The organism is bacterium, assembly GCA_016703265.1.
GTDB lineage: Bacteria > Krumholzibacteriota > Krumholzibacteriia > LZORAL124-64-63 > LZORAL124-64-63 > CAINDZ01.
Genome location: JADJCK010000006.1, coordinates 345326 through 402996, shown reverse-complemented (window position 1 = coordinate 402996; position 57671 = coordinate 345326). Strand labels below are relative to the sequence as shown.

Annotated in this window: 47 protein-coding genes and 1 pseudogene (2 of these 48 running past the window's edge); 35 read left to right on the top strand and 13 right to left on the bottom strand. The window is 69.7% G+C overall.

Features of this window, described 5'->3' with window-relative positions; genetic code table 11:
* Nucleotides 1-177, top strand: the final stretch of a protein-coding gene (locus IPG61_13490) for a site-2 protease family protein (protein ID MBK6735070.1). Its footprint begins 504 nt before the window's first position; the window shows 177 of its 681 coding nt (coding positions 505-681); its start codon lies beyond the left edge, outside the window; its stop codon occupies nucleotides 175-177.
* A 100-nt stretch (nucleotides 178-277) separates the two neighbouring features.
* Here the strand turns inward: IPG61_13490 and IPG61_13485 are convergent, their stop codons facing one another.
* Nucleotides 278-688, bottom strand: coding sequence for a hypothetical protein (locus IPG61_13485; protein MBK6735069.1), 411 nt, complete (start codon nucleotides 686-688; stop codon nucleotides 278-280).
* A 485-nt stretch (nucleotides 689-1173) separates the two neighbouring features.
* On the opposite strand from IPG61_13485, the gene IPG61_13480 reads away from it, so the two are divergent.
* The 8 genes and pseudogenes from IPG61_13480 to IPG61_13445 all read left to right on the top strand — a co-directional run bounded on the left by IPG61_13480 (nucleotide 1174) and on the right by IPG61_13445 (nucleotide 7464).
* Nucleotides 1174-1452: an integration host factor subunit beta gene (locus IPG61_13480; protein MBK6735068.1), complete on the top strand. Its 279-nt coding sequence runs from the start codon at nucleotides 1174-1176 to the stop codon at nucleotides 1450-1452.
* A 137-nt stretch (nucleotides 1453-1589) separates the two neighbouring features.
* A pseudogene (locus IPG61_13475) lies at nucleotides 1590-2629 on the top strand (aminotransferase class I/II-fold pyridoxal phosphate-dependent enzyme).
* Nucleotides 2630-2778: 149 nt separating this feature from the next.
* Nucleotides 2779-3627, top strand: coding sequence for an NAD+ synthase (locus tag IPG61_13470; protein MBK6735067.1), 849 nt, complete (start codon nucleotides 2779-2781; stop codon nucleotides 3625-3627).
* The gene (gene rsmI, locus IPG61_13465) at nucleotides 3624-4367 is read left to right on the top strand and encodes a 16S rRNA (cytidine(1402)-2'-O)-methyltransferase (protein MBK6735066.1); all 744 of its coding nucleotides are present in this window, start codon (nucleotides 3624-3626) and stop codon (nucleotides 4365-4367) included. Before IPG61_13470 ends, rsmI begins: the two co-directional genes overlap by 4 nt.
* Before the next feature lie 5 nt (nucleotides 4368-4372).
* The gene (locus IPG61_13460; protein MBK6735065.1) at nucleotides 4373-4735 is read left to right on the top strand and encodes a CDP-alcohol phosphatidyltransferase family protein; all 363 of its coding nucleotides are present in this window, start codon (nucleotides 4373-4375) and stop codon (nucleotides 4733-4735) included.
* Between the two features lie 50 nt (nucleotides 4736-4785).
* The gene (locus IPG61_13455) at nucleotides 4786-4989 is read left to right on the top strand and encodes a hypothetical protein (protein ID MBK6735064.1); all 204 of its coding nucleotides are present in this window, start codon (nucleotides 4786-4788) and stop codon (nucleotides 4987-4989) included.
* A gap of 59 nt (nucleotides 4990-5048) precedes the next feature.
* Nucleotides 5049-5675 (top strand): dTMP kinase, encoded by a 627-nt coding sequence (locus tag IPG61_13450; GenBank protein ID MBK6735063.1) that lies wholly within the window; start codon nucleotides 5049-5051, stop codon nucleotides 5673-5675.
* Between the two features lie 52 nt (nucleotides 5676-5727).
* Nucleotides 5728-7464 carry a S41 family peptidase gene (locus IPG61_13445; GenBank protein MBK6735062.1) on the top strand — a complete coding sequence of 579 codons (1737 nt, stop codon included), beginning with the start codon at nucleotides 5728-5730 and terminating at the stop codon, nucleotides 7462-7464.
* Nucleotides 7465-7550: 86 nt separating this feature from the next.
* On the opposite strand, the gene IPG61_13440 is transcribed toward IPG61_13445, so the two are convergent.
* Nucleotides 7551-8411, bottom strand: coding sequence for a response regulator (locus IPG61_13440; protein MBK6735061.1), 861 nt, complete (start codon nucleotides 8409-8411; stop codon nucleotides 7551-7553).
* 168 nt (nucleotides 8412-8579) lie between these two features.
* Complete coding sequence (locus IPG61_13435; protein MBK6735060.1) at nucleotides 8580-8924, bottom strand: PilZ domain-containing protein; 345 nt, start codon at nucleotides 8922-8924, stop codon at nucleotides 8580-8582.
* Nucleotides 8925-9098: 174 nt separating this feature from the next.
* Here IPG61_13435 and IPG61_13430 point away from each other — a divergent pair, with 174 nt between their 5' ends.
* Complete coding sequence (locus tag IPG61_13430; GenBank protein MBK6735059.1) at nucleotides 9099-10355, top strand: arginine deiminase; 1257 nt, start codon at nucleotides 9099-9101, stop codon at nucleotides 10353-10355.
* On the opposite strand, the gene IPG61_13425 is transcribed toward IPG61_13430, so the two are convergent.
* On the bottom strand, nucleotides 10352-11566 hold the full coding sequence (locus IPG61_13425; protein MBK6735058.1) for an MFS transporter: 1215 nt from the start codon (nucleotides 11564-11566) through the stop codon (nucleotides 10352-10354). The genes IPG61_13430 and IPG61_13425 overlap by 4 nt on opposite strands.
* A gap of 229 nt (nucleotides 11567-11795) precedes the next feature.
* Entirely contained in the window at nucleotides 11796-14477 is a 2682-nt protein-coding gene (locus tag IPG61_13420; GenBank protein ID MBK6735057.1) for a response regulator, read from the bottom strand.
* Nucleotides 14478-14714: 237 nt separating this feature from the next.
* Here IPG61_13420 and hppD point away from each other — a divergent pair, with 237 nt between their 5' ends.
* From hppD to IPG61_13395, 5 genes are all read left to right on the top strand, one after another.
* Complete coding sequence (hppD, locus tag IPG61_13415) at nucleotides 14715-15791, top strand: 4-hydroxyphenylpyruvate dioxygenase (GenBank protein MBK6735056.1); 1077 nt, start codon at nucleotides 14715-14717, stop codon at nucleotides 15789-15791.
* A gap of 71 nt (nucleotides 15792-15862) precedes the next feature.
* Nucleotides 15863-17026, top strand: a complete 1164-nt coding sequence (locus IPG61_13410; protein ID MBK6735055.1) for a homogentisate 1,2-dioxygenase — start codon at nucleotides 15863-15865, stop codon at nucleotides 17024-17026.
* A 130-nt stretch (nucleotides 17027-17156) separates the two neighbouring features.
* The gene (locus IPG61_13405; protein MBK6735054.1) at nucleotides 17157-17990 is read left to right on the top strand and encodes a hypothetical protein; all 834 of its coding nucleotides are present in this window, start codon (nucleotides 17157-17159) and stop codon (nucleotides 17988-17990) included.
* 14 nt (nucleotides 17991-18004) lie between these two features.
* Nucleotides 18005-19300 (top strand): fumarylacetoacetase, encoded by a 1296-nt coding sequence (gene fahA / locus IPG61_13400; GenBank protein MBK6735053.1) that lies wholly within the window; start codon nucleotides 18005-18007, stop codon nucleotides 19298-19300.
* Entirely contained in the window at nucleotides 19300-21252 is a 1953-nt protein-coding gene (locus IPG61_13395; protein MBK6735052.1) for an acetoacetate--CoA ligase, read from the top strand. Before fahA ends, IPG61_13395 begins: the two co-directional genes overlap by 1 nt.
* Before the next feature lie 12 nt (nucleotides 21253-21264).
* On the opposite strand, the gene IPG61_13390 is transcribed toward IPG61_13395, so the two are convergent.
* The 4 genes from IPG61_13390 to IPG61_13375 all read right to left on the bottom strand — a co-directional run bounded on the left by IPG61_13390 (nucleotide 21265) and on the right by IPG61_13375 (nucleotide 26716).
* The gene (locus tag IPG61_13390; GenBank protein MBK6735051.1) at nucleotides 21265-21630 is read right to left on the bottom strand and encodes a response regulator; all 366 of its coding nucleotides are present in this window, start codon (nucleotides 21628-21630) and stop codon (nucleotides 21265-21267) included.
* A 28-nt stretch (nucleotides 21631-21658) separates the two neighbouring features.
* Entirely contained in the window at nucleotides 21659-24190 is a 2532-nt protein-coding gene (locus tag IPG61_13385) for a response regulator (protein MBK6735050.1), read from the bottom strand.
* Nucleotides 24191-24266: 76 nt separating this feature from the next.
* Entirely contained in the window at nucleotides 24267-25478 is a 1212-nt protein-coding gene (locus tag IPG61_13380) for an aminotransferase class I/II-fold pyridoxal phosphate-dependent enzyme (GenBank protein MBK6735049.1), read from the bottom strand.
* Nucleotides 25478-26716: a methionine adenosyltransferase gene (locus IPG61_13375; protein MBK6735048.1), complete on the bottom strand. Its 1239-nt coding sequence runs from the start codon at nucleotides 26714-26716 to the stop codon at nucleotides 25478-25480. Before IPG61_13375 ends, IPG61_13380 begins: the two co-directional genes overlap by 1 nt.
* Nucleotides 26717-26795: 79 nt before the next feature.
* Between IPG61_13375 and IPG61_13370 the strand changes: the two genes are divergently transcribed.
* From IPG61_13370 to IPG61_13325, 10 genes are all read left to right on the top strand, one after another.
* Nucleotides 26796-27830: an ABC transporter ATP-binding protein gene (locus tag IPG61_13370; protein MBK6735047.1), complete on the top strand. Its 1035-nt coding sequence runs from the start codon at nucleotides 26796-26798 to the stop codon at nucleotides 27828-27830.
* A gap of 3 nt (nucleotides 27831-27833) precedes the next feature.
* Nucleotides 27834-28688, top strand: coding sequence for a hypothetical protein (locus IPG61_13365; GenBank protein MBK6735046.1), 855 nt, complete (start codon nucleotides 27834-27836; stop codon nucleotides 28686-28688).
* Nucleotides 28685-29632, top strand: coding sequence for an ABC transporter ATP-binding protein (locus IPG61_13360; protein MBK6735045.1), 948 nt, complete (start codon nucleotides 28685-28687; stop codon nucleotides 29630-29632). The genes IPG61_13365 and IPG61_13360 overlap by 4 nt, the downstream gene beginning before the upstream one ends.
* Nucleotides 29633-29637: 5 nt before the next feature.
* A complete protein-coding gene (locus IPG61_13355) occupies nucleotides 29638-30492 on the top strand; it encodes an ABC transporter permease subunit (GenBank protein ID MBK6735044.1) in 855 nt (284 codons plus the stop codon).
* A gap of 46 nt (nucleotides 30493-30538) precedes the next feature.
* Nucleotides 30539-31159, top strand: a complete 621-nt coding sequence (locus IPG61_13350) for a DNA-3-methyladenine glycosylase (protein MBK6735043.1) — start codon at nucleotides 30539-30541, stop codon at nucleotides 31157-31159.
* A gap of 384 nt (nucleotides 31160-31543) precedes the next feature.
* Nucleotides 31544-33052 carry an insulinase family protein gene (locus IPG61_13345; GenBank protein ID MBK6735042.1) on the top strand — a complete coding sequence of 503 codons (1509 nt, stop codon included), beginning with the start codon at nucleotides 31544-31546 and terminating at the stop codon, nucleotides 33050-33052.
* Between the two features lie 53 nt (nucleotides 33053-33105).
* On the top strand, nucleotides 33106-35253 hold the full coding sequence (locus IPG61_13340) for an insulinase family protein (GenBank protein MBK6735041.1): 2148 nt from the start codon (nucleotides 33106-33108) through the stop codon (nucleotides 35251-35253).
* Nucleotides 35254-35827: 574 nt separating this feature from the next.
* On the top strand, nucleotides 35828-36100 hold the full coding sequence (locus IPG61_13335) for a hypothetical protein (protein MBK6735040.1): 273 nt from the start codon (nucleotides 35828-35830) through the stop codon (nucleotides 36098-36100).
* A 106-nt stretch (nucleotides 36101-36206) separates the two neighbouring features.
* Complete coding sequence (locus IPG61_13330; protein MBK6735039.1) at nucleotides 36207-37763, top strand: hypothetical protein; 1557 nt, start codon at nucleotides 36207-36209, stop codon at nucleotides 37761-37763.
* A gap of 157 nt (nucleotides 37764-37920) precedes the next feature.
* The gene (locus IPG61_13325) at nucleotides 37921-41370 is read left to right on the top strand and encodes a cobalamin-dependent protein (GenBank protein ID MBK6735038.1); all 3450 of its coding nucleotides are present in this window, start codon (nucleotides 37921-37923) and stop codon (nucleotides 41368-41370) included.
* 1 nt (nucleotide 41371) lies between these two features.
* Here the strand turns inward: IPG61_13325 and IPG61_13320 are convergent, their stop codons facing one another.
* From IPG61_13320 to pyrF, 4 genes are read right to left on the bottom strand one after another with little or no spacing between them, the layout of a single operon-like run.
* A complete protein-coding gene (locus IPG61_13320) occupies nucleotides 41372-42145 on the bottom strand; it encodes a polyphenol oxidase family protein (protein ID MBK6735037.1) in 774 nt (257 codons plus the stop codon).
* Nucleotides 42142-43671 carry a hypothetical protein gene (locus tag IPG61_13315; protein MBK6735036.1) on the bottom strand — a complete coding sequence of 510 codons (1530 nt, stop codon included), beginning with the start codon at nucleotides 43669-43671 and terminating at the stop codon, nucleotides 42142-42144. The genes IPG61_13320 and IPG61_13315 overlap by 4 nt, the downstream gene beginning before the upstream one ends.
* Before the next feature lie 17 nt (nucleotides 43672-43688).
* The gene (locus tag IPG61_13310) at nucleotides 43689-44261 is read right to left on the bottom strand and encodes an orotate phosphoribosyltransferase (protein ID MBK6735035.1); all 573 of its coding nucleotides are present in this window, start codon (nucleotides 44259-44261) and stop codon (nucleotides 43689-43691) included.
* Between the two features lie 34 nt (nucleotides 44262-44295).
* Nucleotides 44296-45045 carry an orotidine-5'-phosphate decarboxylase gene (gene pyrF, locus IPG61_13305; protein ID MBK6735034.1) on the bottom strand — a complete coding sequence of 250 codons (750 nt, stop codon included), beginning with the start codon at nucleotides 45043-45045 and terminating at the stop codon, nucleotides 44296-44298.
* 241 nt (nucleotides 45046-45286) lie between these two features.
* Here pyrF and serS point away from each other — a divergent pair, with 241 nt between their 5' ends.
* The 10 genes in view from serS to IPG61_13255 are tightly spaced (at most 22 nt apart) and all read left to right on the top strand, a layout consistent with a single transcriptional unit that may run on beyond the window.
* A complete protein-coding gene (serS, locus tag IPG61_13300; GenBank protein ID MBK6735033.1) occupies nucleotides 45287-46546 on the top strand; it encodes a serine--tRNA ligase in 1260 nt (419 codons plus the stop codon).
* Entirely contained in the window at nucleotides 46543-47844 is a 1302-nt protein-coding gene (locus tag IPG61_13295; GenBank protein ID MBK6735032.1) for a HAMP domain-containing histidine kinase, read from the top strand. The genes serS and IPG61_13295 overlap by 4 nt, the downstream gene beginning before the upstream one ends.
* A gap of 22 nt (nucleotides 47845-47866) precedes the next feature.
* Entirely contained in the window at nucleotides 47867-49426 is a 1560-nt protein-coding gene (locus IPG61_13290; protein MBK6735031.1) for a response regulator, read from the top strand.
* A gap of 13 nt (nucleotides 49427-49439) precedes the next feature.
* Nucleotides 49440-49967 carry a tRNA (adenosine(37)-N6)-threonylcarbamoyltransferase complex ATPase subunit type 1 TsaE gene (gene tsaE / locus IPG61_13285; protein MBK6735030.1) on the top strand — a complete coding sequence of 176 codons (528 nt, stop codon included), beginning with the start codon at nucleotides 49440-49442 and terminating at the stop codon, nucleotides 49965-49967.
* Complete coding sequence (tsaB, locus tag IPG61_13280) at nucleotides 49961-50746, top strand: tRNA (adenosine(37)-N6)-threonylcarbamoyltransferase complex dimerization subunit type 1 TsaB (protein MBK6735029.1); 786 nt, start codon at nucleotides 49961-49963, stop codon at nucleotides 50744-50746. Before tsaE ends, tsaB begins: the two co-directional genes overlap by 7 nt.
* Entirely contained in the window at nucleotides 50743-51216 is a 474-nt protein-coding gene (rimI, locus tag IPG61_13275) for a ribosomal protein S18-alanine N-acetyltransferase (GenBank protein ID MBK6735028.1), read from the top strand. Before tsaB ends, rimI begins: the two co-directional genes overlap by 4 nt.
* The gene (locus tag IPG61_13270; protein ID MBK6735027.1) at nucleotides 51125-52252 is read left to right on the top strand and encodes an acetyl-CoA carboxylase carboxyltransferase subunit beta; all 1128 of its coding nucleotides are present in this window, start codon (nucleotides 51125-51127) and stop codon (nucleotides 52250-52252) included. Before rimI ends, IPG61_13270 begins: the two co-directional genes overlap by 92 nt.
* 5 nt (nucleotides 52253-52257) lie before the next feature.
* The gene (locus IPG61_13265; protein MBK6735026.1) at nucleotides 52258-53709 is read left to right on the top strand and encodes a hypothetical protein; all 1452 of its coding nucleotides are present in this window, start codon (nucleotides 52258-52260) and stop codon (nucleotides 53707-53709) included.
* Complete coding sequence (locus tag IPG61_13260) at nucleotides 53706-54680, top strand: ROK family protein (protein MBK6735025.1); 975 nt, start codon at nucleotides 53706-53708, stop codon at nucleotides 54678-54680. The genes IPG61_13265 and IPG61_13260 overlap by 4 nt, the downstream gene beginning before the upstream one ends.
* Nucleotides 54680-57671, top strand: partial view of a hypothetical protein gene (locus IPG61_13255; GenBank protein MBK6735024.1) — the 5' portion only. The gene runs 812 nt beyond the window's last position; only the first 2992 of its 3804 coding nucleotides appear in the window; it begins with the start codon at nucleotides 54680-54682; its stop codon lies off the right edge, out of view. The genes IPG61_13260 and IPG61_13255 overlap by 1 nt, the downstream gene beginning before the upstream one ends.

Below are 57671 nucleotides of genomic sequence, written 5' to 3'. Positions count from 1 at the left end.
CCCGACAACCTGCGCGACGGTTACGAGCGCCTGCGCAACTACGGCATGCTCGTGGTCGTGGGCTTCCTGCTGCTGATGCACTACACGTCGGCGGGTGACTACCTGCAGGTCGGGATGATGGCCGTGGCCAGCCCGTTCTTCAACCTGGCGATCGCCGTGGCCCGTCTCGGTGCCTGAGTTTCCACCCTCTGCAGCGTGACGCCTTCGGGAAATGGTGCGGGCCCCCCGCTGTCGCGGGAGGCCCGGAATCCCTGAGGAGGACCAGCTCCGGCCGGGATCAGTCCGCCAGCACGTTGTCGTCGTGGCTGACAGCGACCAGCAGGTAGGCCGTCGCAATGGCGCTCTCGTTGCCCGACGTGTCCACGGCGTACACGTGGTAGGCGCTCGAGCCGACCGGCGGCGTGGTGTCCTCGAAGGACGTCATCAACGTCGGCGTCGCGACCAGGGTCTCGGTCTCGCCGCGGTATTCGCGGGTCACGATGTAGCCGGCCAGGTCGTTGTCGACGGCATTCTGGTCCCAGCTGACCACAGCCAGGCCACCATTGAACTCGACGTCGAGGTTGCTCGGCAGGGCCGGCGGCGCGGTGTCAGGGGCCGCGACGATGGGATTGTTGCTGTCGCTGCAGCCCGTGGCCACAGCCACCAGCCCGAGAATCAGGGTCGTGACGATCATCTTCTTGTTAGCCATGAGTGGCCCTCCTTCAGTTCGCCGGATGCGCCCGATGATGGTGTTGTCGGGCTCGGCCAGCGGGGATCGGTTGCAGTGGCACGTTGTTCAGGTCCTGCCCCGCCGGCCGCGCCGTTGCCCGGTCCAGTGCAAGGCAGGTGCCCTCTTGAACAATCATGAGATATATCGACGTAAGGCCATATTTATTTAGCAATTAGTCTGGACTTGGAGGCATTCCGAGGAAGTCTGCGGCCCGGTGAACCCCGGCAGGGTCGGGTGGAATGCGTGGCGGAAGCATGGGGAGTCTTGCAACTTGCCCGCCCGCCGGGCCCCGGCGGACGGCGGGAGCGGGCCCGGGCCGCGCCTTCCTGGCATTAAAGCCCTTGACAAGTATTGGCTTATGCTCAAGAATCCGGATCGAGCTCGAGCGGAGCGCCGGGAAACGCCAGACCGGCATTGCGGGGTTTGTGTCAATGCCGGGTCTCTTGTTAACCAGGAGGAGTGCCATGACCAAGGCCGATATCGTAGAAGACATCGCCCAGAGGACCGGCTTGACCAAGAAGGAAGTCGCCGAGACGGTGGATCTCTTCCTGGACAAGATCGGCGACCTGCTGGTCGACGGCAAACACCTGGAAATCAGGGGCTTTGGCACTTTCAAGGTCAAGGAGCGCAAGGAGCGCATGGCGCGCAACCCGCGCACCGGCGACTCGGTGCCCGTGCCGTCCCGCAAGGTGCCGGTCTTCAAAGTGTCCAAGATGTTGAAGGACAAGGTCGCCGGCGACTGAGAGGTCGCCCGCAGCGATTCCCGATGCGCGTTCCGCCCGGCGCGGACGATACGGAGAACCGGATTTCCGGCCCCGGCGGCTCGGGAAGCCGGTTCCGTGTCATTGGGCTGCCCCTGCTGGCAGCATAAGGAGCAGCCATGGTCCGCGCCAGCCGTCCGGTCGACCTGCGGAGCGACACCGTCACCAAGCCGACACCGGGGATGCTCCGGGCCATGGCTGCTGCGGAGCTGGGTGATGACGTCCTGGGTGATGACCCGACCGTGCAGCACCTGCAGGCCCGGGTCGCCGAGTTGCTGGGCAAGGAGGCCGGCCTGTTCGTGCCCAGCGGCACGATGGGAAACCAGCTGGCCCTGCGCGCCCAGACGAGCTCCGGTGACCAGGTTGTCGTCGAGGACGGCTGCCACATCTACCGCTATGAACCCGGCGCCCCGGCCGCGCTCAGCGGCGTGCAGCTGACCTGCGTGCCGGCGCCGGGCGGCCTGCCGGACTGGCCGCTTGTCGAAGCCGCCCTCAACCCCGCCAACGTGCACTGCGCCCCGCCCAGCCTCGTTTGCCTGGAGAACACGCACAACCGCGCGGGCGGTCGCCTCGTGCCGCAGGAACTGGTCGCCGGGATCGGGCGTGGCGCCCATGCGCGCGGCCTGCGTGTCCACCTGGACGGAGCGCGCCTCTGGCACGCGCACGTGGCCGGCGGCCTGTCGCTGGGCGAACTGGCGGCGCCGGCCGACACGGTCAGCGTCTGCTTTTCCAAGGGGCTGGGAGCGCCCGTCGGCTCGGTGCTCACGGGCGATCGCGAGGTCATCGCGAAGGCCTGGCGTTTCCGCAAGATGTGGGGCGGCGGCATGCGGCAGTCGGGACTCCTCGCCGCCGCCTGCCTCTACGCGCTGGACAACCAGCTGGCGCGACTGGCCGACGATCACGCCCGCGCGCCGCGGCGCTGGCGGCGGGCCTGGCCCATCCGCGGCTCTCGGTGGGCCATCCGGTCGACACCAATATCGTCATCATCGACGTCGCCGGTCCGGCCGGCGAAGCTGCGCTGGTGGCGCACCTGGCTGCCCACGGCATCCTGACGCTGGCGTTCGGGCCGGGTCGCGTGCGCCTGGTGCCGAACCTCGGGGTGGGCGACGAGGACATCACACGCGTGCTCGAGGTGCTGCACGGCTTCCCGGCGGCCTGAGCGCGCCCCGCCCGTTCGCGAGGTGGTTTTCCTTCCTTCGCGGCAGGTGTATGTTTGACGGCGCGGCCGCAGCGGGCGGCTCGCCATCGCCGGCGGCACGGGCGGCAATCGCCATGGGGCCGGGCCATCGATCCCGAAGGAGTTGCGACATGCCTGCCGTTCCGTCCGGGTCCACACCGGTGTGGGCCCTCGCTCCCGCCGAGATCCGCGCGCGCTGTTGCGATTTCCTGCGCGCACAACTGGCGGCCGCCGGCTGCGAGCGGCTCGTCGTCGGCCTGTCCGGGGGCATCGACTCGGCCGTGGCCGCCGCGCTGGCAACCGAGGCGATCGGCGCCGCGCGCGTGCGCGGCATCATGATGCCGTACGCGACCAGTTCGGCCGCCTCGCTGACGGACGCCCAGGCCGTGGCCGCCTGCCTGGGCCTGGCCGTGGAAAAGGTCGACATCACGCCGATGGCCGACGCCTTCCTGGCCGGTGTGCCGGCCGAGGCGCGCGTGCGCCGGGGAAACGTCATGGCCCGCTGCCGCATGATCGTGCTCTATGACCGCTCGGCGCAGGACCAGGCGCTGGTCCTGGGCACCGGCAACCGCACCGAAGGGCTGCTCGGCTACACCACGATGTACGGAGACAACGCCTGCGCCCTGAACCCGATCGGCCAGCTCTACAAGACCGAGGTACGCCTGCTGGCCGCCGATTTCGGTCTGCCGCAGTCGGTGCTCGACAAGGCGCCCAGCGCCGATCTCTGGGCCGGCCAGTCCGACGAGGACGAACTGGGCGTCAGCTATGCCGAAGTCGACCGCCTGCTGCATCACATGATCGACGAGGGCCTCGGCGAACGGCAGCTGGCTGCGCTCGGGTTCGCGCCGCAACTGGTCGCGCGCATCGGCGCACGCGTGCGCACGATGGCTTTCAAGCGGCGCCTGCCCCCCGTGGCGACCATGCCGGGGCGCCCCGATCCGGACCTGGCCGCAGCCACCGGCGGCGAGGCAGCGACTTGAGCGAAGCCAAGGTGATCACCCTGACGCTCCCGCCGGCCGAGCTGCCGGCCGGCGTCTGCCAGTTCGTGGCCACCCCCATCGGGAATCTCGGCGACATCGGGCTGCGCGCGCTCTCCGTGCTGGCGGCGGCGGATATCGTCTATGCCGAGGATACGCGCCACACGCGCCGCCTGCTGGACCGCTACTCCCTGTCGGTGCCGATGGCCAGTTTCCACGACCACAACGCGGCCCGTGCCGTGCCGGCCATCACGGCCCGCCTGCGCGACGGCGGTCGCGTCGCCGTGGTCAGCGATGCCGGCATGCCCTGCATTTCCGATCCCGGTTATGCGCTGGTGGCGGCGCTGCGGCGCGAGAACCTGCCCTATATCGTGGTGCCGGGGCCGTCGAGCGTGCTGACGGCGCTCGTGTTGTCGGGCTTCCCGACCGACCGCTTCCTGTTCCATGGCTTCGTACCGCGCAAGCCGGGTGCCCGGCGCCGCATGCTCGCCGAGGCGCTGGCCGACAGCGGCACTTCGGTGCTGCTGGAGTCCTGCCACCGCATCCGCTCGACGATCGGGACCCTGCTTGAACTCGACCCGATGCGTGAAGTGGCGGTTGCGCGCGAGATCACGAAACTCCACGAGGAGACGCTGCGGGGCACCGCGGACGATCTGCTTCGGCTCTTGACAGGCCCCCGGCTGCGCGGCGAACTGGTCCTGGTGATCCGCGGCACCGGTGAACGCCGGCAGAAAGAGGTCTGATGGGCATGGCGGAATTCAAGGCGACGGCGCGGGGCATGGTCAGTCCCGTCGTCGCCACGCTCGACCGCGCTGGCTTCAGCCCCACGGCCGTTTCCATCACGGGGCTGGCGATCACGGCCGTCTCCGGCGTGGTGATCGGCCAGGGCCACCTGCTGGGCGGCGCCCTGGTTTTCCTGCTGGGTTCGGCCTTCGACATGCTCGATGGCGACCTGGCGCGGCGGCAGGGTACCGTCTCGCGACGCGGTGCCTTCCTCGATTCCTGCTTCGACCGACTGGGCGAGGCGTTCCTTTTCGCCGGCCTGACCTGGTACTTCTCGGCGGGGGAAGAGGGGGCGCCGACCGGCTGGCACTGCTGCTCATCACCCTGACGGTCGTCGGCAGCCTCACCACCAGCTACGTCCGTGCGCGCGCCGAGGGCGTGGGCGAGACGTGCCTGGTCGGCTGGGTGCAGCGCACCGAGCGCGTGGTGCTGCTGACGCTCGGCCTGTTCATCGGGCGCTGGGCGCTGGTGCCCATCCTCGGCTTCCTGGCGGTGGCCACGCTGGCCACGACCGTGCAGCGCCTGGTCCACGTGGCGGCGAAGCTGCCGGGGCCCGATCCCGCGGCACGGAGGCGCCCTTGACACGCCCGGGCAACGACGGCGCGGCGCTGACCGGCGGCGGCGGCCTGGGTGGTCCGGGACTGCTCGTGACCTTCGAGGGGCCCGAAGGCAGCGGCAAGTCGACCCTGATCTCTTCCCTGGCGGCCCACCTGCGTGCCCGCGGCGTCGAACCGCTGTTGACGCGCGAGCCCGGCGGCACGGCCATCGGCGAGCGCATCCGGGGCGTCCTTCTGGATCCTGCCAGCGAAGGCATGGCGGCCGAGACGGAGCTGCTGCTGATGGTCGCCAGTCGCGCCCAACTGGCGCGCGAGGTGATCCGGCCGGCGCTCGCTGACGGCCGGCTGGTGCTATGCGACCGGTTTGCGGACGCCTCGGTGGCCTACCAGGGCTTCGGGCGCGGGCTGGGGCGCGACCTGGTCGACCAGCTGAACGCCGTGGCCCTCGACGGCCTGCGGCCCGACCTCACCCTGCTCTGCCTGCTGCCGCCCGAACTGGGCCTGGCCCGCATCGGCGGTCGTGCGCCCGACCGCCTGGATGCCGAGCGCCTCGAGTTCCACCAGCGCGTCTACGACGGCTACCGTGCACTGGCGGCTGAAGCTGCCTGGCGTTTCCGTGTGCTCGACGCGACGGCCGGTCCCGACCAGTTGCTGGCCGCGGCGCTGGAACAGTTGCGCGGGCTGGAACACAGCTTGCTCTGTGGCCTATAAGCGAATCCGATGGACCGTTCGAGCCAGACCCCGGCAAGGAAGTGGATCCGAAATGAGCGCTGACCGCGACGGCAAGAGGTTGTACAGCAACAGGTTGTGGGGCAGCGCGGCTGCGTCAGGCTTGGCCCTGGCGGTTCTGCTGCTGGTCGTGCCGGTCGCCCGTGCCCAGGACGATCCTGCCCAGCGGCGGCAGGAGTTCTACGACAATCTCAAGATCCTGGGCGACGTCTACGAACGGGTCATCAACAATTACGTCGACGAAGTGGACCCGCACGAGGTGATGAAGGCGGCCGTCGAGGGCATGCTGTCGGACCTGGACGAGCATTCGAACTACCTGCCGCCGGTCAACTACGAGGACCTGATGACGTCCACCGAGGGCGAGTTCGGCGGGCTCGGCATCAGCATCCAGGTGCGGGACCATTACCCGACCGTGGTCTCTCCGATCGAGGGCACGCCCGCCTACTACATGGGTGTGCAGGGCGGGGACCAGATCATCGCCATCGAGGGCGAGAGCACGCGCGACTTCTCGAGCAGCGACGCGGTGAAGCGCCTGCGCGGTGCGCCGGGCACGGCGGTCAACCTGACCATCCAGCGCCCCGGCACGGAGAAGCCGTTGCCGCTGACGATCACGCGCGACATCATCAAGCTCGAAAGCGTGCCGTACGCCTTCATGATCGACGACATCGGCTACATCGGCGTGCAGAACTTCGCTCGCACGACCTCCGACGAGGTGCGCACGGCGCTCGACAAGCTCACCGCGCAGGGTATGCGCGGACTGATTCTCGACCTGCGCTTCAACCCGGGCGGCCTGCTCGACGCCGCGCAGCAGGTCAGTGAACTGTTCCTGCCCAAGGACAAGCTGATCGTCTTCACGAAGGGCCGCCTGCGCTCGCAGAACCACTCGTTCTACTCGCAGGCGCGCGGCCAGGTCTATGACAAGGTGCCGATGATCGTGCTGATCAACGGCTCGTCGGCCTCGGCCAGCGAGATCGTCGCTGCCGCCATCCAGGACCATGATGCCGGCCTGGTCACGGGACAGCCCTCGTTCGGCAAGGGTTCGGTGCAGACGGTCTTCCGCCTGGACGAGGACGAGGCCCTGAAGCTCACGACGGCTCGCTACTACACGCCCAGCGGCCGCTCGATCCACAAGGACCGCAGCCGTCATCCCGAAGTCGAGGGCATGGAAGGCGAAGGCGACGAGGCCGAGGCTGCCCCGCCGATGACCCTGGAGAAGGAGCCGGCCGACAAGGAAATGGACCGCGGGCAGCTCGAGAAGTTCTACACCGACGCGGGTCGCGTGGTGTACGGGGGCGGCGGTATCCGGCCCGACATCGAGATCGACCAGGACTTCCTGAGCGACTTGGAGGCGGCGGTCGAGCGTGACGGTGCGCTGTTCAGCTTCGCGGTGGACTACGCGGCCTCGCACCCGCAGATCCCGGCGGACTTCAAGGTGACCGACGAGGTATTCCGTCAGTTCGCGGGCCACCTCAAGGGCCGTGAGAAGATCGGCGAGTATCTCGGCGTGTTCAAGCTGACCATGTCCGATTCGCTGGTCAATGCGAACGCCGAGTTCCTCAAGCGCGGCATCCGGCGCGAGATCGCCCGGCGCCAGCACGGCCAGGAAGCGGCCTACCGCGTGGCCATCGAGGCCGACACGCAACTGCACCACGCGCTGGACCTCTTCCGCAAGGGGCGCACGCTGCCTGAACTGCTGGCGCTGGCTGCCGAATGGAACAAGGCCGAACTGGCCAAGGCGGCCGCGGCGGTCAAGGAACCGGTCCGCAACTGAGGCTCGCACGAGCTGAAAACGGAGAGGCCCGTCCCCGGGGGGACGGGCCTCTTCACATGCAGGGAGCCCGGCGGCGCGACCGGCGCTCAGGCGCCGACGGTCTCCAGGATGCCGGTGTGCTGGTCGAGCAGGTCCACCAGCTTCGTGAACTGGGGCTTGCTGATGTAGGCGTCGGCGCCCACGGCCTCGCACTTGCCGGCGATCTGCTCGTTGATCAGGGAGCTGAACATGATGACCGGCAGGCCCTGCGTCTGGCGCGTCTGCTTGACCCAGCGGCAGAGGGCCAGGCCGTCCATGGCCGGCATCTCGATGTCGCTGATCAGGGCCGCGATGTCGTCGCGCACCTCGCGCCCGGCAGCGTCGGCGGCGGCGGTCATCTTCGCGATCTCGTCGTAGCATTCGCGGCCGTTGGCGAAGGTGAGCAGCGACGTGTAGCCGCCCTTGCGCAGTTCGTCGGCCACGTGCTTGCGCAGTACGGCCGAATCCTCGGCCAGCAGGATCGTCCGCGCCCCGCGCGCCTGCGCCAGTTCGCCATCGGTGGTCTGCGTGACCGAATGCTGGAACTGCCCGCGCGGCAGGATCTCGGTGACGATCTTCTCCATGTCCACGAGCAGGATCTCGCGGCCCTCGATCTGCAGGGAGCCGGTGAACTTGCTCTCCGAAGAGCTGAGGTACGGGCTCATCGGGTTGATCGATTCCCAGGACACGCGGTGGATGCGATGCACGCCGTCGACCAGGAAGGCAGTCTTGAGCTGGTTGAACTCCATCACCAGGACCAGCCGCGTGGCGGTGCCCTCGCCGCTGGCGGGCTTGCCGTCCTCGACATCGGACATGACCGTCGGTTCGCCTGCGCCCATTTCCTTGGTCAGGTCGATCATCGTCAGGCAGTTGTCGCGGAACCGAAGCGTGCCGATCACCGAGGGATGGGCCAGGTGGATGCGCGTCACCCTCTTCCGGGTCGTACTGCTCGATGGCCTGGATCTTCAGGACATTGACGCCGAACGATTGGCCGCCCAGGACGAATTCCAGGACCTCGACCTCGTTCGTACCGGATTCGAGCAGGATGCTGGCTTTTGCCATGACGGTTCCTTCCAGGCACAGGTTCAACGGCGGGTTCAGCCCACCAGGTTCAGGCGATGCATGACGTCCTCGAGCAGGTAGCCCTCTTCGCCGACGAGGTTCAGGAACTTGAAGCCGACCTTGTAGAAGGACGGGTTCGTGTCCTGGTTGCACCAGACGGCGCGTGCTTCCACCGTGACGTCCGACCGGTGCTGGACCATCACCGGCAATGTGATCCGGACCTGGAACTGCCGGCCCGGCGTAATCTCACCGTTCGTGACGAGCATCATGCCGTCCGCCGTGATGTCGACGACACGACCCATGACGCGTCCCGACTCCTCGTCGACAACCTTGACGTTGTGCGGCGTGTTCTTTCGCGGACGATGCCTGTTGTCTGCCATACCGGTTCCTGTCCTTTCGGTTGACCCGTCCCGGCCGTTTTCGGCTGCCGCCCGCCCGACTTGAGCCCGATCCCGTGATTCCAGAGGCGGTTGCCGCATCCACCCCGGGCGGCTATGATGCCGCCGCCGCCCGCGGGGCCACAGGGGTCCCGGCAGGCGCGGCGGGGGTGCCCGATGGGCGAGAAGCTTTCCTTTGCCGTCGATTCCGAGGTGGGCAGGCTGGAAGCGGTGATCGTGCACCGGCCAGGCCGCGAAATGGCCAATATGACCCCGGATGCGGTCGAAAAGGCCCTTTACAGCGATATCCTGAACCTCGCGGTGGCCAGCCAGGAGTACGACGAGCTGCTGGGGGTGCTGCAGCGCCGCGCCCGGGTCCTGGAAGTGGGCGACCTGCTGGCGGACATCCTGGCGGACGAGGTGGTGCGCGAGCCGCTGGTCCGCCGGCTCTGCTCGGCTGAGGGTGCGGCCTCGATCGGCGACGAGTTGCTGGCCTCGCCGCCCGCCGAACTGGCGCGCGTCCTCGTCGAGGGGCTGCCTTTGCGCAAGGACAACCTCTCCCGGTTCCTCAGTCGTGAGCGCTACTCGTTGCCGCCCCTGCACAATTTCTTCTTCACGCGCGACAGCGGCATGGTGATCGGCCGCGACGCGCTCGTGGGCAACATGGCCAGCCCGGTGCGCGGTCGCGAAGCGCGCCTGATGGAGGCCATCTTCCGCTATCACCCCGGGTTCGATGCCCGCGCGGTCAACCTGCGCCGGTACGGCGTGGACCTGGCCGGTATCGCCATCGAGGGCGGCGATGTCCTCGTGGCGGCGCCCGGCGTGCTCGTAGTGGGGATGGGGGCGCGCACGACACGGCAGGCGATCGACCTGTTGATCGAGCACTTCCGGCGCGAGGGAGCGACCCAGCACATCGTCGTGCAGGAATTGCCGCTGTCTCCGGAGTCGTTCATCCACCTCGACATGGTCTTCACGATGCTCGACCGGAACTGCTGCCTGGCCTTCGAGCCGGTGATCATGCAGCGACACCACTACGACACGGTGCACATCCACATCGAGGGTGGGCGCGTGGTCTCCATCACCGAGCAGGACAACCTGCCGGCGGCCCTGGCCGGGCTGGGCCTCGAGCTCGAGGTCCTTTCCTGTGGCGGGCGCGGCGACGAGTGGGTGCAGGAGCGCGAGCAGTGGCACAGCGGCGCCAACTTCTTCGCGCTGGGCCCCGGCCAGGTCATGGGCTACGGGCGCAACGAGGCGACGATCGAGGAGCTGGCGGGAGCCGGTTTCACGGTGGTGCCCGGCGCGTCGGTGGTGTCGGGCGAGATCGACCTCGACCGGATCGGCAAGTGCGTGGTCACCATCGGCGGCTCCGAACTGGCGCGGGGCGGCGGCGGTTGCCGCTGCATGACGCTGCCGGTGCGGCGTACGCCGCTCTAGGCCGGACTGTCGGCGGGTTCCGGGGCCGGGCCCTCGATCGCAGCTACGGCTCGTCGCTGCCGCCGTCCCAGATACAGCGCCATCCAGGTCCAGAGCCCCGCCGTGGGCACACCGATGGCCGCCAGCGGCGCCAGCCCCAGGCCGGCCACGCCCAGGGCCTCGACCGTGCCGGCGCCCAGCGCGTCGCCGCCCCGGTAGATGAACGTGTCGATGAAGCTCTTGGCCTTGTAGCGCACGTCGTTGTCCACGGTCGTGAACAGCGTCTCGCGCGCCGGGCGCGCCAGCGCGTAGTTCGCCGCGCGCCGCAGCACCTGCACCACCACCAGCACCGCCAGGCCGGGCGCCGCCGCGAGTGCCGCAAAGCCGGCCGCGGTTCCCACGGGCAGCAGGGCGAGCACCCTGCCGGTACCCAGCCAGCGCAGCAGGCGTCCCGTCAGCAGGATCTCGCAGACGATCGTCAGGATGTTCGTCCACAGGTCGATCTGCGCGAACAAGGCGGCCTTTCCTTCGCGCGTCAGCGCCTGCGCATCGACGATGTGCGCCTGCTCGAAGTAGAGGAAGGTCGAGGTCAGGCTGTAGAGGAACAGGTAGCCGGCCACGGCCAGCAGGTACGGTGAGCGGAAGGTCAGGGTGACGCCGGCCAGGATGCCCCGGCCGTCCCCGCTGGTCAGCGGCGGTGCCGGCGGTTCGGCGGCGCGGTAGCCGGCCGCGTCGAAGCGGCGCGCCAGGCGCGCGATCAGGCGCACGCCCAGTTCGAGGAGCACCGCTGAGATGACCATCAGCCAGGCGCGGCCGATGCGGCCGACCAGTGCCGCCGTCAGGCCGCTGCCGAGGATGGCCCCTGCTGTGCCGCCGATCGCGATCAGGCCGAACAGTCGCCGGCTGCGCTGGTAGCCGAAGCCGTCGGCCATGAACGACCAGAACAGCGACACGGCCAGCATGTTGAAGACGCTGAGCCAGATGTAGAACACGCGGCCCAGCGCCACGACCTGGTCGGGATCGCAGAGTCGCAGCGCCAGCTGGAATCCGAGCAGGTTCAGCGCGAAGAAGCGGTAGACGATCGGCAGGAACTTCTCGCGTCGGTAGCGCCGGACCAGCCAGCCGAAGCACGGGGCCAGGATGATGGTGCCGGCAAGCGTGCCCAGGTACATGCGGGGCAGGTTCTCGACGCCCGCGGCCAGGCCCATCTCTTCGCGCAGCGGGCGCAGCACGTAGTAGGCGCTCAGGAGGAGATAGAACAGGAGCGCCGACTCGAGGGGCGAGCACCGGTTCGCCGGGGCGCAGGTCGAACGTGTGGAAGAGGCGGCGGCGTAGCCGTTCCATGGTACCGATCCGTGCGTTGCGCCGGGGGAGCGTCGGGGCAGCCTAGCAGGGCAGGACGGCCGCGGCCAGTGGCATTCGAGCCGGGCCGGGGCGAATCCACTCCCGGGCGCCGGGGCGTCAGGCCGGTGTCGTGACCGGCTCGGCGGCCTCGAGGCGGCGCGCTGCGCCCTGCAGCGCCGCCAGCAGCGCTTCCTTGCGGATCGGCTTGGGCACATAGTCGTCCATGCCCGCCTCGAGGCAGCGCTCGCGATCGCCCTCGAGCGCGTTGGCCGTCATCGCGATGATGTGCACGCGATCGCCGCCCTCGAGCCGGCGCAGCCGGCGGGTTGCCTCGTAGCCGTCCATGACCGGCATCATGCAGTCCATGAGGATCACGTCGTGGCGATCCCTGCGGAAGGCGGCCAGCGCCTCCTTGCCGTCGCCGGCGCTCGCCGCCGTGCACCCGAGCCGCTGCAGGTGCCCGAGCGCGACCTTGCGGTTGATCAGGTTGTCGTCGACGAGCAGGATCGACAATCCGGCCAGTTCGGCGTCGGCGGCAGTGTTCCCGGCGTCGCGTGCGGCGCGCGCAAGTGGCATCCCCGCGGGATCGAGACGGTCCAGCAACTGGCTGAAGCGTACCGGCAGCGTCAGGCTGTCGGCACCGGTTCCGGGCACCGCTTCCGCTCCCGGCGCGGCACAGGCGAGGACGAGGTGCTCGCTGGTGCGGCCGCCGCCGGCCAGGCGTCGGGCCAGGTCGGGATCGTCGGTGACGTAGACGGCCCGGTCGCCTGCCGCCGCCCCGGCATCGAACGTGGCGGTGGTCGCCACCCGGCACGGGATGCCCAGTGTGCCGAGTCCGCAGGCCAGGGCCTGCGACGAGGCCGGATGCGACAACGCGACCACGGCCGTTGCCCCGTGCCAGGCGGCACGTACCCGCGCCGCCGTCGCCTGGCGGGGAGCTTCCGTAGCGGTGCCGGCGGCGCGCGCCCCGGCGAAAGTGAACCAGAACACGGAGCCGTTGCCGGGCTCGCTGCGCACGCCGATGCATCCGCCCATCATCTCGGCCAGGCGACGCGAGATGGTCAGCCCCAGTCCGGTGCCGCCGTACAGGCGCGTGGTTGAAGTGTCCACCTGGGTGAAGGCCTCGAACAGCGACGTCAGCTTCTCGCGCCGGATCCCGATGCCGGTGTCGGCCACCTCGACGCGGAACATGTCGGACCCGGCTGCAGGATCCGGTTCCAGGGTGATCACGACCTCGCCCTGCGCGGTGAATTTAAGGGCGTTGCCGACCAGGTTGAGCAGCACCTGGCGCAGGCGCGTCGGGTCGCCGCGCAGCAGGCCCGGTACGTTGGGATCGGCCATTGCGGCGATGGCGAGCCCCTTTTCCCGGGCCTTGACCGCCAGTATGTCGAGAACCGAGTCCAGCAGTTCCCGCGGGTCGAAGTCGATCGACTCGAGGGTGAGCCGGCCGGCCTCGATCTTCGAGACATCCAGGATGTCGTTCAGCAGCAGGAGCAGGTTCTCGGCCGAGGTCTGGATCACCTGCGCATACTCGCGCTGCTGCGGCGCCAGCTCCGTCTCGAGCAGCAACGCATTCATGCCGAGCACGCCGTTCATCGGCGTGCGGATTTCGTGGCTCATCGTGGCCAGGAAGGAGCTCTTGGCGGCGCTTGCAGCCTCGGCGGCCAGCGCCATCTCGTTGGCGCGGGCAGCGGCGCGCTCGAGGTCGAGGTTCGCCGCCTCCGCTTCCTCCTTGGCTGCCTGCAGCAGTTCGCGATCACGCGCCCGTTCGGTCACGTCCTGGCAGATGCCCCGGTAGCCGACAGGTGCGTCCCCCGGACCGGGTCCGGGCAGGGCGCGGGCGGTGAGCCGCACGCAGGCGTCCTTGCCGTCGACACGCCGGCACCAGGCTTCGAACTCGAGCACGGCCGTCGGTTCGCACGAAAGACCCTGCAGTGCCGCTTCCCAGCGACCACGGGCATCTGCCGGCAGGAAGCCGGCAAGCGGACGCCCCAGGCAGGCGGCCGGCGCCAGCCCGCTGTAGGGCTCCACGGCGCCGGATATGAAGGTGTAGCGGCCGCGCGGGTCGATCTCCCACAGCCAGTCGCCGGACAGGCGCGCCAGTTGCTCGAACCTTTCCTCGTCCTGCGCCAATCGTCGCCGCGCCCGCTCCTCGCTGGCTTCGATCGTGCGCAGGGAGCGCAACACGCGGTTCGCCACCGCCACGAACAGCGCAGCCAGGGCCAAGGCCGCCAGCCCCATTGTCGCCAGCAGTCGCTGAGAGCGGTCCTCAAGGGCGGCCACGCGTGACAGATGCCGCTGTCCCAGCCCGCGGCGGAGGTCGGCCAACAGGCGCGCGACATCACTTCCGGTGCCCGGGCTTCCTGTGTTCGCGGTGGTCACCGTCGCGGCGGCTCCGGGCTTCACCGGGCAGGCCCTCGCCATTTCCCAGGCGGCATCGGCAGCCGCGAGCTCCCGCTGCAGCGACTCGAGGCCGGCAGCCCGGGCGGGCCCGGCGAGAATCGCCACGAGGGAAGCGGCGCTGGCGGTCAAGTCGCCGCAGTCGTCGGCTGAATGCCGGGATCCGGTTGCGGCGGCCGCCAACGCGTGGGCGCGCCGGGCGTCGAGGTTCGCGGCAAAGGCATCGCAGGCGGCCTGGTCCGAGAGCCATTGCGAGGCCACGTCGAGATGCTCGCGGCCGCGGGCCCGTTCCTGGAGCAGGAGACAGATGCCCAGGATGGAGCCGGCAATGATGCCGGCGCCTGTCAGCAGCCTGACACGGCGTTCGATGGCGGACGGGGGCGAAGACGTCCGGGCCAAGGTCACCTGACCTTGTTGGGGGTTGCGGGGTGCCACGTCGTTCGGAGCAATGCTGATCTCACTGCCGGGATATCGGTCGCCGCAGCCTGCGGTTGAGTCCCGACTGCGGTCGCCGGCCCGGCCGCCGAGGGGGTTGACAGGGCTGGTGATTGCCACTAGAAGTGTCCGGGATGGCTATCGACCGGGCCGACCGGTGACCAAGCCGGCTCGCCGACCCGTCTCCAAGGAGAATCCCGCATGACCCCGGTGCTCAAACGCATCCATCACGTCGAATTTGCCGTCGGCAATGCCAAGCAGGCTGCTTTCTTCTACCGCACGGCGTTCGGTTTCGACCAGATCGCCTACCGCGGCCCGGAGACCGGCTGTCGCGACCGGGCTTCCTATGCCATGCGCCAAGGCGACATCTTCCTGGTCCTGACCACGCCGCTGCGCCACGACGATCCGCTGTCGGTATGGTTGATGATGCACGGCGACGGTGTCTGCGACATCGCCTTCGAGGTCGATGACGCAACCGGGGCGTACGCGCAGTCCGTGGCCGCCGGCGCCGTCTCCCTGCGCGCACCGGCCGTGCAGACGGACGCCGCCGGCAGCGTCACCACCGCGGCGATCCGCACCTACGGCGAGGTTGCGCACACCTTCATCCAGCGCGCTGGTTATCGCGGTTTCCTGCCCGGATTCGAGAAGCGCGAGATCAAGGGCAAGCCCACGGGGCTGACCTGCATCGACCACATCGTCGGCAACGTAGCCGACCGCCAGATGGATCGCTGGGTGGAGTGGTACGACAAGACGCTCGGACTGGGACGCTTCGTGTCCTACGACGACAAGGACATCTCGACCGAGTTCTCGGCCCTGCGCAGCACCGTCGTGGCGTCGCCCGACCGGTCCATCAAGTTCCCGATCAACGAGCCGGCTGACGGCCGCAAGAAGAGCCAGATCCAGGAGTATATCGACGCCAACCTGGCCCCGGGCGTGCAGCACCTGGCGCTCAAGACCGACGATATCCTCGCCTCGATCGCCGCCCTGCGCGCCAACGGGGTCGATTTCCTGCCCGTTCCGTCCGGATACTACGATCGCCTCTGGGACCGCATCGGACCGGTCGCCGAGGATCGCGACCGGATCCGCGACCTGCGCATCCTCGTCGATCGCGACGACACCGGCTACCTGCTGCAGCTGTTCACGCGCCCGCTGCAGGACCGGCCCACGTTCTTCATCGAGATCATCCAGCGCTGCGGCAGCGAAAGCTTCGGCAAGGGCAATTTCAAGGCCCTGTTCGAGACGATCGAGCAGGAACAGGCGCTGCGCGGCAACCTCTAGTCCCGCGGCGGCGGAGGGGCGGGCAGCGGCGCCCGGCCCTCCGGATGCCGGCCGGCCCGGAAGGACCATCCATGCCCATCTACCACAAGCTGGGCCGCCTCCCGGCCAAGCGACACGTGGCATTTCGCCAGGCCGACGGCTCGCTGTACTACGAGCACCTGATGGGGAACCTCGGCTTCACGGGCCTCCAGTCGCTGCTGTACACGCGCCGGCGGCCGACGACCGTCAAGTCGGTGACGCCGGCGTGGACGACGCCCCGGGAAGCCGAGCCCGACAGCAGCCTGCGGATGCGACACCTGCGATCGCATCGCCTGGCCACGCACGGCGGCAGTGCCGTCCGTGATCGCCAGCTGCTCCTGTTCAATGACGACGTGGCGCTTTCGCTCGTACGTCCCACCGGGGCCGACGCCTTCTTCTACCGCAACGCGCGCGCCGACGAGGTGCTCTACATTTCTCGCGGCGGCGGCGTGCTCGAGTCGCAGTTCGGGAACCTGGCCTACCGGGAAGGCGACTACCTGGTGATCCCGCGCGCCATCATCTACCGGCTGGTGCCAGGCGCGGGCGAGCAGATCCATCTGGTCATCGAGAGCCGCGGCCACATCCGGACGCCGCACCGCTACCGCAACGCGCATGGCCAGCTTCTCGAGCACAGCCCGTTTTGCGAACGCGACCTGCGCCTGCCCTCCGAACTGCCGGAACACGACGAGGTCGGAGACTATACGGTCATCACGCGCGTGGGCGAGGCCTGCCATGCCGTGTTGATGGACCACCATCCGCTCGACACGGTCGGCTGGGACGGCTACTACTATCCGTGGGCATTCAGCATCCACGACTTCGAGCCGATCGTCGGCCGGCTGCACCAGCCGCCGCCGGTGCACCAGACGTTCGAGGGCGACGGCTTCGTCATCTGCTCGTTCGTGCCGCGCCTGTACGACTTCCACCCCGAGGCCGTGCCGGCGCCCTACAACCATTCGAACGTGATGACGGACGAGGTGCTGTACTACTGCAACGACGAGTTCATGAGCCGGCGCGGCATCGAGTTCGGCTCCCTGACACTGCATCCCGACGGTCTGCCGCACGGCCCGCAGCCGGGCCGCACGGAGGATTCGATCGGGGTCGAGCGCACCAATGAACTGGCCGTGATGATCGACACCTTCGCCCCGCTGCGGGTCGCGCGGGCCGCCCTGGCCTGCGAGGACGGCGGCTACGGCGACTCGTGGGTGGAGGAAGCATGAACGTGACAGCCGGCGCCCGGGCCTTCCTGGCCGGGCTCATCGACTACGCGGGACTGTTCCCGCCGGCGGCGCTGCCCTGGAGCCCGCGCTTGCCGAGTACGCCCGCCACCGCGAGGGCCCAGACGCCTGGATGCTCGGCCGTTTCATCGTGCCGGCCGCGCGCCTCGAGGCGCTGGCGACCGCACTCGCGGCCGACCCGTTCCTGGCCGGACGCCGCCCGTGGAGCCTCGCGGTGCTGGCCGGCGGCAGTGGCGACCTGGCGGCCGTGATGGCGGTCCTGCCCGCGCAGGCGGATGCGGTGGCAGCCTGCGAGCAGTCGGGCCCGCGCGGACTGTCGGTCGACGGGCTCGAAGCGCCGCTGCCGGCGGGTGCCGCCGCCGCCACGGCGCTGGCCGGGGCCATGGCCGACGAGGGGCTCGGCGGACGCGACCTCTACCTGGAACCCGGGCCGGGCGCGGCCATCGAGGCCGCGCTCGACGACATCGCCGCCGCCGCCGCGGAGTGGGCGGGCAAGGGTGGCGCCTTCCCGGCGCTGGGCGTGAAGCTGCGCTGCGGGGGCCTGGCTCCCGAGGCATTCCCGACGCCGGAGCGGGTGGCCGCGGTGCTCGCCGGCTGCGCGCAGAGGGGACTGCCGCTCAAGTTCACGGCCGGCCTGCACCACCCGGTGCGCCACCGCTCCGAGTCGCCGCCGGTGATGATGCACGGTTTCCTCAACGTCGTTGGTGCCGCCCTGCTGGCGAATGCCGGCGATGTCGATGCCGGGGTGCTCGCGGCTTGCCTGTCGGAGACCGACGTGGCAGCTTTCCGCCTCGACGGGGACGGCTTCGCGTGGGGCGGCCATCGCCTCGACGACGCCGCGGTGGCGAAGGCGCGCAGTTCGCGCGTCTCCGGCTTCGGCAGCTGTTCCTTCGAGGAACCGCGACAGGACCTGATCTCACTCGGCATGCTGCCACAGAACTCTTGAAAGGACCCCGCGCCATGGACCCGACTGTCGACCCGCGCGCGAAGTCGTTCGTGCCGGTCGCCGCCGACTCGCACTTCCCCCTGCAGAACCTGCCCTACGGGGTCTTCAGTCCGCGCGGCCACGATACGCCGCGCATCGGCGTACGTATCGGCGACATGGTGCTCGACCTGGCCGTCATCCAGGATGACGGCCTGCTTGACGAGGCGGAGCTTCCGGACGGGGTGTTCGCCTGCCCCTGGCTCAACCCGTTCATGGGGCTGCCCGTACCGCAACGGCGGCTGGTGCGCGACCGGTTGCACCGGCTGCTGAACGCCGACGAGCCGACGCTGCGCGATGACCGCGATCTCCGGGCCCGCGCCCTGCGGCCGATGCAGGCCTGCGAACTGCACATGCCGGTCGGTGTGCCCGACTACACCGATTTCTATTCGTCGCGCGAGCACGCCACGAACGTCGGCATCATGTTCCGCGGCGCCGAGAACGCGCTGATGCCGAACTGGCTGCACCTGCCGGTGGGTTACCACGGGCGGGCGAGCTCGCTTGTCGTTTCCGGTCAGCCTGTCGTGCGCCCGCAGGGCCAGACCCAGCCCGCCGAGGGGGCGCCGCCGATCTTCGGTCCCTCGCGCCTGCTCGATTTCGAGCTGGAGATGGGCTTCTTCATCGGTGCCGGCAACACGCTCGGCGAGCCGGTGCCCATCGACCGCGCCGACGAGCACATCTTCGGCCTGGTGCTCGTCAACGACTGGTCGGCGCGCGACATCCAGAAGTGGGAATACCAGCCGCTCGGCCCGTTCAACGCCAAGAACTTCGCGACCAGCGTCTCGCCCTGGGTGGTGACGCTGGAGGCGCTGGCGCCTTTCCGCTGCGGCGCCCCGGCGCAGGACCCGGCCCCGCTGCCGTACCTGACGGAGGGCGACCGGCACACCTACGACATCAACCTCGAGGTGCGCCTGCACGCGGCCGGCGAACTGCAGTCCAGCCGCATCTGCGAGAGCAATTTCCGGCACCTGTACTGGACGATGGCCCAGCAGCTGGCCCACCATACGATCACCGGCTGCAACCTCAACACCGGCGACCTGCTGGCTTCCGGCACCATCAGCGGGCCGGACCCGGGCAGTTACGGCTCGCTGCTGGAACTGACCAGGCGCGGCACGAAGCCGTTGACGACCAGCGAAGGCGCCGAGCGGCGCTTCCTGGCCGACGGCGACACGGTGACGATGTCCGCCTGGTGCCAGGGCGACGGCTTCCGCGTCGGATTCGGCGAAGTCTCGGGCACCGTGCTGCCGGCCCGGCCCTTCGTCGCGGCCCGGTGATGGGCGGGCCGGTCGGCGACATCCTCTGGTGTCCGTCACCGGCGCGCGTGGCTGCCGCGCGCGTCACGGCTTTCGCCGCGGCGGCCGGGCGGCTCGGCTACGCGGGCGGCGACCAGGCGGACCTGTGGCGCTGGTCGGTGGAGCAACCGGCGGACTTCTGGCGCCTGGTCTGGAACGAGTGCGGTGTCATCGGTGACGGCCCGGGCGAGGTCGTGCTGCAGGACGCGCACCTCATGCCCGGTGCACGCTGGTTTCCCGCGGCACGACTCAACTACGCCGAGAATCTCCTGCAAGGTGCCGACGATGACGAGGCGATCGTCTTCCGCGAGGAAGGCGGTCGCAGCGCGCGCCTGACGCGCGGTGAACTGCGCGCGCTGGTGGCCGCAGCAGCCGCGGCACTGGCCGCCGACGGCGTCGGGCCCGGCGACCGCGTCGCCGGTTTCCTGCCCAACGTCCCCGAGACCGTCGTCGCCATGCTGGCGGCCGCGAGCCTGGGCGCGGTCTGGACCAGTTGCTCGCCCGACTTCGGCCTGGCCGGAGTGCTGGACCGTTTCGGGCAGGTGGAGCCCACCGTGCTCGTGGCCGGCGACGGCTACCGCTACGGAGGCAAGGGGCACGATCGCCTGGATGCGGCCGCCGGTCTTCGCGCGGCATTGCCTTCGGTGCGCCGCCTTGTGGTTGTCCCGGTGCTGTCGTCGCGAGCGCAGCTGCCGCCGGGCGCCGTCGCCTGGGACGACTGGCTGCGACCGCACCTCGGGTCGGTGCCCGACTACGTGAGGCTGCCGTTCGACCACCCGCTGTTCATCATGTATTCCTCCGGCACCACGGGACTGCCCAAGTGCATGGTCCATTCGGCCGGAGGCACGCTGCTGCAGCACCTTAAGGAACACCGGCTGCACTGCGATATCGGCGCCGGCGACCGCCTCTTCTACTTCACGACCTGCGGCTGGATGATGTGGAACTGGCTGGCCTCGGGCCTGGCCTCGGGCGCGGCGCTCATGCTTTACGATGGTCACCCGTTGCAGCCCGCCACCACGCTGTGGGACTTCGCCGAAGCGGAGCGCTTCACCGTGCTGGGCACCAGCGCGCGCTGGCTGGGCGCCTGCGCCAAGCTGGGCCTGCGCCCGCGCGACACACATCGCCTGGCCCACCTGCGTGCGGTGCTGTCGACAGGATCGCCGCTGTTGCCGGAGACCTTCGACTGGGTCTACGAGGCCGTGGGCGACGACCTGCAGCTCAGCTCCATCTCCGGCGGCACGGACATCATCTCCTGTTTCGCCCTGGGCAGCCCGGTGCTGCCCGTCCGGCGCGGCGAACTGCAGTGCCGCGGCCTCGGCATGGCCGTGGATGTCCACGGTGATGACGGTCGCCCCGTTCGCGGCGGCAAGGGTGAACTCGTCTGCACGGCGCCGTTCCCGTCGATGCCCACGGGCTTCTGGGCCGACCCCGGCGGTGAACGCTACCATCGCGCCTATTTCGCGAGGTTTCCCGGCACCTGGTGCCACGGCGACTACGCGGAGATCACGCCGTCCGATGGCCTGGTGATCCATGGCCGCTCCGATACGGTCCTCAACCCCGGCGGCGTGCGCATCGGCACGGCCGAGATCTATCGCATCGTCGAGCGGGTAGCGGGGGTCGCCGAGTGCGTGGCGGTGGGTGTCGATCGTGACGGCGAGCAGAAGATCGCGCTCTTCGTCGTCCTGGGCGCGGGCGAGACGCTGACCGCCGAGCTCGCCGCGCGCATCAGGGCCGACCTGCGCCGCGAGGAATCCCCGCGTCACGTGCCGGCGTGGATCATGCAGGCACCCGCCATCCCGCGCACCATCAGCGGCAAGATCGTCGAAAAGGCGGTGGCGCAGGTCCTGGCGGGGCAGGAGGTCGAGAACCTCGACGCCCTCGCCGATCCCGCGGCCCTCGACTGGTTTCGCCGCCCGGGGCTGCTCGACGGGTGACCGAACCGTCACTCAGCCGAGCAGGTCCCTCACCGCGGACAGGATGGCCTCGTTCGTGAAGGGCTTGCGCAGCGTCCGGCTTGCGCCAAGCAGTTGGGCGGAATGCAGGTAGTTTTCCGGTTCGGCCCGCCCGCCTCCCGAAATGGCGATGAGCTTCAGGTCGGGACGGCCACGACGAAGGTCCATGATCGCTTCGATGCCGTCCTTCTCGGGCATGATGATGTCGGTGATCACGAGGTCGAACGGGGCGGCCAGGAACGCCGCCACTCCCTGCTTGCCATTGGCGGCCGTGGCCACGTCATGACCGTCGCGCGAGAGCAGGCTGTCGAGAAGATCGCGGATCTCCTCGTCGTCTTCGATGATCAGGATCCGGGCCATCGTTCCCACCTCCTGCGCCATTCTTGGCTCAACGACCCCGCATGTCAAGGGGAGGGGAGGACGGGGGCCGCTCCGAGGCGCTCTCGAGGGCGCGGCGCACGGCGAGGCACAACGATTGGCCGAAGAACGGCTTGGTGACCACCTCACGGACGACCAGGCCGCCCGCCACCGACGGACCGGCGGGCTCATCGAGCCCCGAGACCAGGATCACCGGCAGGTCCGGGCGCAGCGCAGCGACGCGCTGCGCCAGTTCACGCCCCGTCAGTCCCGGCATGTACTGGTCGGTCACCACCACGTCGAAGCCGCCGGGATCGCCGGCAAGGCGCTCGGCTGCACACAGGCCGTCGGCCTCGGTCTCCACTTCATACCCGGCGCGTCCGAGCAGGGCCACCGCCAGGTCGCGGATTTCGGGGTCATCGTCCACGAACAGGACCCGACCGCGGCGTCCGCCGGCGGAGGTGGCGGCTGCCGTGGGGCGGTCGGCGCCGGTCGCCGGGCCATGCGCGTCCATGCGGGGCAGGTAGACGGCGGCAATCGTGCCGCCACTGGCAGGGCAGTCGATCACCACGCGTCCGCCGAGCCCGGTCACGAGTCCGTGCACCACCGACAGGCCCAGCCCGGACCCCTGGCCCACTTCGCGCGTGGTGAAAAACGGGTCGAAAAGCCGTGCGCGATGGTCTTCGGGAATGCCGGGTCCGGTGTCGGCCACCGCGATCTCCACGACCTCGCGGCCGTTCCAGTCGGGAGGCAGGCGACGATCGTCGGCGGCTACCGTCCACGACCGGGCCGAGACGCGGATAGTGCCGCCCGACGCAGCCATCGCCTGCCCGGCATTGGCGGCCAGGTTCATCAGGGCCTGCCGCAGTTGGGTCGCCGCTGCACGGACGAGGCCACAATCGGCGGCAAGGACCGGTTCAACGGTGATGTGGCCCGGCAGCGTCGTCCGCAGCTCGATCACGATCTCCTCCAGCAGCGGCACAGGGTCGAGCGCGGGAGCCTCGGGATCGCCCGGCCGCGAGAACTGGAGGATGCGCTGGACCAGGTCGCGTCCGCGCACGGTCGCCCGTTGAACGCGATCGAGGTCGGCCGCCAGCCGTCCGGGATCGTTAGCGTCCTGGCGGGCAAGTGACGAAAACCCGAGGATGGCCTGGAGGATGTTGTTGAAGTCGTGGGCAATGCCGCCGGCCAGCACGCCCAGGGCTTCCATCTTCTGGGCCTGCGCCAACTGGGCATCCTTGGCTTCGGCTTCGAGATGGGCCAGGACCAGCGGCGCCAGGTCGGCGGCGATGCCGGCCAGGTTTTCCTCATCGTCGCGCCGGTATCCGCTTTCGCGCCCGGCCACCGCAACGAGCCCCAGCACGCGGTCGCCGCTGACCAGGCGCACTCCGAGCAGCGGCGAGCACGGCTCGTTCTGCCCGGTTCCGGCGTCGCCGATGATCACGGGCCCGGTGGCTTCCAGGACGCGGCGCCATGCCCCAGGCACGGCATCCGGTGCCAGTTGCAGGTTGGTCGCCGGTGCGGAGGCATCCCGGCAGTTGCAGGCCATGCGCAGGCGACCGCCTGTGTCGTACATGCCGACACAGGAACCGGGGGCCTCGACGAATTCCTGGAGCAGGGTGCCCAGGTTCGCGCGCAGGAAGTCGCCCCGCGCCGCCAGGAATGCCGCTGCCAGGCGCCCGCGCAGGGCCAGTCGCCGTTCAGCGCGCTTGCGTGCAGTGATGTCGCGCACGGTTCCGGCCAGGCGCAATGAACCGTCGGTGCCGACTCGCGTGACGGCCCGGCCCCGTTCGAGGACCCAGGCCACGCCGCCGTCCGGTCGCAGCAGGCGTACCTCGCATTCGTAGCCCGTGCCGGCCGTCGCCGCACCGGCGCGCGCCCGCTCAAGGTCCTCGCGGTCGCCCGGATGCACCAGTGCGAGCCATGCGTCCGCCGAACGGATCGTCGGCCCGCCGGGATGGAGCACATCCGTGAACGCCGTGCTGCCGTCGACGGCGCCGCTGAGGGGATCCAGGTCCCAGACGCCGTCCCGGGCCGCTTCGAGCGCCAGTGACAGGCGTTCGCGGCTCTCCGCCAGTTCGCGGCGGGCGTCCAACTCGGCGGTGACGTCACGAAAGAAAGTGAGCCGGGCGGGGCGGCGATCGAATTCGCTGTCGATGGAGACAACCTGCAGTTCGAGGGTTCTCCCGTCGACGGTCCGAATCCTGGTATTCACCGAGGTGTCTTTGCTGCCGGAGGCTGCGCCGCCGGTCGCGGGCACCGTAAGCAGGTCGCCGCAGGCTTCGCGGCCGGGCGACCCGTCCGCGGCCAGGCCCAACACTTGGCGGCCGCAACCGTTCAGGTAGCGCACCTTCTCCGGGTCGTGGACGACGATACCGAACGGCGCCGCCTCGACCAGGCCGCGGAACTGCCGCTCGCCGTCGGCGCGCGCGCGACGCAGGGCACTGCGGTAGCGCACCAGAGCCGCAACGACCCCGACCAGGCCGGCGGCTAGCACGATCTCGCCGATATCGAGCCAGGCGGGCACGACGGCAGGGAACAGGGACCCGGGCAGGGACGGCATCGGCACTCCTTCGGCCGGCAGCTTAGCGGGCCATGGCGCGCCGGGTCAATGGCGGCGATCCCCGCGACCCGGCCGCTCAGACCAGCGCCAGCGCCTGCCTCAGGTCGGCGATGATGTCCTCGACGTTTTCCAGACCCACCGAAAGCCGCACCATCGCCGGGTGGATGCCGACCTTGAGCAGTTCGGCCTCCGAATAGGTCGAATGGGTCATGGTGGCCGGGTGCTCGATCAACGTGTCGACATCGCCGAGGCTCACGGCCAGCGTGCACAGCTTCACGTTGTCCATGACGATGCGCCCGGCCTCGCGGCCCCCCTTGACCATGAAGCTGATCATGCCGCCCGGTCCGCGCTGCTGCCGGCGCGCGAGTTCGTATTGCGGATGCGTCTTCAGGCCCGGGAAGATCACGCTGTCAACCTTGGGGTGGAAGCTGAGGAACTGGGCCACCTCCATGGCATTGGCCATATGGCGGTCCATCCGCACCGGCAGCGTCTTCAGCCCCCGCAGCAGCAGCCAGGCATTGAACGGCGAGATGCAGCCGCCCACGTCACGCAGGATCTCCATACGTGCGCGCAGGATCCAGTCGGCCTTGCCGACGAGGATGCCGGCCACCGTGTCGCCGTGTCCGCCGATGTACTTGGTCGCCGAATGCAGCACGATGTCCGCTCCGAGCAGGAGCGGGTTCTGCAGGTATGGCGTGCAGAACGTGTTGTCCACCAGCACCGGCACCCCGCGCGCATGGGCGATCGCGGCCACCGCCGCGATGTCCGTGAGCACCAGCGTCGGATTGGCCGGCGTCTCCAGGTAGACGAGCTTCGTCTTCTTCGTGATGGCCCTGGCGAAGTTGGCCGGGTCGGTGGCCGGCACCTCGGTCACGTCGATGCCCATGCGCGGCAAGGTCTGCGTGAACAGCTGGTGCGTGCCGCCGTAGAGCGTGTCGCCGGCCACGATGTGGTCGCCGCACCGGCAGCAGTTGAGCACGGCCGTAGTGGCCGCGGCCATACCGCTGGCCAGGGCCAGCGCCGCCTCGCCCTGCTCCAGGTAGGCCACCTCGGTCTCGAGCGCCGTCTGCGTCGGGTTGCCCAGCCGCGTGTAGACGTAGCTGGCATCCTCGCCGCGGAAGATGGCCGCGCCGTGCTCGGCATTCTCGAACGCGAATGTCGAACTCTGGAAGATGGGGGTGCTCACGGCGCGGATCGGCCGGCCGACCTCGTGCTTGTCGAGGTGCTTCTTGCCGTGGATGCACAATGTGGCGAAGCCCGGGGTCTCGGGCTGCTTGTCGTCGGCCATCACGCCCCTCCCTTGGCACTGCGGACGCGCGTCTTCGTACCCGCGCCCTTGCTTGCCGTACCTTTGCGGGCCGCGCCGGGCAGCAGCCTGCGCAGCGATTCCACCCGGTCGAGGCGTTCCCAGGTGAAACCGGCCTCGTCACGCCCGAAGTGCCCGTACACCGCGGTCGCTCCGTACACCGGGCGCCGCAGGTCCAGGCTCTCGATGATGCCGGCGGGGGACAGGTCGAACTCCCGCTTGACCGCGGCGGTCAGCGCGGCGTCGGTCAGCACGCCGGTGCCGTCCGTGTGGACCGTCACCGACAGGGGCTCCGGCATGCCGATCACATAGGCGATCTCGACCGTGCACCGGCGCGCCAGGCCCGCGGCGACCACGTTCTTGGCAACCCAGCGCGCGGCATAGGTGCCGCTGCGGTCGGGCTTGGTGGGGTCCTTGCCGCTCAGCGCGCTGCCCCCGTGCGGGCACGAGGGCCCGAAGCAGTCGACGGTGATCTTGCGCCCCGTCAGGCCGGAGTCGGCGCGCGGGCCGCCTTCACGGAAGGCGCCCACGGGGTTGATGAAGACCTGCGTCGCGGGCTCGAGCAGCCCGGTCGGCTCCAGGACCGGCTTGATCACGTGCTTCCTGACGTCGCGCCGCAGGGCCGTGAGGTCGGCATCGGCGTGGTGGTGGGCCGAGACGACGACGGCGCTGATCGCCGCGGGCGTCCAGCCGCGGTACTGCACCGAGACCTGGACCTTGCCGTCGGGATACAGCCCGGGAACCTTTCCCGACTCCCGCACGTCCTGCAGTCGGCGGGCCAGCCGGTTGGCCAGCAGCGTGGGCACGGGCATATAGTGGGTGTCGACGGGCAGCGACCGGCCCTCGTCGGTGGCGTAGCCCACGCAGACGCCCTGGTCGCCGGCGCCCTTGCGGTCGACGCCCAGCGACACGTCGCCGGATTGCTCCTCGAGCATCACGAGCACGGAGCAGCTGCGGTGGTCGAACCCGGTGGCGGGGTCGTCGTAGCCGACGCGGCGGATGGTCGCCCGCACCAGGCCGGTGATGTCCAGGTAGCACTTGGTCGTGATCTGCCCGGTGACGATGACCATGCCGGTCGTGGCCATGACTTCGCACGAGACGCGGGCGTAGCGGTCCTCGCGGAGGATGGCGTCGAGGATGTCGTCGGCGATCTGGTCGCAGATCTTGTCGGCGTGGCCGGCAGTGACCGACTCGGCGGTGCGGATCCACATTTCGGACATGCGCGGCTCCCTGCTGACGGCAAGGTGCGGACCCGCCGTCGGAAAAACGGTTCCCAAGCGCCCGGCGACCTGAAACAATGTGCGGGGGAATCCGTTCAAGACGATCCCCGGACCTAAACTGGAGGCTCCTGCCATTAAAGTCAATCGCAGCCGCGATGCGCAGCAGTTCGGCATCAAGGTGTCGGACCTGACGTTCGCCTACCTCGCCGAGCCCGTGCTCAAGGGGGTCGATTTCAGCCTCGAGAAGGGGGCCATCGGCCTGCTGGGTCCCAACGGTTCGGGAAAGACGACCCTCCTTCGCTGCCTGCTGGGGCAGGTGCCCCTGAGCCGCGGCAGGGTGACGGTGCTTGGCTGGGACATGGCCTCGCAGGCCCGCGCTGCGCGTGCGGGACTGGGCTGGATGCCGGAGCGCGGGGGCGTGATCCCGGGCATGAGCGGCGTCGGCCTGGTTGCCTACATGGGCGAGCTCTCGGGCCTGCCGGCCCGCGACGCCATGCAGCGCGCGCACGAGGTGCTGCACTATGTCGGCCTGGCTGACGAGCGCTACCGTTCCTGCCAGGACTACAGCCAGGGCATGAAGCAGCGCCTGAAGCTGGCGCAGGCCCTTGTCCACGACCCGGACTGGCTGTTCCTCGACGAACCCACCAGCGGACTGGATCCGCGCGGGCGCGTCTCGATCCTCGAATTGATCCGCGACCTGGCCTGGAACAAGGGGCTGGGCGTCATCCTCTCGACGCACCTTCTGGCCGACGTCGAGGCGGTCTGCCACGAGATCCTGGTGCTGCGCGGCGGCGAACTGCTGGCGCGACAGGCCGTCGATTCGCATACACGCCAGGCGAAGCAGGTCTTCGAGGTGGAGGGTTTCGGCAACGAGGAGGCCTTCATCGCCGGCCTGCGCGACCTGGGCGCGGAGTTCGAGCCCGACGGCCGCCTGCTCCTGGTGACCCTGGACCTTTCGCGACTGCCGGATGCCCGGTTGGAGGGCGGCTACGACGCCACTGTCGGCATCAATGCCGTCCTGAAGGTCGCGGCCGCGAGCGAGTACGCGCTGCGGCGCCTGCGCCGGCGTCCGGTGACGCTGGCCGAGGAATTCTATCGCATGGTGGAGGCCTGACCGATGCCCGTCTACGAACGCGGATATACCCACTGGCAGCCGTCCGGCCGTCGAGCGAACCCGGCGTGGTTCGTGATCGCCCGGCGCGGCGTGCTGGAGCCCCTCAAGCGGCGCTGGCTGTTGCTGCTCGTGCTGCTGGCCTGGGTGCCGGCCATCGTCAAGGGCGGCATCATCTACTTCAAGCTGAAGGCCGGGAACCTGATGGACCTGGTCGGCGGCAGCTGGACCAGCATCGAACCCGAGGGGTTCCTGCGCTTCATGGAGGGCCAACGGTTCTTCGTGTTCGTGCTCCTGGCCATCACCGGGGCCGGTCTCATCGCCTCGGATCGTCGCGAGAACGGCATGTCGCTGTACTTCTCGCGCCCGCTGGGGCTGCTCGACTACATCGGCGGCAAGGCCCTGACCATCGTCACGTTCTACTGCCTGGTCACGCTGGCGCCCGTCTGCGTGCTCTGCCTGTTCTCGTACCTGGTGGCGCCGGGCGCCACCGGCGCCGACCTGCTGTTCATGACGCCGCTGCGCTCACTCGTCTACTGCCTGCTGGCCGGCGGCAGCATCAGCCTGGTGCTCCTCGCCTTCTCTTCACTGGGTACGCGCAGCATCTTCGTGATGGTATGGTGGACGATCCTCGTCTCGGGCACGGAGACCATCGGCGCCATCGCCGAGGGGCTCGGCCGCGACGGCCTGCAGGCGGTCAATTTCCTGGGCCAGTACCACAACGCGGGCTCGCTCCTGTTCGGCGCCGAGCCGCGGCTCGGGATCTCGCCCTGGGTGAGCCTCGGCATCGTCATGGCGTGGACGGGGCTCGCTCTCTGGGTCCTGAAGCGCCAGATCCGGCCGGTGGAGGTGGTGTCGTGAAGGGCGCGGGCATCGACAGCAGCCAGGCCCGGATCAGCGCCGACCGCGTCGGCAAGTGGTTCGGCGAGGTCATCGCGGTCAACAACTGCACGCTCAACGTGGGCACCGGCGTCGTGGGCCTTCTTGGCGCCAACGGCGCCGGCAAGAGCACCCTGTTCAAGATGCTGGCCGGGCTGATCGAGCCGAGCCACGGCACCGTGCGCGTGTTCGGCCGCCGCCTGCGCCAGGACGTCGGCTGGTATCGTCGCGTGGGCTTCTGCCCCGAGAGCGATGCGCTGCCCGACTGGATGACGGGACGCGAGTTCCTGACGCTGATGCTGCGCCTGATGGGCTTCGACAAGGCAGAGACCAACCGGCGCGTCGACTACTGGCTCGAGCGCTTCGAACTGACCGACGCCGCCTGGCGGCGGCTGCGCGGCTACTCGAAGGGCATGCGCCAGAAGATCAAGCTGGCCCAGGCCATGGCCCACGACCCGGACGTGATCTTCCTGGACGAGCCGCTCAACGGCATGGACCCGGTCTCGCGCAAGCAGTCGATCGACCTCGTGCGCGAACTGGGGCAGCAGGGCCGCACGGTGCTGGTCTCCAGCCACATCCTGCCCGAGGTCGAGTCGATGACCAGCGAGATCATCCTCATCGACCGCGGCCGCGTGCTGGCCGAGGGCGCCGTGGCCGAGATCCGCGACAAGATCCCCGAGCATCCCACCACGGTGGCCCTGGTCTCGTCGGCGCCGCGCGCGCTGGCCGGGTTCCTCATCGGGCGCGACCACGTGGTCGGGGTGCAGGTCGACCAGGAGAACCGCGTCGTCGTCAGCACCGACCACGCCGTGGCGTTCTACCGCGCGCTGCCCGGCTGGCTGCTGGGCAACGGACTGGTCGTCGACGAGATCGTGACCCTGGACGACAGCCTCGAAGCCGTCTTCCAGTACCTGACGGAAAGGTGAGGGCGATGATGGCAGCGGAGAACACCGTTGCGCCTGCCGGGAACGATGTCCGCCCCATGGGCAGTCTCGCGGCGGCCGGCTGGCTGGCCTGGTTCTCGGTGCGCGAGATGGCGCGCCGGCGACGCCTCGTGTCGCTGGTGGCCATCAACCTGTTGCCGGTGCTGGTCGTGGCGGCCATCCGCATCTGGTTCCCGCAGGCCGGCGTCACGGCTCAGATGCTTCTGGCATCCCTGTCGCACGACGTTTTCATGCCCTTCCTGATCCCCGTCGTGGCACTGGCCGTCGGCGTGCCGGCGATCGGCGAACAGGTCGATGACGGCACCATCGTCTTCACCTGGACGCGGCCGATCCACCGCCGCGCCATCTACCTCGGCCGCCTGCTCGCCGCCCAGGTCGTGTCGACGCTCGTGCTCTGTCTCTCGCTCGTGCTCTGCTTCGTGGTCATGGTGACCGAAGGCCCGCAGGTCCTCACCTGGGACTTCCTGCGGCTGTACCTGCAGACGTTCGTGATCATCGGCCTGGGCGCCTTCACCTATGCCGCGCTGTTCGCGACGATGGGCACGTTCTTCCGCAAACCCGTCCTGCCGGCGATCCTCTTCGCTTTCGGCTGGGAGAACCTCGTCAGCAGCATCCCGGCGCGTGTGCAGGAGCTCAGCCTGCGCTTCCACCTGCAGAACCTGGTGACGCGGCCCGAGTCCGCGCCGCAGGACCTGCCCGGTCTTCTCGGCGCCCTCCTGTCGACGGCGTTCGAGCGCGAGCCTGTGCCGAAGCTGCAGTCGATCGGCGTGCTGGTGGCCGTCATGCTACTGTCGACCGTGCTCGGCATCTGGCTGCTGCGCCAGAAGGAGATCGCGAAGTAGTGCGTTGACGTCGGCGCCGCCGCACCCTTCGCGACGGGGGCTTCCCTTGTACCTTGGCCGGGACTTTTTCGCAGCCGATCCTGTCACGGTCGCGCGCGCCCTGGTCGGCGCCGTGCTCGAGGTCACCGCGCCGGGAATGCGCCGCGCCTCCGGTCGCATTGTCGAAGTCGAGGCCTACGGTGGTCCCGACGATCCCGCTTCCCACGCCGCCGGCGGCCCGACGCCGCGCAGCGCCATCATGTTCGGCCCGCCGGGACTGGCCTATGTCTATTTCATCTACGGCATGCATCACTGCCTGAACTTGGTGACCGGTCCGGCGGGCACTGCCGGCGCGGTGCTCATCCGCGCCCTTGAACCCCTGGAAGCCCGTGACGGGATGGCGGTGCGCCGCGGGCTGGATCCGCTGCGCTGCCGCGATCGCGACCTCGTCGGCGGGCCGGGGCGCGTGTGCCAGGCTCTCGGCATCGACCTCGCCTGGAACGGCCTGCCGGTCACGGCGGGGGCCCGGTCGGTGCCAGGTGCGGCGGGTCGGCTGCGAATGAGGTGCGGTGGCGAGCCGCGGTCGTGCGTGGCCGCTTCCCGCAGGATCGGCGTGCGTCGTGCCGCCGAGGTACCGTGGCGCTTCTGCGATCCCCACAGTGCGTGCCTCTCCCGCCCGCCGGGCTGATCGGACGTTCCCCCCGGCCGGCTCGTCGCCACCGTTTCGCGACGATTAGGCAGCCATCCGGTGCGATCTCTTGATGCGCCGGCCGCCGTGTCCTGCGCCGGTAGCGCATGCGCCGCAATCGACTGGCGGGATGCAACATTCACCGGCGTTGCGCGTAGGGCGGTCGGTTTGACACGGTCGGGGCCCGATGGTACGTTGCGCTCCGGGGCCACATTCCGGCCGTTCCCATGATTGCGGGATTGTCTGCCGACTCGGATTCCCGGTCGGGCCGTGCTGCCCGACCTGTCATGTGTTGCCCGACCTGTCCCGTGTTGCTCGACCCGTTTCTTGCCGTCCGCCGATCCGGGCCCGTTCCCGTGCGCGGACCAACCTCCGGAGGCTTCCATGCCCGACCGTTTTCGCCGAATCGGCCTGCTCGGCGCCGGCCTGCTGCTGCTGGCCGCCGCCACCGCGGGCGCCCAGACCTACCTCGACCTCGAGGGCAAGGTCCAGGAGTTCACGCTGGACAACGGCGTGAAGTTCCTCGTGCTCGAGGACCACGACGTGCCCGTCTTCTCGTTCCGTACCTTCGTCAATGTCGGCAGCGCCAACGAGACGCGCGGCATCACCGGACTGTCGCACATCCTTGAGCACATGGCCTTCAAGGGCACGCCCGAGATCGGCACGAACAACTACAAGGCGGAGCTCAAGGCCATGGCGGCCGAGGATGCAGCCTTCAACGCGCTCAAGGTCGAGCGTCTCAAGGGCGGAGCAGCCGATCCGGCGAAGCTGGCGGAACTCGAGGCGGCCTTCACCGCCGCCAAGGACGCGGCTCGCGCCTTCGTCGTGACCAACGAGTTCGGGCAGATCGTGGAGAACAACGGCGGGCAGGGCCTGAACGCGTCGACGAGCAGCGACGTCACGATGTATCTCTACAATTTCCCGAGCAACCGGCTGGAATTGTGGGCCTACCTCGAGGGCGCCCGCATGACCAACCCCGTCTTCCGCGAGTTCTACACCGAGAAGGACGGCCCGGTCACCGAAGAGCGCCGCATGCGCACCGACAACAATCCCATCGGTCGCCTGATCGAGCAGTTCCAGAACCTGATGTTCATGGCCAACGGCTACCACCACTCGACCATCGGCTACATGTCCGACATCGAGAACGTCAGCCGCGCCGACTGCGAAGCCTACTTCCGGACCAATTACGTCGGCTCGAACCTCGTCGTGGCGATCGTGGGCGACGTCAGGTTCGCCGACGTGAAGAAGTATGCGCAGAAGTACTTTTCCGGCATCCCGGCCGGCAGTCCGGAGCCGGTCGAGACCCTCGAGCCCGAGCAGCTGGGCGAGAAGCGCTTCGTGATGCAGGATCCGTCGCAGCCCATCTTCGCGGCGGGCTACCAGATCCAGAATATCCGTCACGCCGACTGGCCGGTCTACGAGGTCATCGCCGGCGTGCTCGGCCAGGGCCGCACCAGCCGCCTCTACGAGAAGCTGGTCAAGCAGGACAACCTGGCCGTCCAGACCATGGCCTTCCCCGGGTTCCCCGGCGAGAAGTACCAGACGGGCATGCTCCTGATCGGCATCCCGACCAAGGACAAGACCGGCGCCGATGTCGAGAAGGCGATCTACGCCGAGATCGACCGCCTGGTCGCCGATGGCATCACCGAAGAGGAACTGGCGGCGGTCAAGCAGCGCGCGCGCGCCGGGTTCATCCGCGAACTGCGCGGCAACGGCGGCATGGCCGAGCAGCTGGCCTACTACCAGACCTACATGGGCGACTGGCGCAAGCTGTTCGACGAGGTCGAGCGCATCGAGGCTGTCACTCTCGACGACGTCAAGCGCGTGGCGGCCGAGATCTTCGCGCCGACCAGGCGCACCGTCGCCATCATCGAGACCCAGAAGGATTCCTAGGGTGGAACCACGCCTCCCGCCCCGGTGGCGGGAGCCGGAAAGGACTTGAGGACATGAAGCGACCCAACAGCGCGCGGCCGGCCCGTCAGGTGGCTGCGCTTACCGCCCTCCTGCTGGTGCTGACGGTGGTACCGTCGGCGCAGGCGGCGGCCAAGAAGCCCTGGGAGAAGATTGCCGTTCCCGAACTGAACTCGTTTGCGATGCCGGCCTACGAGCGCGTCGAACTGCCGAGCGGCATGGTGGTGTACCTGGCCGAGGACCACGAATTCCCGCTCGTGGAGCTGAGCGCGACCATCGATGCCGGCTCGATCTACGAAGCGGCCGACCTGCTCGGCCTGGCCGAGATGACCGGTTCGGTGATGCGCACGGGCGGCACCGCCACGAACAGCGGCGACAAGATCGACCAGCTGGTCGAGGCCCGCGGCATGGCCGTGGAGACCGCGATCGGCCAGACCGAGGGCACGGCCTACCTGTCGGCGCTGAAGGAAGACACGGACCTGGGCCTCGAGCTCCTGGCTGACATCCTGCGGAACCCCGTGTTCCCCGAGGACAAGATCAAGCTGGCGCGCGAGGAACAGAAGGCCGAGATCAGCCGTCGCAATGACGACCCGATGACGATCGCGCGCCGCGAGTCGTCCAAGGTCGTGTTCGGCGCCGACCACCCGCTGGCGCGTTCGACCGAGTACGCCACCGTCGCGAAGATCACGCGGCAGGACATGCTCGACTTCCATGCCACCTATTTCCACCCGGATCGCATGTACCTGGTGGTCGTGGGCGACTTCAACAGCGGCGAGATGGTCAAGAAGATCGAGGCGGCGTTCGCCGGCTGGGCCAAGGCCGACAAGCCGCTGCCGGCCGATCCGGAGATTCCCGATTTCCCGCGGACGGTCAATGTCGTCGACAAGGACGACCTCACGCAGACGACCGTCTTCATGGGCGCGCGCGGCATCCGCGCCGATGATCCGCACTACGCCGGCGTGCAGGTGGCCAACAAGATCCTGGGCGGCGGTTTCGCCACGCGGCTGTTCAACGAGGTTCGCAGCCGGCAGGGCCTGGCCTACTCGGTGGGCAGCATGCCCGGCACCGGCTGGCGCTATCCCGGCATGTTCGCCGCGTTCACGATGACCAAGTCGGAGTCCAGCCAGAAGGCCACTGCGGCCATCCTGCAGGAGATCCAGCGCATGGTGACCGAGCCGGTCAGCGAGACCGAGCTGGCGCAGGCCAAGGACAACATCCTCAACTCCGAGGTGTTCAACTACGACAGCAAGCGCGAGATCCTCGACCGCCTGGTCATGTTCGAGCGCTTCGGCTACCCGGCCGACTTCCTGCAGACGTACCTGCAGCAGGTCCGGGCGCTGACGCCGCAGGCCGTGCTGACCGCCGCTCAGTCCGCCTGGCATCCCGAGCGCCTGAGTATCCTGGCCGTCGGCAACTACAAGGAGTTCGACGGCGACTTCACCACGTTCGGCCCGGTCACCCAGGTCGACATCACGATTCCCGAGCCGGTCTTCGAGGTGCCTGCCGCCACGCCGGCAAGCCTCGAGCAGGGCCGCCAGGCCATGGACCGCGCCATTGTCGCGGCCGGTGGCGCGGCGAAGTTCGCGGGCATGAAGGCCTACTTCGAGAAGACCATCCTCGATGCGAAGATCCAGGGCATGGACCTGACCTTCACCATCGAGAAGACGGTCAGCTATCCCGACAAGGTCCACACCGTGCAGAAGACGCCGTTCGGCAACATGACGAGCGTCGTGGCCGGCGACATCGGCTGGGCCGACTCGCCGCGCGGCAAGCAGGACATGCCCGCGGACGACCTGGCCAAGGCCCGCGAGGAACTGCGCACCGACATGGTGGGCATCATGCGCGAGCCGGGCGCCTTCACGTTCCAGGCGCTGGAGCCGAAGGACGTCGACGGCAAGGCCTGCCTGCCGGTGTACGTGACGGGCGTCGGCGAGGACTATCGCATCATCTACTTCAGCGCCGAGACCGGCCTGCCGCTCCTCGTGGAGCAGCCCGGCACCTCGCCGATGTCCGGTGCGCCGGTGACGCAGAAGGCGTACATCGACGAGTACGGGACCTTCGGCGGCTTCACCATGCCCAAGGCGATGCGCCTGGTCTTCGACGACGAGGAATTCGCCAAGGGCCGCATTGAGGCCTTCACGGTGAACCCGAAGGTCGATCCCGCCCTCTTCGTCAAGAAGTAGGCGGTCGGACCGGCGGCAGCGTCGGTTGGCAACGGGAAGGGTCCGGGAGCCGTCAGGGCTCCCGGACCCTTTGTTCCAGGCGGTGCGCCCGACGGCGGCCTGCCCGTCGTTGACGGGGCGCGGCGGTGGCGCTAACCTGCTAACTGGTATAAAAATATAGCTGCTTCACGGTCTACGTGGGGGCTCATGGAAGTGCGCGAGCTTCAACAATACCCACGAAACGTCGCCAATGAAGCAGCTATGAGAAGATTATAGGACGTATGGTAAGTTATTGTCCACTATTTTTTCCCATATCGTGCCATGACTAGACGTTCTGCACGACGACGTTGCGGACGGGGACGTGGCGAATGCGTGATGTCAAAGACGCCGAACTCAAGCGCATCGATCAGCCACGCGCGTTCGCGTGAACAAGGAAAGGCCACGGGGGGTACGATGTCCGGCTGCGCAATCGCGGAACGAGACGTGAGGCGACGACGCAGCCCGGCGCAACCGCAGTCGACGTCGGACGTATCACCCGACGCCCGCGGCAAACGCAGCCGAAGCAGCTGGACGCAAATCTCCCGGAGGCCGGACGATGCTCGAAGCCCTGGTGGTCATGGTGGTGCTCTCGCTGGTGTTCGGCCTGGGCCTGCTGGCGCTGAAGCTCCTGGTGGCGGTTGTCGTGCTGCCGTTCAAGCTGCTGGCGATGCTGCTCGGCGGCCTGGTGACCCTCGTGCTGGTGGTCCCGGTGATCCTGGTCGTGGGCGCGCTTCTCGTGGCGATCATCCCGGTGGGCCTGGTGCTGCTCGCGGTCGCCTTGCCGATCCTGCTGATCGGCGCCGTGGTCGCCGGCGTCTTCGGCCTCTGACGCCGGCCTTCTTCGGCTGGCCTTCTGCGGCTGCCTGCTTCTGCTTCTTCTCACGGCCCCCGCCGCGCGCGCGTCGGGGGCCGCTTCGTTCGGATCCGGCGCCGCGTTGCCGGCGACCGGCGACTTCGATGCCCGCCTGCTCCCCTGGTCGACGCTGCGACGGCTCGCACTCGAGGCAGGCCTGCAGCCGGTGGTCGATGAGCCGCTCGGCAGTGACGAATGGCAGGCCCTGCTGGCGACGATCGCGGCGGCCGACGGTCCCGTGCACGACGATGCCGGCGAACGCCGGGCGCTGCTCGCGCTGGCCGGCATGTCGCGACCCGGGCCATGGCTTGGCGGGCGCATCCTGCTCGGCTATGCCGATCGCGGCGCCCTGCAGACCGGTGAGGCCGGGCTGGCCTGGGGGCCGGGCTGGAACGCGGCGGCCGAGCTCGGGGCCCAGGCGGCGCGAGGTCGCTGGTGGGCCGCGCTGACGGCGCGCGTACAGGCCCGTCCGGGCTGGGGCGCCGGGCCGTCGCCGGGGCCGGCGCAGGCCGGCGAGGCGTTGTCGTGGCCGGGCTGGGACCCGGCAACAGGACCGGCGCAGCAGCGCCGGGCTGTGCTGCTGGGTGACGGCTCTGAACTGGACCTGGTGCGCGGCATGGTGGGCGTGGGACTCGGGCGCTGGGCGCTGGGACTGGGCTGGGATCCGCGGCGCAGCGGCCCGGGCCTGGGCGGTTCGCTGCTGCTCGATCGCAACGGCCCGCCGTTTGCCGCCCTGACCGCGCGCCGCACGGCTCCGCTGCGCTGGCGCGGATTCATGCGTCCGCTCGGGCCGGAACAACTCCTGCTGCGCGTGGGCCTGCTCGGCGAGCAGGTCATCACCGTCGACACCGAAGCCGAAGGCGTGCGTCGCGACCGGCCGTGGTTCTTCCAGTGGCTGGCGCGCTGGCGCGTGACGGACTGGTGCCGCGTGGGCTGCACCCAGACGGCGCTCGCGGTGCCGCGCGAGGGAACTCTCTGGCCCGACGTGCTGCAGATCAACCTGCCGCTGTCCGGCGTCACCTGGAGCGAACAGGAGCGCGGGCCGCTCACCGACCGCCTCTTCGCGACGCACCTGGAGTTCCGCTGGCGCCGCGCGCCGTGGCCGTGGCTGCCGTCGGCGGCCGGCCGCGCCTGGTGGGAGTACGCCGGCACCGACTTCCTGCCGCGCGGACCCGGCGGGTTGATTCCCGAGATCTCGGCGCCGGCATCGGTGGCGGGCTGCGAGCTGGTGGGCCCGCGCTGGGACCTGGCCTTCGAGTATGCCGAGACGCTTCACCCGCTCGTGCTGTGGTACAGCAACGGCTCCTTCACCGCGGGCTACGCGCACGAGGGCTGGCTGCTGGGCCACGAGCTGGGCGGGGCCGGGGAACGCCTGTCGGCGCTGGCCCGCGTGCGTCCGCACGGGGCCGACGGGTCGTGGTACGCCGAGATCGGCGGTTCGCGCACCAGCTGGGGCGACGAGGGACACACCCCGGCCCGCGCGAACGAAAGGGCCGCCTCGATGGCTCTGGGTGCACTGCGCGACGGCGTTCCCGGCCCCTGGCGGGCGCGGGTCGACTGGCATCGCACCGAGGTGCTGGACGCCTCCGGCGGCGCCCGCCGACGCTGGTGGAGTGCAGCGGTGGAGCGCCGCTTCTGACGTCGCGGGGCGGTTTGCGGCGCCAAGGGCCGCTTGCGGCGCCGGCGCGCCCGATTGCCCGCCCCTGCCGCCTGTGTTAGCTTGCGGCCTGTGATAGATTTCGCTGGCTGACGTCACGTGGCGCGACGGCGCCGCCCACAACTACCGGAAGGTCGCGATGTCCCCGTCGCCGCTTCCCGCCGCCGTACCCGGCTGCGAACCGTACCGTCCCGTCCATCACGTGCGCCTGGTGACGGCGGCCTCTCTGTTCGACGGCCATGACGCCGCGATCAACATCATGCGGCGGCTGCTGCAGGCCACGGGCGCCGAGGTCATCCACCTCGGGCACAACCGCTCGGTGCGCGAGATCGTCGACTGCGCCGTCCAGGAGGATGCCCAGGGCATCGCCCTGACCAGCTACCAGGGCGGTCACCTCGAGTTCCTGCAGTACATGCACGACCTGGTCGCCGCCTCGGGGCGGCGCATCCTGATCTTCGCCGGCGGCGGCGGCACCATCCTGCCGGCGGAGATCGCGCAATTGCATGCGTACGGCATCGCGCGCGTGTTCTCGCCCGACGACGGTCGCGCCATGGGCCTGCAGGGCATGATCAACGAAGTGATGCGCCAATGCGACTTCCCGGTGGGCGAGGCGCCGGCGCCGGGCAACCTGGCGCCGCTGCTGTCGGCACTGCCGGAACGCGACCCGCGCGCGCTGGCGCGCCTCATTTCGCTGGCCGAGAACTACCCCGACCAGGGCGATGACCTGCTGGCGGCCGTGCACGCCGCTGCGCCGGCCGGCGCCAGGGTTCCCGTGCTGGGCATCACCGGCACCGGCGGCGCAGGCAAGTCGTCGCTGGTCGACGAACTGGTGCGCCGCTACCTCGCCGACCGGCGCGACGGCACGGTGGCGATCGTCTCGGTGGATCCTTCGCGACGCCGCAGCGGGGGCGCCCTGCTGGGCGACCGCATCCGCATGAACGCGATCGACGACCAGCGGGTCTACATGCGCTCGCTGGCCACGAGGCAGTCGAACCTGGCTCTGTCGAAGTACGTGCGCCACGCCATCGACATCTGCAAGGCGGCCGGCTTCGGGCTGGTCATCGTCGAGACCAGCGGCATCGGCCAGAGCGACACCGAGATCGTCGACCACGCCGACGTGTCGCTCTACGTGATGACATCGGAATACGGAGCGGCCTCGCAGCTCGAGAAGATCGACATGCTCGATTTCGCCGACGTCATCGCCATCAACAAGTTCGACCACCGGGGCAGCCTCGACGCGCTTCGCGACGTGCGGCGGCAGTACCGGCGCAACCACAACCGGTTCGAGGGCCCCGACGAGGAACTGCCGGTGTTCGCCACCGTGGCCTCGCAGTTCAACGACGGCGGCGTCAATCGCCTCTACGCGGCGTTGTCGGCCCGCCTCGACGCCCTGGCCGACCGCGTGCCCTCGACGCCGCCTGCGACAGGTGACGAAAAGCCGCACCCGGTGATCCCGCCCGAGCGCGTGCGCTACCTGGCGGAGATCGTCGAGAACAGCCGCGCGGAGGACCGCCGCATCGCCGGGCAGTGCGCGCTGGCCAGCCGGCTCTACCGGCTCCACGGTGCCGTGGCGGAGCTGCGCGGCGGCGAGCCGGCGCCCGGCGTGCTGCCCGAACTGGCGGCCACCGGCAGTGATGCGGCGGCCACCTGCGCCGTCATCGCGCAGTACGCCGCGTTGCGCGCGGAGCTGGCGCCCGATTCACGGCGGCTCCTGGAGGAGTGGCCGGCCCTGGTCGAGAAGTACAGCGCCGACGAGTTCCGCTACCACGTCCGCGACAAGGTCATCACGCAGCCGCTGGTCTCGCGTTCGCTCAGCGGCACGCGTGTCCCGCGGGTCTGCCTGCCGCGGTGGCGCGACTGGGGCGACATCCTCGGCTGGCAGCTGACGGAGAACGTCCCCGGCTGCTACCCGTACGCCGCGGGAGTCTTCCCGCTCAAGCGCGAAGGCGAGGATCCCACGCGGATGTTCGCCGGCGAAGGCGGTCCCGAGCGCACGAACCGCCGCTTCCATTTCGTATCGCTGGGCATGCCGGCGGTGCGCCTGTCGACGGCGTTCGATTCGGTGACGCTCTACGGCGAGGACCCGGCGCGCCGCCCCGACATCTACGGCAAGGTCGGCAACAGCGGCGTCTCCGTCGCGACGGTGGACGACGCCAAGAAGCTGTACTCGGGCTTCGACCTGGCGGCTCCCAAGACCTCGGTCTCGATGACCATCAACGGACCGGCGCCGATGATGCTCGCGTTCTTCCTCAACGCGGCGATCGACCAGGGCTGCGAGAAGTACATCCATGCGCAGGGACTGACGAAGCAGGTGGAGGCGAAGCTGGCTGCCCTGGCGAAGGAGGGTGGCTACGTGCGGCCGACGTACGCCGGCCCGCTGCCTGACGGCAACGACGGGCTGGGCCTGATGCTGCTGGGCGCCAGCGGCGACCAGGTGCTGCCGCCGGAGGTCTACGCCCGCATCAAGGCCGAGACGCTGGCCGCCGTGCGCGGCACGGTGCAGGCGGACATCCTCAAGGAGGACCAGGCCCAGAACACCTGCATCTTCTCGACCGAGTTCGCGCTGCGCCTGATGGGGGACATCCAGCAGTACTTCATCGACAACCGCGTGCGCAATTTCTATTCCGTTTCGATCAGCGGCTACCACATCGCCGAGGCGGGCGCCAACCCGATCACGCAGCTGGCGCTCACGCTGGCGAACGGGTTCACCTTCGTCGAGTACTACCTCTCGCGCGGGATGCCGGTCGACAGCTTCGCGCCGAACCTGTCGTTCTTCTTCAGCAACGGCATGGATCCGGAGTACTCGGTGCTGGGACGTGTTGCGCGCCGCATCTGGGCGCGCGCCATGCGCCACCGTTACGGCGCCAACGAGCGCAGCCAGATGCTCAAGTACCACATCCAGACTTCGGGCCGCTCGCTGCATGCGCAGGAGATCGCGTTCAACGACATCCGCACCACGTTGCAGGCGCTGTACGCGATCTACGACAACTGCAATTCGCTGCACACGAACGCATACGACGAGGCCATCACGACGCCCACCGAGGAATCGGTGCGGCGCGCCATGGCCATCCAGTTGATCATCAACCGCGAGCTGGGGTTGGCCCGCAACGAGAACCCGCTGCAGGGTGCGTTCATCATCGACGAGCTGACGGCGCTGGTGGAAGAGGCCGTCCTCGCCGAGTTCTCGGCGCTCAGCGAGCGCGGCGGCGTGCTGGGAGCCATGGAGCGCATGTACCAGCGCACGAAGATCCAGGAGGAGTCGCTGTACTACGAGTCGCTGAAGCACAGCGGCGAACTGCCCATCGTCGGCGTGAACACCTACCTGGACCCCAACGGTTCACCGACCATCGTGCCGGGCGAGGTCATCCGCTCGACCGAGGCCGAGAAGGAATTCGCCATCGCGACGCTGGCCGCCTTCCACGCGTGCCACGCCGATGTCGCCGCGGCCCGCCTGTCGGCGCTGCAGCAGGCCGCCGTCAGGCACGGCAACACGTTCGAGGCCCTGCTCGACGCGGGCAAGTCGTGTTCGCTGGGACAGATCTCCGGGGCGCTCTACGCGGTGGGCGGGCAGTACCGGCGGTCGATGTAGGTCAGCCGCCGACGTCGGGTTCAAGGCCGGCGGGCGCCGCGGGCCCGTCGCCGGCGATGAAGGCCGCGAAGCGGCCGGCGGCCTCGCCGTCGCGGCGATGGCTGGGAAAGTCGGTGCCGCCGCAGATCGTGCAGTGCCCGCTGCGCGCCACCGCCGCGGGCGGCACGCCGGCGGCGCCCAGCTGGGCCTCGTTGGCCGCCCACAGGTCGAACAGCCAGCGCGGGCCGTGCGGCGTGAAGAAGGCCGCCGCCTGCGGTCCCAGCCGTTCCACGGCCGCCGAGCGCACTTCGTCACCCACCTCGTAGCAGCAGGGACCCGCCGAGGGGCAGATGACCGCGTGCGCCGTTTCCGGTCGCAGTCCGGCCGCGGTCATGGCCGCCAGCAGCGAACCGGTGATGCCGGCGACCGTCGAACGCCACGAGGCGTGCGCGAAGCCCCAGATGCCGTCGCCGGACCCGAGTCGGCCGCCCACCAGGACCAGGGGGCAGTCGGCGCCGCGCCCGACCGTCGCCAGGCCGGGTTCCGTTGTCCACAGGGCGTCGGCATCGCCGACCAGGCCCGGGCCCCGGGCGCGCAGCACCGTGCCGCCGTGCACCTGGTGGACCCAGGCCAGGGCCGCCAGGCGCGTGCCGCGGCCGAGCGTCGCCATCGCGGCCTTCATGGCCGGGACGCCCGGGCCGGCGCGGAAGTCCGGGCCCTCCGTCGTCGTCCAGCCGTGGCGCCACCCTGCAGCGGCCAGTGTCCGTTCTTCTGCCAGCCAGTGCGGTGTGCTCACGGTTGCCTCCCGGTGCCGGACGCAGGGGCCAGCCAGGCGCGGATCACGGCCGCAGTGGCCTCATCGCGCGGTGACCAGACGGCAGCGCGGTCGGCCAGCCAGGGCGCAGCGGCCGACTCCACGAACGGCACCGCATCGGCGGGCAGGCCGCGCAGCACTTCCGCCTCGCGGAGGGCCCCCGCCTGCATGGTCACCGCGTCGCGCGCGGCGCCGGCCCAGCCGGTCGGTTCACGCTGTGTCAGCAGCACCACCGGCACGGCCACGACCAGCGCGGCCAGCACCGTGCGCCAGGCCGGCCAGGCCGGACGCACGGCGCCGCGACGCCGCAATGTCCAGGGCCATTCGCCCAGCCAGGGCGCGGCTTCCCAGGCCAGGATCGGGACCATCACCAGCAGGTGGCGCAGCGAGTGGTCCAGCGGCGCGTAGAGTGCGGCCAGTGCGACCAGCGATGCCAGCGCGGTGGGTGCGGGTGCGCGCAACCATGATGGGTGCGGCGCGATCGCCTCGGGTCCATTCGCGGCGGCTGGCCGCCGCCGCAACCCGCTGCGACGCCCGGCCAGTGCGCCGGCCAGCAACAACACGGGCAATGCGCACGGCACCAGGCCCGGCAACTCGCGCGCGAAGAAGCGCAGTCCGCGGGCTGTCTTCCGCGCCACCGGCAGCGGGTCGTCGCGCAGCAGCCGCCAGGCCGGCTGCGGCTCCAGTTGCCGGTAGACCTCGTACCCGGGCCACGTGCGCGTGTCCTTGGCCACTTCGGCCGCGGCCTGCACGCTGAAGAACGGGTTGCCGGTCAGCCGCGCGTTGCGCACCAGCCACGGTCCCGACAGCGCCAGCACGACGAGCATCGCCAGCCAGGTCCCGCGCCGCGCCCGGCGCCTGTCCGCGGGAGTGCGGTGCGCCAGCCACAACCACCACGCCGGCGGCAGCCAGGCCAGTTCCGGTCGCAGCAGCGCCAGCAGCCCTGTCAGCAGGCCGTCGATCGCGCCCGGCGTCCGCAGGCCGTCGCGATGCCGCAGCCACACCGACAGCAGCAGCGCTGCGGCGGGCAGTTCGGTGTGTCCCCAGTCCACGGCGTACGGGAGCAGCGGGCAGGCGGCCAGCGGCACCAGCCAGGCGGCTGCGGCGCCGAGGCGCCCGCGCCGGACCCACGCCGCGGTACCCAGTCCGGCGATGATCGCCAGCACCAGCACCTGCAGCGCGCGCACGGCGCCGGGAAGGCGGTGCGTGTCGCCGCCGACCGCCGCGTACGGCACCAGCAGGGCTACGGGCCAGCCCGGGGGGCGATGCACGAGCGGCTGCGGCAGCACGCGCGCGAAGGGCCAGGCGAACGACAGGGGATAGGCGATGTCGCAGAGGAACCCGTCGCCGCGCGCCAGGTGCCTTGTGACGGACAGGTGCGTGTAGAGGTCATCGGTGGGCAACAGCGGCCGCGCCGGGTGCAGCAGCGGCCAGGTCACGCACGCCAGCAGCGCGACGGCCAGTCCCGCGGCCAGCGCTGCCCGGCGCCCGCCTGCCGCCCGCTGCATCAAGGCGTCTCCGTCCTTCAGTTGCCGCGGCTGCCGGGCTTGATCACCGGCTTGCCGGCGCGGCACAGCGGGCAGTCCGCCGGTTCCCAGGTTTCCACGGCGACGCGCGCCAACGACCGCAGCGGCAGGGGCAATTCGACCTCGCCGCCGGTGCGGTCGACGATGCAGGACAGGCCGACGACGACGCCGCCGTTCGCCTCGACCACGCGCGCCACTTCCAGCAGGCTGGTGCCGCGGGTCACCACATCCTCGACGATGAGGACCTTCTCCCGCGGCTCCAGCGTGAAGCCGCGACGCAGCTCCATCTGGCTTTCCTTGCGTTCGGTGAACAGGAAGCGGCGTCCGACCGCGCGGGCCACTTCATGCCCGATGAGGATGCCGCCGAGTGCGGGACTCACCACCACGTCATGGGGCACATCGGCGAAGAACGTCGCCAGCTCGGCGCCCAGTTCACGCGCCAGTTCGGGGAACTGCAGCAGGCGCGCGCACTGGAAGTAGGTGTGGCTGTGGCGGCCGCTGCTCAGGAGGAAGTGTCCCTTGTGCAGCGCGCCCAGTTCCTCCATCAGCGACAGGAGACTGCTTTCGTTCACGGGAGTCCCTTTCTGCGGAAGCCTTGTTCTCGGGTCACGCGAAATCGGCGGCGAGCGAGGCCAGCGCTGCTGCCGGGTCGGGCGCCTGGGTCACCGGGCGCCCGATGACCAGGAAGTCGGCGCCCGCTGCGGCAGCCTGCCGCGGGGTGGCCACGCGCTTCTGGTCGTCGAGGCTGCCGTCGGCCGGGCGGATGCCCGGGGTCACGACCAGCGGCTCGGGGCCCACCACGCGCCGCAACGCAGGCAGGTCGGCCGCCGAACAGACCAGGCCGTCGCAGCCGCTTTCCCAGGCCAGCATCGCCAACCGGGCCACGCGGTCGGCCAGCGACCCGCCGCCCGGGGCCACCTCGTCCAGGTCCGCCGCCGAGAGGCTGGTCAGCACCGTAACTGCCAGCAGGGCCGGGCGACCGCCGTCGGCGCCCGGCGGTGCCTCGGCCAGCGCCTTCGCGGCAGCCTCCATTGCCGCCCGACCGTTCGCGGCGTGGATCGTACAGAGCGAGGCGCCGAGGCGTGCGGCCTGCCGCGCCGCCGAAGCGACGGTATTCGGGATGTCATGGTACTTGAGGTCCAGGAAGACGTCCCGGCCCAGGCCGCGCAGGGCGGTGACCACCTCGGGACCGCCGGCGGAAAAGAGCTCCAGGCCCACCTTGACGAAGCCGCCTCGCGGCCCCAGGCGCCCGGCCAGGGCCAGCGCGGCCGCCGTGTCCGGGACATCCAGGGCCGTGATCAGGCGCCGGCCTGGCGGCAGCGCCCGCAGGCGACCGATGAGTTCGTTTCGGAGCATGGCCGCCTCGATCGGGATGCGCCCCGGGAGCGCGTCCGGCAGGGCGCGTCCGGCGGGCGGTGCGGGCCGCCGGCAACCCGCGATTTGGCTTGCCGGGGCCTTGTTCCTGTGACTAACCTTCTTAGCAGCCGCTGCCGTGGAATGCAAAACCAATTTCCCGCCGGAACCTGTTGCGGCGGGCGTGTTTCTTGCGAACGCCCCGGCAGCGCCGGCCGTTGCCAACTCCCCGAGAGGTGCCCCCTTGCTCGACCGCAAGTTCCTGCGCGAGAACCGCGACCAGGTCGTCCGCGCCGTCGCCCTCAAGCGCGAGTCCGTCGACATCCAGGCCTACTACGACCAGGACGCCGCGCGCCGCGCCGCCCTGCAGGAGATCGAGACCCTGCAGGCCGAAGCCAACCGCGCCAACCGCGCCATCAGCGACGTCAAGAAGGCCGGCGGCGACGCTTCGGCAGCCATCGCCGAGATGAAGAGCGTCTCGGACCGGCTCAAGCAGCTGAAGGACTCCGCCGTCGAACTCGAGGCCGCGGTCGAGCAGCTCTACCTGCGCATCCCCAACCTGCCGCATGCCTCGGTGCCCGAGGGTGGCGAGGAATGCAACGTCGTCGTGCGCACCTGGGGCGAGGTGACGCAGCCGGCACACGCGATGGTGCCGCACTGGGACCTGGCCGCCGAGCTGGGCATCTTCCACCCCGAGCGGGCCGTGCGCATGAGCGGCAGCGGCTTCACGGTGCTTTCCGGCCAGGGCGCGCGCCTCGAACGTGCACTCATCAACTGGTTCCTCGACGTGCACCTGGAGCAGGGCTACACCGAGTTCAACATCCCGTACCTGGTCAACGCCGAGGCGATGCAGGGCACCGGCCAGCTGCCGAAACTGGCCGAGGACATGTACCACTGCCAGGTGGACGACCTGTACCTGATCCCGACCGCCGAGGTTTCGGTCACCAACGTCCACATGCAGGAGACGCTCGACGCCGCCCAGTTGCCGCTGAAGTACTGCGCCTTCTCGCCCTGCTTCCGCCGCGAGGCGGGCGCCGCCGGCAAGGACACGCGCGGCCTGTTGCGCGTGCACCAGTTCCACAAGGTGGAGATGGTGAAGTTCGTGGCGCCGGATACCTCGTGGGACGAACTCGAGTCGCTGACGGCCGACGCCGAGGAACTGCTGCAGAAGCTCGGGCTGCCCTACCGCGTGCTGGCCCTGGCCACCGGCGATCTCAGCTTCGCCGCCGCCAAGTGCTACGACCTGGAGGTGTGGGCGGCGGGCGTCGGCAAGTGGCTGGAGGTCTCGTCGTGCAGCAACTTCGGCGATTTCCAGGCGCGGCGCGCCGGCATCCGCTACAAGGGCGGCAGCGACAAGGGCTACGTCCACACGCTGAACGGCTCGGGCCTCGCCCTGCCGCGCGTACTGGTGGCCATCCTCGAGAACTACCAGACCGCTGACGGGCGCGTGCGCGTCCCCGACGTGTTGCGCCCGTACATGGGCGGGCTGGAGTACATCGGATGACGCGAATCCGGATGCCGCGCCCGGGAGTGTCGTGGCTGCGGCGCCGCTACCTGTTCGCGATCTACCTCGTGCTCGGCAGCATCAGTATCGTCGTGGCCACGACGGTATTCACGTTCCGCGTTTCCCAGAGCGTTGAACGCCAGGCCTACCTGACCACCAGCCTGCTCGCGGCCAACGCCAGCCGGCTGATCAAGGCCGAGTCGCTCGAGGGCCTGCAGCCGTTGATCGACATCATCAACGAGAACGAGGTGCCGTTCATCCTGACCGACAACGCCGGCCGGCCGTACCTCTGGAACGAGGCGGTGATCGGCGTCCCCAACCCGGGCTACCAGATCCTCCTCCGCGAGAACATGTCCAACCCCAGCAACCCGGTGGTCCTCGAGATCCTGTCGCTGGCGGCCGCCTACGACCAGGAGCAGGACCCGTTCGCCGTCATGGACCCTTCCGGCAAGCGTGTCGGCACCGTCCACTACGGGCGTTCGGCGCTGAGCCAGAGGCTCCGCGTCATGCCCTACCTCGAGCTGGCCGTGATGGCCCTTTTCTTCCTCGTCATCCTCTGGGCCCTGCAGAACAAGAAGGACGCCCAGCAAAAGGCGCTGTTCGCCGGCATGGCCAAGGAGACGGCGCACCAGCTGGGCACGCCCTTGACCTCTATCATGGGCTGGGTGGCCCTGCTCGAGGACCGGCTGGGCAAGAAGGACGACGTCGTCTCGGAGCTGAACCGCGATGTCGACCGCCTGAGCATGGTCTCGGCGCGATTCAGCCAGATCGGGTCGCATCCGAAGCTCGAGGACACCGACATCAACAATGTGGCCGACGAGATCATCGAGTACTTCCGCCGCCGGCTGCCCCATTTCGGCGGCCGTGTGCAGCTCCGGCGCGAGGGAACTGTTACCAACCCCGTGTTGTTCAACCGTGACCTGCTCGGCTGGGTCCTGGAGAACCTGATCAAGAACGGGATCGATGCACTGATCGACGGCAAGGGCACCATCACGGTGCGCCTGGAGGATGCGCCTTCCGGGGGCATCCACCTCTATGTCGCGGACACCGGTCGCGGCATCCCGCCCCGCGAGGGCAACAAGATCTTCGAGCCGGGTTTCACGACCAAGAAGCGCGGCTGGGGCATGGGCCTGGCGCTCGTCAAGCGCATCGTCACCGAGTACCATGGTGGCAGGATCCGCGTCGAGTCGACCAGCCCGCACGGCACCACCTTCCTGGTGACGTTGCCGGCGCCCGTGACAAAGTCGGCGCAGGCGTCTTCGCCGACACACGTGTCATCGCCGGCGCGCCCGGCCTGAACCGCGACCAGAAGGAGCCCCCGTGGCTTTCCGCATCCTGTGGATCGACGACAACATCGAGGAACTCCGCTCGCACGTGGTCTATCTCGGCGAGAAGGGTTACGCCGTCGAGGGCGCGACCAACGGCATGGACGGCCTGGCCATGCTGCGCGAGAAGCCGTACGACGCCATCCTTCTTGACGAGATGATGCCCGGCATGGGCGGCCTCGAGACGCTCGAGGGGATTCGCCGCATCAACGAGCACGTGCCCGTGATCATGATCACCAAGAGCGAGGCCGAGGACCTGGTCACGCGCGCCATCGGCAAGCGCATCGACGACTACCTGGTCAAGCCGGTGTCGCCCCTGCAGATCCTCTCGGCGCTCAAGCGCCAGCTCGAGGCGCGCAAGCTGGCGGGCGAGGAGGTGGCGCGCGGCTACATGAGCAACTTCATGAAGCTGGGCGACCGCTTCGCCACGGCGGCCACGCCCGACGACTGGCTGGCGATCTACGGCGACCTGGTGACCTGGAGCCTCGACCTCTTCGCCTATGCCGACCACGGCCTGCTGCAGACCCTGGAGGAGCAGTACACGGCGGCCAACCTGGCCTTCGCCAAGTTCGTCCGTCGCCACTACAAGGACTGGGTGAACGCAGCGCCCGGCAGCGGCGGCCCGCTGCTGAGCCCTCAGGTCTTCGAGACGTGGATCGCGCCCGAGATCGAGAACCACAAGCAGGTCTTCTGGATCGTGATCGACTGCATGCGGCTCGACCAGTTGCGGATGATCGAGCCGATGCTCGAGGAATTCTACCATCTCGACCGCCGCCACTACTGGTCGATCCTGCCCACCGCCACGCCGTACGCGCGCAACGCGCTGTTCGCCGGCCTGCACCCGCTGGATATCGCCCGCGGCTACCCGCAGTGGTGGATCGCGTCGGCCGACCACGACGGCAGCCGCAACGCGCACGAGGGCGAGCTGCTGGAGGAGCAGCTGAAGCGCCTGGGCAGTCCCGCGGCCGGCAACAGCCGCTACTACAAGGTCTCGGACGCGCGCGACACCGACCATCTCTACCGCAACCTGGGTTCGCTCGGCGGCACGCGCCTGGTGGCCGGCGTCTACAATTTCCTCGACATGATGGCGCACGGGCGCAGCCAGAACCGCATCCTGAAGGAGCTGGCGCCCGACGAGGCGGCGTTCCGCACGTTGATGCGCTCGTGGTTCGAGCACTCGAACCTCTACGATGTCCTGAAGACGCTCGCCCGGCGCGACTGCGCCGTGATCCTGACCACCGACCACGGCTCGAAGCTCTGCCGGCGCGCGGTACAGATCCGCGGCAACCGCGACACGAGCAGCAACGTGCGCTACAAGTTCGGGGACAACCTCGGGGTCGACGAGGACAAGGTCATGCTGATGAAGAACCCCGAGGACTACCGGCTGCCGGCGCAGACATCGATCGAGAACTACGCCATCACCACCGAGGGCAACTACCTCGTCTACCCGACGAATTTCCACGAATACGAGCGGCTGTACCGGGACAGCTTCCAGCACGGCGGCATCAGCCTCGAGGAGATGATCTGCCCGTTCCTCGTCCTGAAGCCGCGTTGAGCGGAGGCCGCGGATGACCACCGGGCACGTCATTCCCGATGCGGCGGGGTTCCCCGCCGGCGTCGTGACCACTGGTCCGACGGCGACGGCCGGGCTCGGCGCGCGTGTCGCCGGCCTGCTGCGCGGCGGCGAGATCCTGCTGCTGCACGGCGGGCTCGGCGCCGGCAAGACCTGCTTCGTGCAGGGGCTCTGCCGCGGCCTCGACGTGACCGGCGAGGTGGTGTCGCCCACGTTCACCCTGGTCAACACCTACGAAGGCCGGTTCCGCGTGCATCACCTCGACTTCTACCGCATCGAGTCGACGGCCGACCTGGTCGATATCGGCGTGCCAGACCTGCTGGACGAGGTGGCCGACGGCGCGGCGGTCATCGCCGCCGAATGGCCGGGCCCCCTCCTGGGCACGCTCGGCTCGTTGCCGTTCCTGGAACTGCTGGCGCTGCCGCTGCCAGCCGTCGACGACCGCGAATGGCGGCTGCGCGGGCGGCCGGAACCCGCGGCAGCCTGGCGCGGGATCTTCGCGCCGGGAGACGGCCCATGCTGACCCTGGCCCTCGACACCGCCACGCGCTGGGGTCGCTTTGCCGTTGCCGACAGCGACGGCGTCCTGGCCTGGCGCCCGCTCAACGTGGGCGGCAGCTACGCCGACGCGCTGCTGCCGGTCATCGGCGACGTCCTGGCCGAGGCCGGCAGGCGCCGTGACGAGCTCGAGGCCATTGCCGTCACCGTCGGCCCCGGCAGCTTCACCGGCGTGCGCATCGGCGTGGCCACGGCCAAGGCGCTGGCCTGGGGCCTGGGTTGTCGCCTCTACCCGGTCTCGACGCTGGCCGCCATGGCGGCCGCCCTGCTGGCCGAGCACGCGGAGGCCGAACTGGCCGTGCCGGCGCTCGATGCCCGACGCGGCGAGATCTTCGCCGCCGTCTACCGGCGCGCCGATGTCTGGACGGGCGCCCTGGCGGCGCCCGCTGCCGCGACCGGCGACCAGTGGTGGGCGAGGGTGCTCGAGACCGTCGGCGATCCGGACGCCCCGGTCTACGGCGGCGAGGGCGCGGCCCTGCTGCTCGGCCATGGCGAGTCGCTGCGCGCGGAGTTGTCGGCGCGCGGTGCTCCCGTACTGCGGCGCTGGTCGGCCGCTCATCCGGCGACGGCGCGTGAACTGGCGCTGGCCGTCGCGCGCGGCGAGGTGCCGGCAGTCGACCCGTTCCTGCTGACGCCGGAATACCTGCGGGCTTCGGACGCCGAACTCAACCGCCACCTCGACTGCACGCCCCGCATTCCCGATGCCGCCCCCAGCGGGCACGAGTCCCGGCGGGACCCGTCGTGACCGGTGCCGGCAGCCTGACCGTGCGCGAAGGCGGCCCGCTCGACCTGGCGCAGGTCATCGCCATCGAGAACTCCAGTTTCACCGATCCCTGGTCGCCGGAGTCGTTGCTGGGCGAGCTGATGGGCGATCGCCTGCGGCTGCCGCTGGTGGCCGAGCGCGCCGGGGAAGTGGTGGGGTTCCTCATGGCCTGGCGGGTGGCCGACCAGCTGCACGTGCTGAACATCGCCGCTGCACCCGGGTGTCGCCGGGAGGGCATCGGGACGGCGCTCCTGCGTGAAGCCGCCCGGCAGGGGCTCGAGCAGGGGTTGCTGGAAGCGACGCTGGAAGTCAGGCGCAGCAACACGGCGGGCCGGGCCTTCTACCGGCGCCACGGCTTCCATGAAACCGGCGTGCGCCCAAGGTATTACGCCGACAACGGGGAAGACGCGATCATCCTCGACTGCGCCCTCGAGGGCCTGGCCCGCGCCTGAGGCGGCAGCAACCGCCTGGAATGTCCCGGGGGGCACGGGGCGGGTCCCGAATGAAGGGTTGTCCGCCCCCCGTCCGGGGCGCTACCTTGTCTCGAATCCACACGCCGGCGGCGTGACTGTCGCCGGCGTCTGCGGCATTATCCGGGAGGCTCCCGTGTCCTGGTTGAATGAGGCTGCCAAGGGCATCAAGGTCCTGAGCACGCAGAAGAAGGACATCCCCGACAACCTGTGGCGCAAGTGCCCGCAGTGCTCGGAGATCCTCTACCACCGCGAGCTGGACCGCAACCTGTGGGTCTGCGGCGCCTGCGGTCACCACCTGCCCTTCACGACCGAGCAGTACCTCGAACTGCTCTTCGACGAGGGCAGCTGGGGCGAGACGCACCGCGGCATCACCAGCAAGGACGCCCTCGACTTCCGCGACGCAAAGCGCTATCGCGACCGCATCCGCGCGACCAGGCTCAAGACGGGCAAGGAAGACGCGGTGATCACCGGCCGCGGCGAGATCGGGCGCATCCCGGTGTCGGCGTCGATCATGGATTTTTCGTTCATGGGCGGCAGCATGGGGTCGGTGGTGGGCGAGAAGATCGCGCGCGCCCTGCTTGATTCGCTGCGCTACCGCGAGGCGGCCATCATCCTGAGCCAGAGCGGCGGCGCCCGCATGCAGGAATCGCTGCTCTCGCTGATGCAGATGGCCAAGACCAGCGCGGTGCTGGCGCGATTGCGGCGGGAAGGCATCCCGTTCATCTCCATCCTCACGAACCCGACCACCGGCGGCGTGACCGCGAGCTACGCCACGCTCGGCGACCTGAACATCGCCGAGCCGGGCGCGCTGATCGGGTTCGCCGGGCCGCGGGTCATCAAGCAGACCATCGGCGGCGACCTGCCGCCCGGGTTCCAGTCCTCCGAGTTCCTGCTCGAGCACGGCATGGTCGACGTGATCTGCGAGCGCAAGAACCTCAAGAGCACGCTCGAGTTGACCCTGCAGTGGTTCACCGAAGGGCGCGACGTTTCGGTGCGGCGGCCGCCGCGGGGGTAGGCCGCATGACTCTCGACAGGGTGACGGGCCCCGACGGGGCGGCTTATCCGGGCGAGCCGGCCATCGCTCCGGACCTTTCACCGCCGTTCCAGCCGCCTGACGACGCGACGAGGTGGCTGTTCGCGCTCAATCGCTTCGGTATCCGTCCCGGACTCGAGCGCATCAACGCGGTGCTGGCCGACCTCGGGCATCCCGAACAGGGTCTGCCGACGCTGGTCGTCGCCGGCACGAACGGCAAGGGCTCGACCACGCGCATCCTGGCTCACCTGCTGCAGGCGGCCGGCCACCGCGTGGCCACGTACACCAGCCCGCACCTGCTGCAGGTCTACGAACGCATCCTGATCAATGACCATCCGCTGCCGGCGCGCGAATTCGCCGACTACGTGGACATCATGCGGCCGCTCGCCGACCGCCATGGCGCCAGCTGGTTTGAGGTGCTGACCGCCATGTCGGTGGCCATCGCCCGCGATGCCGGCGTGGACTTCCTCTGCTGCGAGGCCGGACTCGGCGGCCGGCTCGACGCCAGCAACGCGCTGCCGTCGCGGGCGACCCTGCTCACGTCGGTGGGCCTCGACCACCAGGCGATCCTGGGGCCGACGCGCGAGGCCATCGCCGCCGAGAAGCTGGGTCTGCTCAAGCGGGGCGTGCCGCTCTTCTGCGGCGTCGATGCCGAACTGCGTCCCCAGGTGTTCCGCGCGGCCGTCACCGCCGGCAGCCCGTGCCACTTCCTCGACGAACTCGCCCGCTGGGAGGACGAGGATGCAGGAGCCGGCGGCACCTGGCGCCTGGCGCTCCGTGACCGCGTCTTCGAGGGATTGCCCGACCCGGGCGCGTCGGTGCTGCGGCGCAACGTGGCGCTGGCGCTCCTGGCGCTCGCGCAACTCGAAGGTCGCGCCGGGGAATGCCTGCTGCCCATGGACACGGCCGCGACCCTGCGGGATCTTTTCCTGCCCGGGCGGTTCCAACTGGTTCTGCGCGGACCCGACTGGATCTTCGATACGGCGCACAATCCGCAGGCGCTGGACGAGGCTCTCGGCGCTTTTGCCGCGCGTCCGTGCCGCGGACAGCGCCTGGTCCTCTTCGGTTCCATGTACGACAAGGACCTGCCGCCCGAGGTGGGGCGGATGTTGCGCGGCTGCGGCGTCGTCGCCGCGCCGGTTTCGCTGCCGCGCTCGCGCGGCGGCGCGGAACTGGCGTCGCTGTTCGAGGGTTGGGGACTGTCGGCCCAGGCCGACGGACTGCCCGCCGCGGGGGCCTTCCGGCTTGCCGCCGACCTGCCGTCGGCGCTGCGGTTGCTGGCCCCGGCGCTGTCGACGGATGATGCCGTCCTGGTGACGGGAAGCTGTTTCCTGGTGGCCGAAGTGCTGCACCACCTCGGATTCGAACGCCTGGACGACAGTCGCCGGTCGCAGCCGGCGGCGGCGGCACTGGCCCGGTGGGGGAGGGAGAACGCGTGACCAGGGACCTGTACCTCGGCGTCGATGCCGGCGGCACCGCCGTCAAGTACGAGATCGACGATGCGGACGGCGCGGCCGTCGGCGGGGGCGAGGTGCCCACCGACCCGACCGACGTCGCTCATACGCTGCGCACGCTGGCTGCCGACGCCGCCGCGAAGCTCGGGGGCCCCGGACTGCCGAGGCTGGCTGCGGCAGGCCTGGCCTGCGCCGGCATCGTCAATCCGGTCACCGGTCGGCTGGGTCGTTCGCCCAACCTGCCCGGCTGGGAAGGCCGCGACCTGGGCGGCGCCATGGCCGCAGCCTTCGGCGATGTCCCGGTGGCCCTGGCCAACGACGTGAATTGCGCCCTGTACGGCGAGTTCCACTACGGCGCCGGCCGCGGCTGCCACGACGTCGTGATGATCGCGCTCGGCACGGGGGTGGGCGGGGCCGTGATCGTCAACGGATCGCTGCTGGTCGGTTCGCATTTCGGCGCCGGCGAGATCGGGCACATGGTGCTCGAGGCCGACGGCCCGCTGTGCACCTGCGGCGGTCGGGGCTGCCTCGAGGCCTGGTCCGGCAGCACCGGCCTGTTGCGCGCCACTCGCGAGGCGCTGGCCTGCGGAGCCGCTTCGCCGGCATTGCAGGCCCTGGCGCAGCGACGCGGCGCGGCGCTCGAGACACGCGACCTGGCCGACCTTGCCGAGGCCGGTGATTCCGTCGCGCGGGAGATCTTCGCGGTTGCCGGTCGACGTCTTGGCCAGGCCGTGGCCAACCTCGTCAATGTACTGGACCCGGACCGTGTCATCATCGGCGGCGGCGTCGCGCGGGCGGGCGAACTGATCCTCGGGCCATGCCGCGAGCGTGCCCTGCCGCTGATCCTCGCCGCCGAGGCGCGTTCGTTGCCGATCGTCCCGGCCGAACTGGGACCTCGGGCCGCGGCCGTGGGTGCCGCCAGCCTGGCGCGCGAGAAAGCGCGGGGCACGCACTGATGTCCAACGGCGGCCGCACCATCCTCGCGGCCGGCCTTGCGGCGGCGCTCTGCACGCTGGTCGCGCTGGCCGGACCGGCCTCGGCGCAGCGCGCCGGGTCGCGCGTCAATGCGGATCGCGTGATCGACCAGATGGTCGATGGCCGCCCCGTCACCTGCCTTTACGACAACGTCTTCATCGACCGTGACAGCGTCACCGCGACGGCCGACACCGCCTACGTCCAGCGCGACACCGACGAATACAACCTGCACGGGAACGTCCGCGTGACGCGGGGCGCCGGCGTCCTGACCGCAAGGCGGGTCTACTACAATCGCCCGCTCGGCACCGGTTCGTTCGCCGGCGACGTCCGGGTCGAGGACGACGGGATCACCGCCACCGGGGCCGCCGGAGATACGCGCGGCAACGGGCGCTGGCTGACGATGTACGGCGATGCCCTGCTCGTGGCGCCCGAGTACTCGGTGCGCGCCGACACCATTTCCCAGGACAGGGCTTCGGCCACCGGCGAAGCCTTCGGGCACGTGCGCATCGTCGAACCGGGCGCGGCCAACCTCGTGACCGGCGGGCACGCGGTTTTCGACCGCGGCGCGAATGCCGCCGTCGTCGACCGCGGGCCGGAACTCACCAACCGGGACAGTCGCGGCGGCGTGCTTGTCGCCGAGTCCCTGGTCATGCACCTCTACCGCGCCGAGGACCGCGTGGTGATGGTGGACTCGGTGCGGATCCGCCAGGCCATGGGCATCGCCACTGCGGACACCGCCGTGGCCCTCGGGCGTGAACGCCTGGTGCTCACCGGATCCCCGAAGGTGAAGCTCAACCGCGGCAGCGTGCTCAGCGGCGAGCGCATCGAGTTCGAGTACGTCGGCAACCAGCTCCGGCGCGTGCTCCTGCTCGGCGACGCCCGTACGGCCGACGACGCACCGGATTCTCTGGCCCAGCTGTATCCCGGACTGCCGAGGGAGGACATCCTCGAGGGCGGCATCATCGTCATCGACTTCGAGGACGAGGAGATCCGCCGCACGATGGTCACCGGCAGTGCGCGCAGCGTCTACACGCCGCTCGACGTCAAGGATGAGGTGGCGACGAACGACGTCAAGGGCGACACCATCTTCGTGCATTTCCGCGACCGGCAGGTGCGCCGGGTCCGGGTCCTGGGGAACTCCGTCGGCACCTACCGCTTTGCGCCGGTCTCGGCCTGGGATGCGCGCGCGGATTCCGCCGCGACCGTTCCGGCCGATTCGACGGCGGCAGCGGATTCGGTCGCAGTTGTCGCCGCTGCGGACAGCGTCGCCACTGTCGCCACTACTGCCGCAGTTGCCGCGGTCGACAGCGCAGCCGTAGCCGCCGCGAACGACAGCACCGCCACGCCGGCCCCCGCCCGGCGCGGCCGCGCGCGCCGCACATTCGACGAGGCCGCGCAGGACGTCGACTATTCCGGCGACCGGGTCACGTTCGAGCTGGGCGATCGCAAGATGGCCATCGACGGGCACGGCAAGCTGGACTACGGCTCGACGAAGCTGGAGGCGCGGCAGGTGCGGCTGGCCATGACGACGCGCGAACTCTATGCAGCCGGCGAACCGGTGGCCCGGGACGGCGACACCGTCACCGGCCAGCGCATGGGCTACAACTTTCGTCATCGGTCGGCCGTCGTCGACTCCGGGGTCACCGCGTTCGACGACTACTACTACGTCGGCAGCAACATGCGCCGGTTCAGCGACCAGACGATGAAGATCGAGGGCGGGCGCATGACGTCCTGCGACCTGGCGGAGCCGCACTACCACTTCTGGTCGATGCGCATGAAGATGCGCCCCGGAGACAAGGTGGTTGCCGCGCCGATCGTGCTTCGCATCGGCAACGTCCCGATCTTCGCGCTGCCGTTCTACTTCAAGAACCTGAAGGACGGCCGTCGCTCGGGCATCCTGTTCCCGTCGTTCGATTTCGGCTGGTCCAGCCGCGAGGGTCGCTATGTCCGCGACCTGGGCTACTATTGGGCCATCAACGACTACCTCGATTTCCTCGTGCAGGGCGACTACAACGAGAAGAGCGACATGGCCCTGCGCTCTTCGGTGAACTACGTGAAGCGCTACAGCTTCAGCGGCGGCCTCGACTGGTCGCGGCGGGACGGCCTCGGCGACGACGACTCCAGCCAGTGGCAGATGCAGTGGAACCACAACCAGCCGGCGCTCTTCGATGACTACGCGTTCCGGGCCGACGTGCGCCTGGCGTCGAACAAGCTCAGTCGCAACGAACTGAACAGTTCCGGCACGCGCGACATCGTCAGCGGCCAGTTCAAGTCCAGCGCCTACATCAGCCGCAACTGGAAGCTGGTGAGCGCCAGCCTGAACGCCAGTCGCGACGGCCGCGTGAACGCCGAAGACGGCCTCGACACCACGGACAACCTGCTCTACAGCATGACCCTGCCCTCGCTGGCGCTGAACTTCCGCCAGCTTGCGCTCAAGCCGGCCCTCGGCACCGGCCAGCGAGGCAGCATGTGGGGCGACCTGCTGCGGGCCACCTACTTCCAGCAGGGCTATTCGTTCAAGCAGGATCGTCGCGGCTATGAGGAACACGATGTCCGCGTCGAGGGCGCATCGGGCAACTGGTCGCTGCGGGTCCAGCCGCCCCGCCTGGGAATCTTCAATTTCGGCCTCAACGCCAATGCGCGGCAGTCCTGGCAGCGCGAGACGACCAGCGGACGCCAATGGGTGGTGCCGGCGGGCGGCACCGGCACGTGGCAGCCGCTGGACGGCTCCAGCGAGACCACCAGCCCGGCGGTTTCGTTCGGCGCCTCGCTCGGCACCACGCTCTATGGCCTGTTCCCCGTCGAGTTCGGTCGGCTGCGGGCCATCCGCCACACCGTCCGCATGTCGTCGAGCTGGAACGTGTCACCGGCACTTGGCGACAAGCAGCCGTACAGCACGTCGCTGAGCCTGTCCCTGGACCAGCGCTTCGACGTCAAGTACAGCGCGGCCGGCGGCGACACGACCGAGGCCG

Excerpts from the sequence above, each read along its gene's own strand:
- fahA (MBK6735053.1), top strand. The coding sequence starts at position 18,005 with ATGGACCCGACTGTCGACCCGCGCGCGAAGTCGTTCGTGCCGGTCGCC.
- IPG61_13340 (MBK6735041.1), top strand. The coding sequence starts at position 33,106 with ATGAAGCGACCCAACAGCGCGCGGCCGGCCCGTCAGGTGGCTGCGCTT.
- hppD (MBK6735056.1), top strand. The coding sequence starts at position 14,715 with ATGACCCCGGTGCTCAAACGCATCCATCACGTCGAATTTGCCGTCGGC.
- IPG61_13295 (MBK6735032.1), top strand. The coding sequence starts at position 46,543 with ATGACGCGAATCCGGATGCCGCGCCCGGGAGTGTCGTGGCTGCGGCGC.
- IPG61_13265 (MBK6735026.1), top strand. The coding sequence starts at position 52,258 with ATGACTCTCGACAGGGTGACGGGCCCCGACGGGGCGGCTTATCCGGGC.
- IPG61_13430 (MBK6735059.1), top strand. The coding sequence starts at position 9,099 with ATGGGCGAGAAGCTTTCCTTTGCCGTCGATTCCGAGGTGGGCAGGCTG.
- IPG61_13405 (MBK6735054.1), top strand. The coding sequence starts at position 17,157 with ATGCTCGGCCGTTTCATCGTGCCGGCCGCGCGCCTCGAGGCGCTGGCG.
- IPG61_13410 (MBK6735055.1), top strand. The coding sequence starts at position 15,863 with ATGCCCATCTACCACAAGCTGGGCCGCCTCCCGGCCAAGCGACACGTG.
- IPG61_13375 (MBK6735048.1), bottom strand. The coding sequence starts at position 26,716 with ATGTCCGAAATGTGGATCCGCACCGCCGAGTCGGTCACTGCCGGCCAC.
- IPG61_13480 (MBK6735068.1), top strand. The coding sequence starts at position 1,174 with ATGACCAAGGCCGATATCGTAGAAGACATCGCCCAGAGGACCGGCTTG.
- IPG61_13485 (MBK6735069.1), bottom strand. The coding sequence starts at position 688 with ATGGCTAACAAGAAGATGATCGTCACGACCCTGATTCTCGGGCTGGTG.
- IPG61_13325 (MBK6735038.1), top strand. The coding sequence starts at position 37,921 with ATGTCCCCGTCGCCGCTTCCCGCCGCCGTACCCGGCTGCGAACCGTAC.
- IPG61_13470 (MBK6735067.1), top strand. The coding sequence starts at position 2,779 with ATGCCTGCCGTTCCGTCCGGGTCCACACCGGTGTGGGCCCTCGCTCCC.
- IPG61_13335 (MBK6735040.1), top strand. The coding sequence starts at position 35,828 with ATGCTCGAAGCCCTGGTGGTCATGGTGGTGCTCTCGCTGGTGTTCGGC.
- IPG61_13435 (MBK6735060.1), bottom strand. The coding sequence starts at position 8,924 with ATGGCAGACAACAGGCATCGTCCGCGAAAGAACACGCCGCACAACGTC.
- tsaE (MBK6735030.1), top strand. The coding sequence starts at position 49,440 with ATGACCACCGGGCACGTCATTCCCGATGCGGCGGGGTTCCCCGCCGGC.
- IPG61_13385 (MBK6735050.1), bottom strand. The coding sequence starts at position 24,190 with ATGCCGTCCCTGCCCGGGTCCCTGTTCCCTGCCGTCGTGCCCGCCTGG.
- IPG61_13315 (MBK6735036.1), bottom strand. The coding sequence starts at position 43,671 with ATGCAGCGGGCGGCAGGCGGGCGCCGGGCAGCGCTGGCCGCGGGACTG.
- IPG61_13395 (MBK6735052.1), top strand. The coding sequence starts at position 19,300 with ATGGGCGGGCCGGTCGGCGACATCCTCTGGTGTCCGTCACCGGCGCGC.
- tsaB (MBK6735029.1), top strand. The coding sequence starts at position 49,961 with ATGCTGACCCTGGCCCTCGACACCGCCACGCGCTGGGGTCGCTTTGCC.
- IPG61_13445 (MBK6735062.1), top strand. The coding sequence starts at position 5,728 with ATGAGCGCTGACCGCGACGGCAAGAGGTTGTACAGCAACAGGTTGTGG.
- IPG61_13390 (MBK6735051.1), bottom strand. The coding sequence starts at position 21,630 with ATGGCCCGGATCCTGATCATCGAAGACGACGAGGAGATCCGCGATCTT.
- IPG61_13380 (MBK6735049.1), bottom strand. The coding sequence starts at position 25,478 with ATGGCCGACGACAAGCAGCCCGAGACCCCGGGCTTCGCCACATTGTGC.
- IPG61_13365 (MBK6735046.1), top strand. The coding sequence starts at position 27,834 with ATGCCCGTCTACGAACGCGGATATACCCACTGGCAGCCGTCCGGCCGT.
- pyrF (MBK6735034.1), bottom strand. The coding sequence starts at position 45,045 with ATGCTCCGAAACGAACTCATCGGTCGCCTGCGGGCGCTGCCGCCAGGC.
- IPG61_13355 (MBK6735044.1), top strand. The coding sequence starts at position 29,638 with ATGATGGCAGCGGAGAACACCGTTGCGCCTGCCGGGAACGATGTCCGC.
- IPG61_13270 (MBK6735027.1), top strand. The coding sequence starts at position 51,125 with ATGAAACCGGCGTGCGCCCAAGGTATTACGCCGACAACGGGGAAGACG.
- IPG61_13345 (MBK6735042.1), top strand. The coding sequence starts at position 31,544 with ATGCCCGACCGTTTTCGCCGAATCGGCCTGCTCGGCGCCGGCCTGCTG.
- IPG61_13460 (MBK6735065.1), top strand. The coding sequence starts at position 4,373 with ATGGCGGAATTCAAGGCGACGGCGCGGGGCATGGTCAGTCCCGTCGTC.